This is a genomic window from Veillonella montpellierensis DSM 17217 (genome assembly GCF_000426745.1).
Taxonomy (GTDB): domain Bacteria; phylum Bacillota; class Negativicutes; order Veillonellales; family Veillonellaceae; genus Veillonella; species Veillonella montpellierensis.
The window spans coordinates 1-57,671 of sequence record NZ_AUFY01000008.1 but is presented as its reverse complement, the minus strand read 5'-3'; the positions used below and the strand labels follow the sequence as shown (position 1 = coordinate 57,671).

Here is a 57,671-nt window from a genome sequence, read left to right as displayed (position 1 = left end):
GGCAGTGTATTTGCATGGAGCATTAGAAGACGCTTTGGGTAAGCATCCTCATGTAGGAGAAATTCGCCATATCGGACTTATCAATGCCATTGAATTAGTAGAAGACAGACCGAGCAAACGACCATACCCAAGTCAACAGCGGTTAGGCTATGCCATTTATAAACAAGCTTTGGCCGATGGCCTTTTGTTACGCCCTCTAGGGGACGTACTCTACTTTAATCCAGCCTTAACCATCGATAAACAAACTATCGATACGGCGATTGATCGTTGCGTGAAAGCCATGGCAGCGGTTATATAGAGATACTATTTATAGAACACTGGATATAAGAAATTTAATAACGCCTATATGGTGAATGTCTTACATTAATCATAAAAGTATCGATGTATGGTAGGATTATTGTACTCATCGATAGATGATTGCCTAGCCGATAGGATATTGACTCTTTTATGAACGCCATGGCAGGGTTATATAGGCGATACTATTTACACAACACTAGGTATAAGAAATTTAATAACGCCTAGGTGATGAACGTCTTATGCTACTTATAAAAGGAAATCTATGGTAGGATGATTGCACTACCATAGATGATGATTGCCTATGGATCTATAGCGTAAAGAGTCGTTTTATAAAAGTGATAGCACTATATAGGCTATGATACATGGCTATGTGCGTAGATGGAGCTATAGGCAGTGTATAGAAGTAGTATCACTGGTGATACGCAATTTAGTAGGCGACATAGTGTATATGTGACACAAAAAATTGTATAGATCTTGCTACTAGGGAATGGCGCGAGCTATTCCCTATTGTTGGTGAAATGGGGTATAATAAATCATAGTAATCGTGATAATATAAGAAAGTATGAGGAATATCGTTGATACAGGTAAAAGGTCAGTATATAGTACCTATAATAAAAGGAATCGCTATAGGGTGCATGATAAGTACTCTAGGAAGTGCGGCGATAACCGTACAAGCGGATATGCCAGGTCGTGATATGTCTATGTCGGAACAGGCCTGGAGGGAACAAGTTCATCCCATTGCCGATGGCGTTGCTACCGTAGATAAACAAGTAGTAACAGATTTAATGAAATATGGCTCTACCGTTATCGTGCAAGATAATGGGAGAGCCAATTATCGTGTGAATATACCTAGGATAGCTAATTTCATAGCCTTACATGCAGTAGATCCTAGGGAAGAGGGCGTATTTGTTAAAACGGAAGTAGGCTCCTATTATGTAGGGGCTACGAACATGGACACCTATAAGGCACATAATGCCTATATGAATCAACCGTATGGACATATTACGGAAACTATGGCGCAGAACATTGCGAAAGAGGCAATTTCTCATTATGCAGGTGCTGTATATGGTGGTGGCGGTTTATTGACCAAGTCGAACGCAGCATACCCGACGTGGGATTATGGGTCGTATCCGAATATAAATGAAGCGATTCCCGACGCTCTGTCCACGTATACCGCTAATTTTTACTTTCCCCAAGATGCACATACTTTTTACAATGTATCTAATAGTGTGAATTATAACGTTCATGATCCTAACGCCATAGTAGCTAATTATGATTTTGCAAACTTTGTAATACCGTCTATGCGCCGTGCCACGATTGATAGTAAGTTGGTACATAATTATACCTCTCTTGTTGATGCGACTATTACGGCTAAGATTCCTGCCTATTTAGACTATGTAGACACACAAACTGATGTAGTCAACAATCAAGAGGTAACGGTTCATACCTATATGGATCGTGAACGTAACCAATTTCAAATTATTGATGTGGCTCCATCAACCGTGATAGAAGATCCACATACGGCGAGCACACCGTATCGTGAATTAATGCGCGGCGTTAATTCACTTGTGTATAATGGCGCTAGCATTGATTCTGCCTCATTAGTATTAGCCAATGAGGCGATGGGTGTATTCTTTGCTGGTACACAATATGGTAAGCACTATATGTACTACTGGATATATCCGGAACATACGAATCGTATGGTAGGGATTACCTTTGTGTACGATACACTACCTAAGCATATGTCGAAACAAATGATGACCGATATTATTCAAAGTATATTGTATACGAGTGGACAACACCGAAATAATCATGTCTATGCCTCGATAGAACCGTTACGGCAAGACTAATCGTGATGTATGAGTGCGTATAGAATGACTGGATACACACTCATACATACACAATTACCCAATTCAGAAGTAGTAGTATTCATGGTCAGTAGAAGAGGAACCTACGAACCAATAGAGTTACAAAGAATACAAATCGATAAGCCCTAATATACATAGTTAGCACGTTGACGATAGTGTGTAGGTGTGCAATGGTAGGTTTTAAAAAATAATTTATTAAAGTAACTAGGTTGATTAAATCCACATTGATAAGCAATATCGGTAATGGGATAATCTGTCGTGATTAATAAGTGGCATGCCATTTGTAGACGATATTGGTTGACATAGACCATAGGAGATTGGTGGATATATTTTTTGAAAATTTTACAACAGGAACTAGGGCTGATATTGCCGGCAGCTGCTATGTCATGTAAGGTCAGTTTTTGCCTATACTGTTGATAAATATACTGCAACATTAGATTTTGCAAGGGTAAATCTTTGTCCATGGTAGAGGTGGATGGAAGATGCTTTTCATATAGTAAGTATATATATTTCATGAGCATATATGCTTGCCCTAACAGATCCAAATCACTGCCAGGAGCAGCTGACTGTTTGCATGCCACCATAGTATCGATGGCATAGTGTAATTCCTGATGGTATAAGTCGCTAGCAGATACATGTTGATAGTGATACTGCGAGGTATTTAAGAAGGGTTCCATGTATTTTTTAGAAAGCCATGTATTGTCCGTGATGATACTAGGACTGATTAACACAAAATTAAACTGGCAATAGGGACTTGTTGTTAACATAGCATTGTGTAATTGAGAACTATTGATGAACAATATATCATCGCTTTTTACGTGAATTGCTTCTCCATTGATGTAGTAAGTCATAGAACCGGTTAGAATATGAATGATTTCTATGTCTGTATGAAAGTGATTTACTGTTTTACAAATGACATGTTCCTGTAACTCTTCTGTTAAGGCTACAATCGGTAATGTGCTGGTATTGATCGCATTGAGGTCATACATGGAAAACTCCTTTTGTGTGGTGAATAGGAAGCATAGCGTAATATGGGCATAAACAGTTGTACTCATAGATATATAACATACAGTATGTATGGGACTAGGATTTTCGATAAGGCTATTCTTTACACGTGAGAATATTATTAGTTATAAATTGTAGATATGTTTGTTTATTCATTAAGGGATTGCTATGATTATATTAGTAATCTCTATTATTTTGCTATTTTTTTTGAGTATGTTAGTAGTATTATATCATTAGCAACACAAAAAGAGAATGATATTGATTTTCTTTTTGTGTAGGCATTCTCTATAAGACCGCAGTAATGACTGTGATATGACATACTCCTTGTGATGTAAGCGTGATAAGGTATATTTCTTATAAACCTATTAGGATGCGAACATATGTCGCATGCGATAAGAACGGTAGATCATTGAGGAACACCTTACAAAATCTATTATGTTAGCGGATAAGGTTGGGAATACCTCGTTTTGCCACTAAAGATAGGAATAAGGTATATTTCTTACAACCTACAAAGATGCGGATATATTTCGTATAGAGCAACAGAGACTGGAGGGAGCGCCCTTCACGATTTTCTGTTTAGTAGGCGAGGATGGTTCATGTACAAGATTTTTGCCCGTAGTCCTAGAAGCATGTGAACGATGGTAGTAGGCACCGATATAGGCTGATGGAGTGTACTTTCAGAGGCGAGGGTATGACGTATGGGTCGCACGGTAGAACTCGTATGATGGAATAATGACAGTATTGCTTACGTAGTTCTTAGGGAATGCGTTCTGTATATTGTATATAAGGAGATTATTATGAACTATCAACAACAAGTCAATGAATATGTAGCGAATTTAGGTATTTGGAATTTTAAATTGCATAATTTACACTGGAATGTAAAAGGCATAGCCTTTAAAAGTGTACATGAATTTTTGGAAAGCGTATACGATGAAGCCTTTGAATACTATGATGCAGTAGCAGAATTATTGAAAATTCAAGGGGTTAATCCTGTTGTGAAAGCAGCGGACTATTTACAATTAGCATCGATTAAAGAAATTGATGGGAAAGATTTCTCTATTGAAGAAGCTATCACTATTTTGGAAAGCGATATGAAGCTTATGAGTAATTTGGCAAAACAAATTCGTGAAGCCGCTGATAAAGATGATAATTTTGCGCTAGCTAATATGATGGAAGATCATATTGCTTATTATGAAAAACAATTATGGTTTATACGAGCTACATTAAATAAATAGGATATTTAATTCGTTTAGGCCTATGCGTATGTACTGATATAGCAATATAAATCGTATAGGTAGCATGATGTAGTACGTAGTAGAGGAACGATTACTTTCATAAAGAGCTTTTGCTGGATTTTTGTGAAACCTATGATATAAGTAGAAACATTGATACGATAGGATATAATGTAGAAGGTAGATGTTTTTATGAAAGGAAAGTATCTACTAGTTAGCTTACTACAGGCATAGGAACATATAAAAGCACAAGCTCCACTTGATAATACAAGTGGAGCTTGTGCTTTTTAGGTATAAGTGGTAGATACTTATGAGTAGTATACCACGTATCTATAGTAAAGTATCCCAAAGAAGTAAAATGTTATTACCAATTTCTGCGTGAAATCGAATACTATTTGTATGTGGACATGGTTCCCAAGCTACATGATGTGCTGAGTTTACTTGTCCATATTTTGTCTTAAAGGCCTGCGCCATTTTATCATTGAATTGCACGTCGAGCATCATATTGTAGCGATCATACTGTGTATCAACTAGTATGTAATGGCTATCTATTACTTTGAGATTGTATCGTTTTTCAATGAGTTCAATATAGGCTTTAGGCGCTGGATAATCTGATGCCATAGTTCATCTCTCCTTAGTATGTACATTTTTATAAGTGTTGAGGAGACTTATAAAATATAAATATGTATGGTGAAAATAGATGTACGTAGGGTAGGGCTTGTGAAGGGAAGAAATTTTATGATGCATATAGTATTTGTAAGGTTGTTGTATAGAAAAATTAGCACTTGCATTCATAAAAATAGTAATGATGGTTATCAATTCATCATCAACAACATCCCTACCCTAGGACTATCTAATTTCAAAAGGAGATGATGCTTTATAACTATTTTCAGATATATCAGTTTGTGCAAATAGTTCGATAAAACGATTGACCGCCATGGTGGCTGTCATAGTACCAGAAATGATATCTTCTTCAATGGAATCCTTACTAGCAATAACATTCGGTGATCGATAGAATAAATTGTGGAGGTGTTCTTCGACCATAGAATATACCCAAGAAAGGGTTTGTTGTTTACGACGCGCGGCTAAGACACCATTTTCAGTGCCTTGCTTCATGAATACTTCGATTACGTTGTTCCAAAGTTCCATGATACCAGCACCCGTATAGGCAGAACATGTATAGGCATGGGTTGTCCATTGTTCTGTCGCTTTTCGAATGAAATAAAGAATTCGTTCATATTCAGCGCGAGTCACTTTCGCACGAGGTAGATTATCGCCATCCGCTTTATTGACAACGATGGCGTCGGCTAATTCCATAACGCCTTTTTTCATCCCTTGTAGTTCATCACCAGCACCAGTTAATACGACGAGTAAGAAAAAATCCACCATGGACCGTACGGTTGTTTCACTTTGTCCTACACCGACAGTTTCCACTAGAATGGTATCGTATCCTGCGGCCTCACATAATAGAAGGGTTTCGCGACTTTTACGAGTTAAGCCACCTAGTGTACCACCTGATGGAGATGGACGAATGAACGCATTCGGTTCACGAGATAATTGTTCCATGCGAGTCTTATCACCAAGGATACTCCCTCTAGTCACAGTACTCGATGGGTCAACGGCTAATACGGCTACTTTATGACCATCTTGACATAATTTGGTGCCTAGTGCTTCTATGAAAGTTGATTTACCAGCGCCAGGAACACCAGTAATACCGATACGACGGGAATTACCAGTGTACGGTAATAGTCGTTGAATGACTTCTTGGGCTATAGAAAAATGGGCAGCTGCATTGCTTTCAATTAATGTGATAGCACGAGATAGTATCATGCGATCGCCAGCAAGAACCCCTTGCACATAATCATCGACAGTTAACTTTTTACGTTTAATCACTTTAGGCATGTGCGCAGGCTTGGCTGCTTGTGTGTGTTCTGACATGCCATCATGCCCACCGTCAACACCACGCATAACACGGCAAGCAAATTGTTTATCATCCTCTGTAGGAACCCAATCGGGTTTATACGTTTCAGTCATAGATTAGCCCCCCTCGTGAGTTTATTCCTCCTCTAATCGTTCATTTAATAATTCAAGTACTTTTTTAGCACATACTGGAATGATGGTACCAGGTCCAAAGATGGCAGCGGCACCATGTTCATATAAATAATCATAGTCTTGTGCTGGAATAACACCGCCAATAACAACCATAATATCTTCACGGCCTAATTTGGCTAATTCTTCAATTAATTGAGGCATCAATGTTTTGTGACCAGCGGCTAAGGAGCTCATACCAACGATATGAACGTCGTTATCTACCGCATCTTTAGCGGCTTCAGCTGGTGTTTGGAATAAAGGTCCAATATCTACGTCATAACCCATGTCGGCAAAGGCAGTGGAGATAACTTTAGCGCCACGGTCATGACCATCTTGACCCATTTTAGCAATGAAGATACGAGGACGACGACCTTGTTTCTTTTCAAATTCATCGGTCATTTGACGAACTTCAGCAATGACATCATCGTCACTAAATTCACTAGAGTATACGCCAGAAATCGAGCGGATAATCGCTTTATGGCGACCACATACTTTTTCTACAGCATCGGAAATTTCACCTTTAGAAGCACGAGCACGCGCTGCTTCTACGGCTAATTCAAGTAAGTTTCCTTCTCCGGTTTCCATAGATTTAGTAATAGCTTCTAGGCAGCTACGAACTTTATCGTTGTCACGGTTAGCACGCAATTTTTTCAATCGTTCGATTTGTGATAAACGTACGGCAGTATTATCAACTTCCAAGATATCAAGAGGATCTTCTTTATCAAGACGTAAATAGTTAACGCCTACAATTTTTTCAGAGCCCGAATCAATGTGCGCTTGTCGACGAGCTGCAGCTTCTTCAATACGCATCTTAGGCAAGCCTGTATCGATGGCTTTTGACATACCACCTAAGGCTTCGACTTCTTGAATATGTGCCCATGCCTTGCGAATCAATTGGTTAGTTAAGAATTCTACATAGTAGGAACCGCCCCAAGGATCGATAACCTTACATACTTTCGTTTCATCTTGAATATATAATTGTGTATTACGAGCAATACGTGCGGAGAAGTCAGTTGGCAAGGCAATCGCTTCGTCTAGCGCATTGGTGTGCAATGACTGTGTATGACCAAGAGCGGCCGCCATAGCTTCGATACAAGTACGAGTAATATTATTGAATGGGTCTTGTTCTGTTAAGCTCCAACCAGAGGTTTGCGAATGTGTACGCAATGCCATTGATTTAGTTTTCTTAGGATGGAAGGAATTAACAATTTTAGCCCACAACATACGACCAGCACGCATTTTGGCAATTTCCATGAAGTAGTTTTTACCCATGGCCCAGAAGAAGGACAATCGAGGTGCGAATTGGTCAATGGTCAAGCCATGTTCTGTACCAGTACGCAAGTATTCAAGTCCATCTGCCAATGTATAACCTAATTCAATATCCGCTGTGGCACCGGCTTCTTGCATATGATAGCCAGAAATAGAAATACTGTTAAATTTAGGCATATACTTAGATGTATATTCAAAGATATCACCAATGATACGCATGGAAGCAGCTGGTGGATAAATGTATGTGTTACGTACCATGAATTCTTTTAGAATATCATTCTGGATTGTACCAGCCATAACGGCTTTATCAACGCCTTGTTCTTCACCGGCTAGAATGTAGAACGCCATGATAGGAAGTACGGCACCATTCATTGTCATGGATACAGACATTTGATCAAGTGGAATACCGGAGAATAAGATTTCCATATCAAGGATGGAGTCAACTGCAACGCCCGCTTTACCAACGTCACCAACAACGCGTGGATGGTCTGAATCATAGCCACGGTGTGTAGCCAAGTCAAAGGCGATGGATAAGCCTTTTTGACCAGCTGCTAGGTTACGACGATAGAAGGCGTTAGATTCTTCGGCGGTAGAGAAACCAGCATATTGACGAACTGTCCATGGACGAGTGACATACATGGTGGAATATGGTCCGCGTAAGAATGGAGGTATGCCAGCAACGTAGTGCAAGTGATTGCAATCCTTATAAGCGGATTGGTCATATAATGGCGCTACATCAATTTGTTCCATAGTTCGATAATAGCTATCATCAAAGGATTTGCCAGTTTCGGCTTTTAATTTTTCTTCCCATGCAGTGAATGCCTTTGGGTCTTGGCTGGCTTCTGCAAAAGGAATGGTTGTAAAATCAGGAATTTTTGACATAGTTAGCACATCCCCTTTTCTTGTTGCATATGACGCAATGTTTCATAACAATTTGATTTCACACTGATGTAATCATCCATGCCAGCAGCATCACAAAGTTCTTTTAATTCTGCGGATGGAGCACCGGCTAAGAATACTTTCATAGCAGGTTTTTTAGCTTTGATGGCTTTTGTAATAGCTGGTGCTAACTCTGGATAAGTCGCATCGGTAGAGCATACGATTGTCGCATCGGCTCCTGATTCTAAAGCGGCTGCCACAGCGTCATCGATTGTTTTGAATCCATTATTAGTCAATACATCAAAAGCAGCTACTTGCATAAAGGAAGTAACAAAATCGGCACGTGCTTTATGTTGTGGAATTGGTCCCATATTTGCTAAGAAAATAGTGACATTACTATTATGTTCAGCTTTATACGATTCTGTACGCATACGTAATTGTTCGAATTGTTCAGTCCAGCGATGAGGCGCAATAGGATCTACGCTTTCCCCTTTGGCACTTTCAGATAAGGCGGCATCAATTTCGCCTAATGTAGCACCGCTGCGGATGGCTTTTTCTGCTGTATCCATCAAGCTGCCTGGTTCACTGAAATCACGTTTACTAATTTCAGAAAGTAGTGATTCAGTAAATGCATTATCGCGTACTTTTTTGTTAACGGCTAAGTCGGCCTGTTTAGTTTTGTAAATACCATCAAAATCGACAGCAGGAATTTCCAATAATTCTTCTGTCATATTTGGATACATGTTGTTACCAACGGCACGATCTTTACGAGTCGCTAAGTTTTTGAAACGTTTTTGTAAAATTTCATCAATAGCTGTTTGCACTTTGCCAGATGTTAATGCGGCTAGAATGCTACCGTGACCTTCGATCTCTTGGAATTTAGCCCATGCTTTTTCCGTAAATTCTTTACAAAGTGGTTCAATATACCAACTACCACCAGATGGGTCGATCGGTTGAATAAAGTTGAATTCATGTTGTTCCATAATTTGAATATTGCGAGCAATACGACGAGAAAATTCATCGCTTGGACGAATGCAATGATCAAATGGTTTTACAAACATACCGTCGATACCGCCAATAACGGCAGAGAATGATTGAGTCGCTGCACGTAATAAGTTTACATATGGGTCATATTTGGTTTGACAGAATGTAGAAGTGCTGACAAATAGATTAATTTTTTGTGCTGTTTCGTCACCACCGCAATGGCGAATAATCTGTGCCCACATAGTTTTTACGCTACGTAATTTAGCGATTTCCATGAAGAAGTTAGCACCTACACTAAAGTGTACGCGTACATGTTTACAGAATGTGTTTACATCAATGCCACGTACTTCCATAGCACGAAGATAGGTAAGTGCCGTATTCATCGCATAGGCTACTTCTTGAATATCGTTGGCACCACCATTGTGATATACATCGGTATCAATCATTACAGTACGTAACTGTGGTGCATAGGTTTCTGCCCAGCTAATGGCATGCGCCATTTCATCGTAATACTCATCGAGAGGGCGCTTTAGTGAGCCCAAACGTGCTAGTTCTCCCATAGGATCACTAGTGATAGCACCTGTTAGTGACGATAAATCGATGGATCGACGTTCACAAACGGTAGCGATGGCAGCTAATAAGGCAATGTTAGAAGCACCACAATGAATATCAAGTTCATTAGCTGCTAAGTCCACATCTTGTAAAAGTGTATCTACATCGGCTAAGGTGCTAAGGGATACACCACAATCGGCTACATCTTCTTTGTTTGCTTGATCAAAGTCAAGACCTTTACGAGTTGCTGTGTCAAGGTAGACAGAAGCGGCAGTAGAACCTTTTTTTAATTCATAGAGTATTTGTTCATTCGCTTCTTTTGGTGTTTTCCCGTCTACACGTTGAGCAATTATCCAAGGTTGATGAATATAACCTGCTGGATTAGCACCACGTAAATTACTTTCACAACCAGGATAGGTTTTATTGTGGGTAAGACCTTCCTGATCTTCCAGACGATAAATTGGATTTAATGTAATTCCTTCATAGGTGTCGGTGAACATACTACGTTCAAAAGATTTACCTTTTAATAAACCGATAACATCTTCTTTCCAAGCTTCAAAAGTAGGCACATCAAATTCATCAAAGCTTACTGCTGGAAGTTCTTCTTGTAGATTGTCTTCACCATGTTGCATAGAGGCACAACAAGTCGAATTGTCGGCGGAATCATGATGATTGTCTTCGCCATGTTGCATAGTGAGGTTAGTATCTTGTTCCATATAACTGTATCCTTTCTGTTTGAGTTGGGGCAGTATATACCAAAATTGGATGAAGATGTATGTCGATTTATACAGCTTGATTGGTTCACGGACCGTCTACCTAATGCAAGGTATTAATGGACCTCATACTAATAAAAAAAGCCATCGCAGAAACGATGGCGTACACATTAGACAAAACCCCAATCTGTCATTGCTTTTCGTAGTAAGGGCGCATCTCTTCATATATCGTCACACAATTACAGTATCGATGAGTTAACGTTTGATATCCTATAATATTGCCATCTATATCATGGGAGATGAGGAGAAACAATGTTGATAAGGAAATCATTCTGTTTGCATTGATAGAATGTGTATAGATACATTCTATGATGGTATGTATTATAAGAAAAACCGTCTTTCAATAGATGAAAAACGGTAGATATTCTTAACTATAGTATAGGCACTATACAATACCACATAATTAGTATATACATGTTACATATCTACCTGTCTCTCGCAGTTCAAACGATAATGCTTCTTATAGGCAGTTCTTCTGACTTAAATTCAACGCTGACTTCGCCTTCCCAGTTACCCAGTGACATTGTGAAGTGTGCTCATTATTACAGCGGCGGGACCGTGTCGGAGTTACACCGACTTCTCTATTAAGCTACATATGATACATATAAATGTAGATACTCTACTTTGAAACTATGTGACATATGATGTGTATAGCACCTATAAGGTTTGATATTCAGTTGTTTGAGTTCATTATAGGCTTGAAAAAAATGATTGTCAATTTATGGATACTTCAATTGCTAAAAGCACATAATCACTAGCTTTCTTGCGTTTTATTCATATTGCACATATATCAAATTGTTATAAGTGCTATATGATAGATAGCTTTGAAAAATCTTTTTTTAGAATCGGCGGTAACAGTCCAAGATGATAGATATAGATAGGTTTGCGGACCTTATATATGGGTAATTTCTAATCATTCATCGCCATATTGATTATGAAAAATAGTTATATACAAGTATTTATAAATTTCGTTATAATATAATTTGATAAACATTATTAGTTAACCATGGGGTAAGAGAATCTCTTATTCTACTATATCTGACTTTTATAGGGATAGGTATGTGGATACTACTTGTCGTGGTTATTGAAAAAGTAAGCGTATTGCGTAGACCTAGGGCGCTAGTCACTCAAGAAATTTGAATAGAATCTAAGAAATAAGCATGGTATGCATTGAGGTCTACGTGTTTGGCGGTAATTAAGATACGAGGGTCGTATCTATGATATTCTGTCATGAGTGTATCGTGTTATGCACTGATACCATTTGGGAGCTACTCAGTGCGATAGCATGTAATGGTGATAGACAACGAATGATACCTATATGATAATCGACATGTGCTATGATTGATGGTAGTGGTATACATGTATCGCAATATATAGCGTGTATGTAGGATTTGTACGTAGAAAGTGTGTTAGAAAGGGCTTGATATGAAACAGATGACAACAATGGATAGAGAAACAAAACGCTCTAGATGGATGCGGTATGGTTGGTTAAGTGTAGGGTTTTTAAGTCTTGCATTAGGAACGATTGGTTTGGTATTACCTATTTTGCCGACGGTACCGTTTTATATGGCTACTTTATTTTGCTTTGGCAAAGGTTCAACGCGATTACATCAGTGGTTTATAGGGACGAGTATGTATACAAAACATGTGGCACCCTTTGAAAGAGAGAGGGCGCTCACAAGAAAATCAAAAATTTCTATTATTACGACGGTTACCATTACTATGGGCATTGGATTCTATTGTATGGGTGACAGTATAGTGGGGCGCAGTCTCTTAGGAATTGTATGGGTTCTTCATGTAATAGCGATGGTGTGGATTGTCAAGACCAAACCAGAATCCTTGTAGTCATATGATGTACATAGTTTGTTAACTAGTGCGCATGGTGCAAAACGAGAATTGATATACTCATATGACGTACATGGTTTCTCCGATAGAGTTAGTTCTGATGTGTTTGTTAGAGGGTATTCATAGTACGTACATGGTTTACCAGAATGCATTGTTCAAGTTCAATGCCATAATCATATAGTCGTATTCCGTACATGGCCTATCAGTGATCAGTGTATACTGTCACTTTTTGTATAGCTATACATTCTAGCACATCAATTAGGTAGAAGTCATACATATGTATTAATTAGTCAAATTTATAAATAGTGTTAATTTTATAAGTTGGCTCGTTGACCCTGTTAGGGGCATATGATATGATTATTACGTAGATAATCTAATGGGGAACGGCGATGCCCTCCCTGCTATCAATGAAGGAGCGATATGAATGATTGAACGATATACACGAGAAGAAATCGGTCGTATTTGGGACGAACGTCATGAATTTGAATCGATGTTGGAAGTTGAAATTTTAGCGTGTGAAGCACAAGCGGAATTGGGCAATATTCCTAAGGAAGCAGCGAAAGCGATTCGTGAAAAAGCGGATTTTAAAGTCGAACGCATTCATGAAATTGAAAAGGAAACCAATCATGACATTATTTCGTTCGTTACAGCAGTGGGTGAATTTGTAGGGGATGAAGCTAAATATATTCACATGGGGTTAACCTCTACAGATGTGAAAGATACAGCCTTAGGCATTATGATGAAAAAATCTTGTGACATTTTATTGAAAGACTTGCATACATTCCATGATGTGCTTCGTCGTAGAGCGAAAGAATTTAAGTATACGCCAATGGTGGGACGTACGCACGGTATTCATGGAGAACCAACTACGTTCGGTTTGAAATTGTGCCTATGGATGGCAGAAATTGAACGCGACATAGAACGGTTGGAACGTGCAAAACAAACCGTAGCGGTAGGTAAATTATCGGGGGCTGTCGGAACTTATTCTGTAGTGGATCCCTTTGTAGAACAATATGTGTGCGATAAACTAGGCCTTACACCTGTGAAAGTAGCGACCCAAGTGGTACAACGCGATCGCCATGCAGAATTACTATCAACGATTGCGATTATCGGTAGCACCTTAGATAAAATCGCGTTGGAAATTCGTCATTTACAACGCACGGAAGTGCGGGAAGCAGAAGAATATTTCTCACCAAAACAGAAAGGATCCTCTGCGATGCCTCACAAGCGCAATCCGATTACATGCGAACGCATTTGTGGATTGGCTCGTGTCCTTCGTGGCAATGCACAAGCGGCGTTAGAAGATGTAGCATTATGGCATGAACGAGATATTTCACATAGTTCTGTAGAGCGCATTATTTTACCAGACAGTACGATTACATTGGATTATATGTTGTCATTGGCGACGAAAGTAATCGATAAATTATTAGTATATCCAGATACTATGATGGCGAATATGCAACGTACGGGGGGACTTATTTTCTCTCAACGTGTACTCACTTCCTTGGTAGAAAAAGGTGCCGTTCGCGATCAAGCGTATCGCTGGGTACAAAAATATGCTATGGAGCGGTGGTTAGAAGGCAAAGACTTTGCTAAGGGGTTAAAGTCCGATACTAACATAGGTAAGTATTTAACATCAGAAGAAATCGACGCTTGTTTCGATTACAAACCACTATTAAAACATGTGGATACGATTATGGCACGATTTGGTCTATAAGAATGTAGCATAAACGAAACGGATGAACACTACAAAGTAGATAGTGATGATGGAATGAAGAAATTTTTATCATCATATGGACTACATCTATTCGTAACAATATAGTATATAAGCGACTATCACAAAATAGTCTTACATAAGACAGAGGAAAGTTGATCAAAACGTATGAACTGCACTCCAAAAATTGAACACAATTTTTGGAGTGCAGTTCAGCATCAACTTTCCTCTGTTTTTCTAGTTTATGGTGTACTCTATAGGCACTTCTTTATGGGATACACCTATAGATATTTGTTTATAGTATATCCTATAGGTACTTGCTTGATACATATCATAGATAGTTGTTTATGGTATACCCTATGAATACTCGCTTATGATATATATCTATAGATACGTACTTATGATATATCTATAGGTAGCTTAGAAATATAGGCGACTCCGTCAAGGATCGCGTTGCTCGTTAACTACCGCATAGGTAGCTTAGAAAAAGTAACAGTAGGGTTTACTCTAACAGTCAATGTTAACTACTGCATGGATTCTTGTTTATGGCATATACTTAGAGAACTGGATTGGTGCCTTGATGTACACGTTCTTGTATATAGACACATATGTACTGTATGTTCAATGTACATGACTCCTTTTATAAGGATAAGAAATACTCGTGCATGGCCGTATGATCTGTTACTTCTGGATGAAAGGAAACGGCTAGTTGCTTTTTGTATTGAGCGGCGACAATCATATCATCCACAGTGGCGAGCACTTCCACATCGCTACCGACGGATTCAATGTAAGGCGCCCGAATAAAATGCATAGGCACCATTCCCACATGAGTGACGGAAGCAGTCGTTATAAAGCTGCTAGATTGTCTGCCATAGGCGTTTCGTTTCACGGTAATCGGCATAGTTTGTAAATGGGAGCGCCGATCATTGGTTGTACTTTCACTGAGTAAAATCATGCCAGCACAGGTACCAAATGTAGGGAGCCCTTGGTTAATTTGTTCCCGCAAAGGTTCTAACATATGCATATCTCGTAATAATTTGCCCTGTACCGTACTTTCACCGCCGGGTAAAATTAAGCCGTCATACGATTGGAGTACATCTTGTGACTGACGAAGTTCCACCGTAGTTACCCCGAGCGTGGCTAACAGGCGTTCGTGTTCGATAAAAGCACCTTGCAAAGCGAGAACCGCAATTTTTTTACTCATCTTACTGACCTCGCTCTGCCATGAGTAATTCGATTTCTGCTTCGTTGATACCGACCATGGCTTCTCCTAAATTACTGGATACGCGTGCGATTAATGCTGCATCTTGATAATTGGTGACCGCTTGCACGATGGCAGCAGCTCGTTGGGCAGGATTGCCAGATTTAAATATGCCAGACCCTACAAACACACCGTCTGCACCTAGTTGCATCATAAGTGCCGCATCAGCTGGTGTGGCAATGCCACCTGCGGCAAAGTTGACTACCGGCAATGTGCCAGTGGCGTGAACGGTGGCGACAAGTTCATATGGAACTTGTAATGATTTGGCCACGTCATACAATTCATCGGTGCGCAAGCTTTTAATGTGAGCGATTTGTTTCTTCACAAGGCGCATATGGCTTACGGCCTGTACTACGTTGCCCGTACCTGGTTCGCCTTTGGTGCGAATCATAGCGGCCCCTTCGTTAATACGTCGTAACGCTTCTCCTAGATCTTTAGCGCCACATACAAAGGGTACGTGAAAGTCGCGTTTGTTGATGTGGTGTATGGTATCTGCAGGAGATAGTACTTCACTTTCATCGATATAATCAATATCAATGGCCTCTAATACTTGGGCTTCCACAAAATGACCAATGCGACATTTTGCCATGACGGGAATGGATACGGCGGCTTGAATCCCTTGAATCATAGCGGGATCACTCATGCGTGATACGCCACCAGCAGCACGAATGTCCGCTGGAATTCTCTCTAACGCCATAACGGCACAGGCCCCGGCTTCTTCGGCAATCTTAGCTTGCTCTGGTGTGGTAACGTCCATAATTACGCCGCCTTTTAACATTTGTGCTAGTTCTTTGTTTAATGCATGTTGTTCTCTGTTCATAATTCCTCCTACGTGTTCATCAATAGTGATGTGTCTAGTATACACTTATGTGATATTATTAAAATAACCATTTTGATATTTTTTGATAGAACCAGATGTGAGGTTATATGATTACCTATGAATTGCGAGAAGACGTGACATCTCCCTTATACGCCCAGTTATATGAGTATATACGAATGGACATAGTCAATGGTCATTTGAAAGCACATGACAAGTTGCCGTCGAAACGCCATTTGGCAAACCATTTACAAATTAGCGTGATTACGGTTACTACGGCGTATGAACAATTAATGGCGGAAGGCTATATTTACACCAAGCCTAGGCGCGGTTACTATGTGATGGAACAAATCGTTAAAGGCGATACGCCAACCATCAAAGAGGTGGTGTATGAAAGGGATACATCGGCGGTTATCGCTCCACCGTCGTATCGATTGGATTTGACGGCCAACGACACACCACAACAGGCGTTTCCCTTTAGCGTGTGGTCAAAATTGATGCGTCATCGCATGAGTTATGGGCAACAAGAGTTGATGGCTACATCACCGCCAGCAGGGGTCTATGCGCTGCGACGGGCAGTGGCAGGGTATTTACGAGTTTTTAGAAATATGCCCGTTGAGGCTGATCAAATCATTATAGGAGCGGGCACAGAATATTTATATACGATTCTCATTCATTTGTTGCAGCAAGACTATGTATACTGCTTGGAAAATCCTGGTTATTCGAAACTTTCCCATATTTACAAACAACATCAACGGACGTGTACCTATGCACGGTTAGATGAGGAGGGCGTTGTTATGGATGACATTATCCACGCGGCCCCACAAGTCTTGCATTTGAGCCCATCGCATCATTTTCCTACAGGAAAGGTGACATCCATAGGGCGCCGCCAAGAATTACTACAGTGGGCCGCAGCTTCCTCGGATCGCTATATAATTGAAGATGATTACGATAGTGAATTTAGACTGACAGGAAGGCTGATTCCTACTTTGGCGAGCATTGATACGAGTCAATCGGTTATTTATATGAATACGTTCTCTAAAAGTTTGGCCTCTACCATTCGTATTAGTTATATGGTATTACCACCATCGCTCATGAACATCTATCATGAAACTATGACCTATTGTAGTTCGACGGTGTCGAACTTTGAGCAATATACGTTGGCAGACTTGATTGAACAAGGATATTTTGAGCGCCATATTAATCGCATGCGCACCTATTACCGTAAACAGCGACAACAAGTCATTCACACGATGAAAGCAAGCTCTCTATATCCGTACTTGAGTATTCAAGAAAATAGCTCAGGCTTACACTATGTGATAACCCTTGATACGACGATGAGTGATACGGAGTTTATTACATGTTGTCATGAGAAAGGCATCCATATTAAAGCACTTTCAGAGTACTATCAAAAGAATACACACCGCGATATATGTACGCATCAATTTATTATTAATTATTCGAATATAGATATAGGCGCCTTACAATGGGGACTAGAAGAAATGTATGCGATTATTGCGGGTAAGTGATGGAACGGATACTTTACTCATGGACAATACACGGGTAAATGTATTAAAATAGAGTGTAATCGATTGTTATCTAATGGAGGATATAATTATGGCAACAAGTATGGTAATTGGCACTCAATGGGGTGACGAAGGTAAAGGTAAAATTGTTGACTATTTAGCAGAGCAAGCTGATGTTGTTGTGCGTAGCCAAGGTGGTAATAATGCAGGTCACACGGTTGTAGTCGATGACAAAGCATTCGCATTGCGTTTATTACCAAGCGGTATTTTGTATGATAATAAAACAAATGTTATCGGTACAGGTGTTGTCATTGATCCGAAAGTTTTTTTAGAAGAGCTTAGCAATTTGGAAAAACAGGGGAAATCCGCAAAAGGATTGCAAATTTCAAATCGAGCTCATGTGATTATGCCCTATCATATTCGCTTAGACGAAGCAGAAGAAGCATCTAAGGGAACTATGAAAATTGGGACCACTAAAAATGGGATTGGCCCATGCTATGCAGATAAAGTCAATCGTGTAGGTATTCGTGTTTGCGATTTATATGATGAAGATTTATTTGTGACAAAATTAAAATATAATGTGACGATTAAAAATAAAATGTTCACGAATGTGTATGGCGTAGAACCAGTTGATTTTGATACGATTTTAAGAGATTATAAAAATTATGCAGCACAAATTAAAAAATTTGTGGCTGATACGAATAGTACCGTTATTAATGCCATTAAAGATGGGAAAAAAGTATTATTTGAAGGCGCTCAAGCGACGATGCTTGACCTAGATCATGGCACCTATCCATTTGTTACTAGCTCTCATCCTGTTGCAGGTGGTGCCTCTGTAGGATCTGGCGTAGGTCCTCACTATTTAAATAATATTGTGGGCGTTGTAAAAGCTTATGCAACTCGTGTGGGTGAAGGTCCATTCCCATCGGAACAACTCAACGAAGTGGGAGAAGCCCTTCGTGAAATTGGCCACGAATTTGGTACCGTTACAGGTCGTTCTCGTCGTACTGGCTGGCTAGACTTAGCCGTTGTATCCTATGCGGCAGGATTAAGTAGTTTAGACTACTTAGCCATCACACGTCTTGATATTTTAGACACCTTTAAAGAAATTAAAATTTGTGTAGGCTATACATTAGATGGCAAACCAGTAACTGGATTCCCAGCAGATTTAAAAGAATTAGAACGATGCGAACCTATTTATGAAACAATGGAAGGATGGCAAACTGATATTAGCGGTATTCGTGAATATGATGCATTGCCAGAAGCCGCTCGTCGTTATGTAGAACGCATTGCAGAAGTAACAGGCGTAGCTATTGGTATCGTATCTGTAGGTCCTAATCGTAATCAAACGATTGTAGTGCAAGATGTATTTAAATAAGCTAGTTATTACCTAGCATTTATAGCATAGCGTCATTCTAAGTTAACCATGCGTATAGTATGTGCCACACATACATGCGTGTGGTTAATTTAGTATATGCGTGATAAAGCATGATGATGTATATACACTGTATATGAAATAGTTATGTATACTATGCATAGAATGTGATATAGAATTATTTAAAAAAATAGATTTAATTAACTATTTTGTATATAATATAAAATAGATAAAGATACATTGTTGATAAGTATCAAATTTCTGTTTGCAACATAAGGAGAATTTTTATGGAAGTTTCGTATGAGCGTTTAGCTGCTGTTTTTAAAGCACTCAGTGATGAAACACGATTACACATTGTGGATATGCTGTCTTGCAATGAACTATGTGCTTGTGATATTTTAGCTAGCTTTAATTTATCTCAATCAACATTAAGTTACCACATGAAGATTTTAATTGATGCAGGCGTGGTCAATTCTAAACGCAGTGGATTGTGGACACGATATTCCATCAATGAATCTACCTTTGAAAGTATACTACACATTCTTCCTCAATTGTATAAAACTAAGGATGAATGCATTTGTGCACAGATTAAATATTGTCGTTTGGAAGACAAGCCGGAGTAATCTATGAGATGCTGGATTATGCATGTGGATATGGATGCATTTTATGCGTCTGTGGAGCAACTGGATCATCCAGAATATAGAGGCCGCCCTGTTATTGTGGGCGGTCTTTCTGCACGTGGCGTCGTGGCTACTGCTTCCTATGAGGCCCGTGTCTTTGGTGTTACGTCGGCGATGGGGGCGATGAAGGCTCATCAACTTTGTCCAGAAGGCATCTTTGTCCCACCACGGATGGAACGGTATCATCAAGTATCACAACAGATTCATGAAATTATGGCACAGTATACTCCGTACATTGAACCCTTATCGTTAGATGAAGCTTTTTTGGAAGTGTCTGGCATGGGCCATATGTTTAAGGGACCCTATGAATTAGGCAAGGATATTAAAGCGCGCGTGTTACGGGAAACGGGCCTAGTTATTTCCGCTGGCATTGCGCCGAATAAATTGTTAGCCAAAATAGCTTCTGATATTGATAAGCCAAACGGCCTTGTTATCGTTCCCTATGGTAAGGAAATCGATTTTTTAAAAGACTTACCCATATCACGTTTGTGGGGCGTAGGTAAACATACGGAAAAGCGCTTGCACGAAGGGGGCTTTTACAAATTAGGCGATATACAACGCTTGTCAGATGAACGACCACTGATCCCTTATTGTGGCACGATGGCAAAACGATTTTATGATATGAGTCGCGGCATAGATGATCGTCCCGTCGAGTATGAACGGCGTGTGCAATCGGTGGGCAATGAAGAAACCTATGAAATGGATTTGTCGGATCCAGAATTGATCGATTGCGAATGGCGTTATTTTTCTCATCGTGTAGCACGTAGGTTGCGCAAACAACATATGATGGGACAGACGGTGTCGATAAAAGTTCGGTATCACGATTTTGTAACACTTACACGACAAAAAACATTGCATACCGCTACGGATAGTGAGTATGTTTTATACGAAGTGGCACGGCGTTTATATGATAAAATAGATAGTCACAAGCCGATTCGTTTATTAGGCTTATCGGTATCGCAATTATGTGAGCCTGTCGTGCAAACCTCCTTGTTTGCCACAGAAGTCGCGCAAGAGGCGTTAACAGAAACGCTCGATGACTTGGCAGATCGCTTTGGAGAACAGGCCGTTATGCGCGGTGATTTATGGCAACGTAAGGCGCATACGGTGCGTCAAGTAGAAGCCGATCAAGTAGAAATTGAAAAAACGGTAGAGGTAGAACGTAACAAATAGGATATTATTATATATAACAGATGGTATATAGCGTAGAAGTTGGGCGTGCCTATACAACAGAGAGAGGACAATACATGGCAGAGTATGAATTAAAATATGGAAAAGGATCGGTAACGGTATCGTTACCAGAAGAGAGAGTGCTGCATGTAGTAACGGGAGCGCCGTATCCAGCGATTATGAATACAGAAAAGGCCTTAGTAGATGCCTTAGAGCATCCAGTAGGGACGCCACCGTTACATATGATTGTTCATCCTGGTGAAACGGTTTGCATCGTCGTATCGGATATTACGCGAGCTTGGATTCACTATGAACGATTTTTACCAACCTTGCTGGACTATTTAAATGATGCAGGCATTCCAGATACGGATATATTTTTATTAGTCGCCTATGGAGCCCATCGAAAACAATCAGAGGCAGAACATCGCATGTGTTACGGTGAAGATGTGTGTAGACGCGTACGCATTAAACACAGTTGTGCCGTTAGCGAGGACTGTCACTACCGCCATCAAGGGGTGACATCGCGCGGAGTACCGATTGAAATTAATGAATTAGCCTTAGATGCGGACCGTGTTATTTTAACGGGCGGTTTGGTATACCACATGATGGCTGGTTATGGGGCTGGTCGCAAAGCCGTATTACCAGGCATTTCGTCCTATGAAGCGATTCAAAAAAATCATGTACTATGCTTATCGGATACAGTAGGCGGTGGGTGTAATCCAGATAATTACAGTAGCAATATTAGCACCAATCGCATGCATGCCGATCAATTGGAACATGCACAGGCACTGAATGCAGACTTTTTGATCAACGTCATTAATAATGCAGACAACCAATTAGCTCGTTTTGTGACGGGGCATTGGCAACAGGCTTGGGAAGATGGAATTCATACGGTGGATGAAATCTTTAAAGTGCCGATTACGGCTAAAGCCGATTGCGTTATCGCCTCTGCTGGAGGGTATCCTAAAGATATTAATTTATATCAAGGTATTAAAACACAGGATAATGCGACAAAAGCAGTTCGCCCTGGCGGCGTTATTATTTTACTAATGGAATTAGAAGATAGTCAGGAACCACCAGAATTTATCAATTGGTTTCGCTATGATAATCCGAAGGAACATGAAATGGCATTGCGTAAAGGATTTACGGTGCCAGGATTTATTTCTTTGCACGTAGTAGAAGACTTACAAACCTATACACATATTTTTGTAACCTTAGAGAAAAATAGGTCCATTATTGAGCAAACAGGGGCAAAGATGGCCACCACCGTAGAAGAAGCATTGGCTATGGCACAAGACATATTGGGTGATGCATTTACGATTAACATATTGCCTACAGGCAGTACGACTATGCCTGTTGTCATGTCGGATGTTCCTAGCAAGAAGAGTGGGGGCAGTTCTTGCCTGTGCGAGGAGTAGACAGAGAAACTTTTACATAGAAGATATAAAATAGTATGTATAGCGTATATACTATGATATAATGAAGTGATATCATTTTATGAGCGCATATAAGTATATGCATATGTTGGCGTAGTAAGCGTATACATGACGAAGCGGTCAACGTTAGAGGCTCGATAGAATGTGCATGATTTTAATAGGTATAGGATATAGAAAATGAGGGTTGGAAAATGGCAGATACTGTATTCCATGTGGCGATTCATTATGGTATAACTAGCAATGGGTATATTGCATATAATATAGACACAAAAGAACTTACCGTGGTTCTTCCGGAACAAGAATGGGCCGATAAAGTTAAGGCGTATTTAACAACGGAGCAGACGATAAAAAATGCAGTAGGTCTTAATACGTATGAAACGGTTACAGTATTACCAGTTAGCTCCTTAGATAATTTGAAACTAGCCTTAACCCGTATGTGGACGGCGATTGAAGTACAAGTGGATTGGTCTCGGCCTTGGAATTTGTAATTTTCTATTGCGTAGGAATCAGTATTTTGTATAATAGTGATATATCATATGCGTCTATAGCTCAGTAGGATAGAGCGGTGGTTTCCTAAACCATGTGTCGCTGGTTCGATTCCGGCTAGGCGCACCATAATTAATGAGTAACCACAACGTATTTTGCGTTGTGGTTTTTTATATACTTATTAGACGATACAATGATTGATTAGAGGGCTGTAAAAGCTAGAGTAGAACGACTGTAAACTAGATATAACAATATATAGTCATATATGCATATAATAAATTGTACAAAATTTATTTACATTTTACAGAAATGTGCTACAATATGACCTATATTGTTGATAAAGGAGGTTGTTCTATGTGTAAATCAACTAAAAAATCTATGATGACCATCATAGTGGCTATGATTAGCCTACTTATCTGCTCTTTTCTATATGTGGGATGTGGCTCTACAAAGCAAGCGGCACCAGCAGATAAAAAAATTAAAGTCGTTGCGACTACGACTATGTTAGCGGATTTAGCTCGTCAAGTAGGGGGCGACAAAGTAGAAGTACAAGGTTTAATGAAACCAGGTGTGGATCCTCATGTATATTCGGCTACTACTGCTGATGTACAGGCCTTAGAACAGGCGGATGTAATCGTGTACAATGGGGTAGAATTAGAAGGTAAGTTAGAAGAAACGTTAGAAAATTTAGCGAAGAAGAACAAAGTTGTCATCAATGCGAGCTCCTTAATTCCAGAAAACACATTGCTAGATTTTGAAGAAGACGGAGAAGTGGGTAAAGACCCTCATATTTGGTTCTCTGTAAATAATTGGAAAATGGCGACCCAAGCAGTTGTTAAGGGGTTAAGTGAAAAAGATAGTGCTAATAAGGCGTACTATGAAGCACAAGGTAAAGCGTATACCGATAAATTAACTGCCTTAGATGCAAAAGTGAAAGAACAAATTGCATCGATTCCAGAAACATCGCGTGTATTAGTTACTGCTCATGATGCACTAGGCTATTTCTCTAGAGATTATGGCATTGCAGTCAAAGGTATTCAAGGCGTGACTACAGAAGATGCAGCGAATGCAGCAGATGTAGATGCATTGGCTAACTTTATTGCAGACCATAAAATAAAAGCTATTTTTGTAGAGTCGTCCGTACCTACAAAATCGATTGAAGCTTTACAAGAAGCAGTGGCGGCTAAAGGCTGGCAAGTCACTGTGGGCGGTGAATTATTTACCGATTCTCTTGGCGATGAAGGTACAGAACAAGGTACTTACATTGGCATGATGCAATATGATGTGGATACCATCGTACAAGCGTTAAAATAATAGTATAGTAACATAAGTTATATCATAGCTGCTAGTCAATCAGAATCCCTGGTTGATTGAGCAGCTATGTGTGTATAAGAGGAACATAAGGGGTTTTTATGAAAACAGAATGTGCTATTGCATTGGAACAAGTCTGTGTATCGTATAATCGGCAACAGGTATTATATATTGATTCGTTACAAATTCCTAGAGGTGTGGTAACGGCTATTATCGGACCTAATGGAGCAGGAAAGAGTACGTTATTAAAATCTATTATGGGGATGAAACGGATTGATCGAGGTACGATTACGGTGTATGACAAAGACCATCATCCAGTAGAACCTAATTGCTACAGTATGGCCTATGTACCGCAACATAGTAGCGTTAATTGGGATTTTCCTGCCACTATATTTGATATCGTTTTGATGGGGTGCTATCAGCATATTGGTATTGGTAAACGACCAACACAAGAAGATTATGAAGCGGTGTATGGTGCATTAGAAACGGTGGGACTTCAAGATTTGGCTAAGCATCAGATTAATGAATTGTCGGGTGGACAACAACAGCGCGCTTTTATAGCGAGGGCATTGGTACAAAATGCAGATATGTATTTGCTCGATGAACCACTAAAAGGCATTGATTTGCAAGCGGAGCATGTCATTATGGATGTGTTGCAAGCGATGCGTGAGGAGGGAAAAACGATAGTAGTAGTGCATCATGCATTACATACGGTGCCCATGTATTTTGAATATGTAGTTTGTATCAATCATCAGTTGATGGCCGCTGGTCCTGTGGATAGGACTTTCAAAAAAGAAATTGTGGAGCGCACATTTAGTGTTGAAGGAGATAGGCATGGAGAATTTTTTGATACCTTGTGTCGGTAGTAGTATTGTCGCTCATGTTATGCGCTATTATACAATCTATGTGATCATGATCGGCACATCCTTATTGGGCCTTTTATGTGGCATCATCGGTTGTGTTGTAGTGGCGAAGCGAGAAAGTTTGTTAGGCGACGGTATTGCCCATATGGCGTATCCTGGGATGGTTGCCAGCTTTTACCTAGCGTCCATTAAATCTGTGTTGGTGCAATTGATCGGTGCGCTTGTGACAGCTACCTTGGGCATTTTGTTAATACAGTATATTAAGGAGAGAACACATGTATCCTATGATAGTATACTGGCGACCGTATTATCTGGGTCCTTTAGTATCGGATTAGTATTAATGTCGTTGGTGCAACAGCAAGCGGGGGCCAAACAATCAGGCTTAACGCGCATATTGTTTGGTCAACCAGCGGCCTTGATGAAAGCGGACCTAGTAGTGATTAGTGTGTTCATTGTGGTCATACTTATAGCGCTTAAGGTGTATTGGCATCACATCGTTTCTGTTATTTTTGATGCGGTCTACGCTCAATCAATTGGACTATCAGTGAGGACAATTCAAAATGCAATAGCCCTTATTAGTACGATTGGCGTATTGTTAGCGATACAAAGTGTCGGCGTTATTTTAATGTGTGCTTGTTTAGTAGGTCCCGCTATCAGTGCTAGACAATGGGCGCATACGTTCAAACAAATGATGGTCATCAGTGCTATGATAGGTATTTTTTCTTCTATGATAGGAACGGGGATTAGTAGCATCTATTCATCAATTCCTACAGGACCTGCTATCGTGGTGACGATTAGTTGTGTTGTATTGGTGAGCGTACTCATCGCCCCTAAACGGGGAATTTTGTGGAGGGCTATTAGATGATGGAATATGTAGATATTATTTGTATTGCCCTCTTTACGGGATGGGCCTGTGCTATTATTGGGAACTTTCTAGTGGTAAGAGGATTAGCCTTAGTGTCTGATGCCATTAGTCATAGTGCCTTATTAGGCATTGTTATAGGCGTATTGATTTGGCACGATCTCAATTCACCCTATGTAGTCGTGGCGGCTACACTTATGGGTGTAGCTACCGTATATATGATTGAATGGCTTATACAGACCAGGCTAATGGCTAGTGATGCAGCGACGGCAGTCATCTTTCCTTGTCTATTTAGTATCGCCATCATTCTAATTACCAACTATGCGTCGCATATGGGGATTGATACGAATAAAGTGCTATTTGGAGATTTGGCTTTTGCTCCTTTCAATCGATTTTATTGGGGCGATATCGATTTAGGGGCGAAGGCACTCTACATGAGTGCCATTAGTTGCTTGGTGGTGAGCGTGGTGGTTTACGTATTTTATAAAGAACTGTGCCTAGCTAGCTTTGATGCTGAATTTTCGCAATCCATTCATATTTCTCCTGCCATTGTCCACTATGGTATTATGACCATTACATCATTTACGGCAGTTACCTCCTTTCAAGTCATTGGAGCTATGTTGCTCATTGCCTTCTTAATCATACCAGCTGTGACGGCTAGCTTTGTGACGCGTACTATGAAAGCTCGCATCGCCGTTAGCTTGCTTTGTATCGTCATAGCCATTGCCATTGCCATGCCTGTGGCGATTATCTATCACCTATCTCTAGCGGGCACAATGGGGGCTAGCTTGTTTTTCTGCTTTTTGGTAGTGGCCTTTTATCGATTGGTGGTACGTAAAGACTAGAGGGGCGGATACGACTGATGTAAATCGGGGTTACACATAGGAAATGTGAAAAATAGTCATCTATATTGTAGGGACATCATTAAATAGATGTTATATAGGTACTTTACAGATAGGTACGGGAATTTTTCTATACTATTGGATAGATGAAATGTAGTAGATGTGAATAGAATGAAATAGTAACTTTTTTTAGAAACGTAGTGTTCTTATGAATAATTGGCTTGTGAGAGCATCGGAATAAGTTTTATTATTGGCGTGAAAGAATGGAGAAAACAAAATATAGTACCCATGGATGAATCCTATTTGTAGGGTAGTACGTATCTATTCAATCGGTATAGAGTAGGATAAGAGAAACATTTTATAGAATAGGAAAGTATCTATGAGGGGATATGATTTTACCTTGTTGTAGGAAGGAATTTAATGGTGCAGTATAGAATATATAAAAGAAACTATATGAAATTATAAAATTAGAGATACTGTGATGAGGCAATAAGGGTTAGACGATATGAATCCATCAGATTTAAAAACAATATTACATTCGAAGAGAGCAAATATTTATTATTTAGAAAAATGTAGAGTTATGCAAAAAGATGGGCGCGTGGTGTATTTAACGGAAAGTCATAAGGAAAATTTATACTGGAATATACCAATTGCTAATACGACTACCATATTATTAGGAACGGGAACATCGATTACACAGGCGGCTATGAGATTATTGTGCCAAGCGGGTGTTATCGTAGGATTCTGTGGCGGTGGAGGCACTCCATTATTAGCAGGCACTGATATAGAATGGTTGCTACCACAAAATGAATATCGGCCTACAGAGTATGTACAAGGGTGGCTATCGTTTTGGTTTAATGATGAGAAGCGATTGACTGTGGCAAAGTTATTTCAGGAACAGCGATGTAATTTTTTTGAAAAAATTTGGAGTGCAGATAGGACTATCACAGATTATTTTGATGTAGACAGTTTAGATATTAGTAAAGCACTACGGATATTTAGAAGAGATATTGCCTCTGTTACGTCTATACCTGACTTACTAACGGCAGAAGCTAGATTTACGAAAAATGTATATAAATATGCGGCTAACACTATGGGATTAGATGGATTTTCTAGGGATCAAGACGGCAATGATGTAACTAATAGCTATTTAAATCATGGCAATTATTTAGCGTATGGCTTAGCGGCTTGTACGCTCTGGACATTGGGGATACCGCATGGTTTTGCTGTTATGCATGGAAAAACAAGACGTGGAGCCTTGGTGTTTGATGTGGCCGATTTAATTAAAGATGCCGTAGTATTGCCATATGCATTTATATTTGCCGGAGAAGGTCGCAGAGAACAGGACTTTCGAGATAATTGCTTACAGAAATTTACAGAACATCATGTGTTAGATTTTATGTTTTCTACCGTGAAGGAATGTAGCTTATCGTATGGAAAATCAGGTGATACATTATGATGGTCATATTTTCCAGCGTAAGCGAAAAGAAGGCGCTATATACAGTTAGAAACATATTGGATCATTTTGCTGACCGCATTGGTGATAATACGTGGAAGACCGTTATTACTGAAGCGGGATTAGAATGTGTACAACGTTTATTACGTAGGAGCGCTACGAAAAATACGGCGGTAGCCTGTCATTGGATACGCTCGAGAAATCATAGCGAGTTATTGTGGATTGTAGGTAATCGCCAACGCTTTAATACATCAGGTATTGTATCTATAGCGAGTACTGGTAAGAATATTGCCCATGCCGAATGGGAAAATGACTGGCAATTTTTACCGATTGTTAAATGCTTATCGGCATTAGCTGGCCTACTCCATGATTGGGGAAAGGCGTCTGATTTATTTCAAACCAAGTTGCGAGAATTAAGTGTACAAGGTGACCCCTATCGTCATGAATGGGTATCTTGCAAATTAATTGAAGCACTTGTCGCAAGTACTGGTGATACAAAACATGATATGCCGTGGCTAGAACAACTGGTATCAGGTACGATTACAGAAGATGCGATATTAGATTATTTACAAAAGAACAGGACTCATAGAGGAACACTGTCTAAATTACCGCCTGTAGCGACCATGCTAAGTTGGTTGATTCTTTCACACCATCGATTGCCAGCAATACAAAATATACAAGAAGTTGAATATGACATACGTGAATCCTTTGAAACGATGATTTCCATCATTAATGCGAATTGGGGATATACGCATGATGAACATATGATAGATAAAGGCGAGGCATGTTTTACTTTTTCTCAAGGCATATTATTAGAGGATGGACCGTGGTTACGACAAGTTAGAAAGTGGGCGGCTCGCACTATTAATGAAATTAGTCAACATACGTGGATGTCACAATTAGGGACCCCTTCGATACGATTGCTACTATATTATACAAGGCTATGTTTAATGCTAGGCGATCACTACGTATCATCTTTAGACAAGGATGGACATTCAAAACATAGATGGCAATACAGTACATTGTGGGCTAATACGTGTGGAAAGCGAGGCACATGTAAGCAATATTTAGAAGAACATTTATTGAGAGTTTCTAAACAAGCTTTACAAATTGCACATCAATTGCCACGATTTACTGAGGGGATGAGCCGTGTTTATGACAATAAAGCACTGAAAGAACAACGAGATACGCCTAATAAATTTAGATGGCAAGATAAAGTGATTGATAAGATTAAAGAGTATAAAAATCAGGCTTCTGATAGGACATGCTTTTTCGGCGTTAATATGGCGAGTACTGGTCGAGGAAAAACATTTGCAAATGCTAAAATTATGCAGGCCATTTCAAATGATGATTCATTGCGATTTATTTTAGCCTTAGGGCTGCGTACGTTGACCTTACAGACGGGGGATGAATACCGAGAGCGCATTCATTTAAATGTGAATGACTTAGCAGTTCTTATTGGCTCGAGTGCGGTACAAGAGTTACATGAATTACAACATACTGTGAAAGCGGGGACTAGATTGGATAGCCATCAGGCGTTATTAGCTAATGATGATGTAGCTAGTTTACAAGGGCAACCACAAGAATTGATGGATGAAGACATATTGTATGAATATGATATGTCAGATGAGCAGAGCCAATTTTTAGACTTATTTTTTAAAAGTAAGGCAATCAATAGTAACCGTAAAAACCAAGCATTCCTATTAAAACCAGTATTGGTAACCACCATAGATCATATTATGGGCGCTACGGAAACGAAAAAAGGGGGACGGTATATATTACCGTTTTTGCGCTTACTGTCATCAGATTTAGTGCTAGATGAAATCGATGATTTTAATCAAGATGATTTAGTGGCCATTTCACGATTAGTACATACGGCCGGTATGCTGGGAAGAAATGTATTATTATCATCGGCGACCATACCACCCGACTTGGCAGAAGGTATGTTTAGGACCTACTATGCAGGGCTGGCAGTGCATAATCGCTTTTTTAGCAATAAGAAGGACTGTGCTAAGCTTTTATGCGATGAGTTTTCTACGTCTATTGACACGGTGAAAGACGATGAAAGGACAAGTTATCATCGACAACATACTAAATTTATCGATCACCGTGTTAATAAATTACAGCAAGAAATACCCCTTCGAAAAGGTTCTATTCTAGAGATACCCGCTTTAGAAACAACAGATGATACAAAAACGATTAGAGAGAGATACTACCAAACAATTGCTAAACAAATACCGATACTGCATGAGGCACACCACTGTATCGACAAGAAAACGGGAAAACGTATTTCGTTTGGTGTGATTAGAGTGGCTAATATTAGTACTTGTGTTGACTTGAGTCTAGCTTTATATGATTATGAATACACGCAGGTAGCGGTTAAAATTATGACCTACCATAGTCGCCAATTATTATTGTTGCGACATATGCAAGAAAAACATTTAGATGCCGTATTAAAACGAAAAGGTGCGTTAAACGACCCTGTTGATATAACGGATTCGACGCTTCGAAACCATTTAGATCATAGTGGTTGCAATGATGTGATATTTGTGTTAGTGGCGACCCCTGTAGAAGAGGTGGGGCGAGATCATGATTTTGACTGGACCATCATAGAACCGTCTACGTTCAGGTCGATTATTCAGTTAGCGGGACGTGTGTTACGACATCGCCATGTAGAAATGGAGATTACAAAACCTAATATATATACTGGACTATAACGTAAAAGGATATGTTGAATATTGTAGACATCATGGTGAACGTCTTACTAGAAATAAGACAATTGTATTTAATTATCCTGGCTATGAAAGTAGAGAACATTCTCTTAATGCACATGATATGAAAACATTGCTAGAGGGGACTACTGTTGCTACGCGGATAGATGCGATACCAAGAATTGTAAAGCCTAGCGTATTACACCCACAGGAGCGTTTCATCGACTTAGAACATTGTGTGATGGAAGAGTTTAATGGTAAGAGTATAGAAACAACGGCGCGCCATAAAAATTCCGTAGATAAGTGGATGGAAGAGTATTGGTGGCTTACGGCGATACCTCAACGCATCCATACGTTTAGAAAGAATACGAAGGTTGAAGAACTTGAGCTGTTTGCCGTGTATAGCCATGACGGCGTGTCATTTTCCATCTTTGATGGTGAAGGTTATAAAAAATGTGAAGAAAGTCAGCATATTCATCGATGGACGATGCCTGAGGCCTATACTGATAAAATTTGGTTACCTAGGGACTATGAAAGTAGTTTACTATGGCTACTAAGAAGTAAGAAATTAGAGTATACTGAAGATAATTTACAAGAACTTTCAAAAGTGTATGGCAGAATCACGATCCAACATGGAGAGGATCAATCTTGGCAGTATTCTGATGAATTAGGGTTATTTAAATCTACTACGTGAGGAGGTATAACTGTGAGTATCTTATTAGATCATATTCGTGAAGGTACAGGTAAGAAGGGGGAAAGTGATAAGGAATGGTTGGAGGAGAGGGTGGCTAATATTGATGAATGCATATTAGCCACTCATGTAGGAAAATTTACTCATCCAGGTATTCCTAAAATTAATTTTCTAGTTCCGTCTGATGTGGTGGGGGTTGACGGGTATGTTACGACACGGCGTAGCAAGAGGACAATAGATCTAGCACCTAATAGTGCTACTTATAGTGGTAGTTCTAAGCTTTTGTACATCGTATTAGAAAATGGTAAAACAGTATTAGAAAATATTTTAGATAAAGAAGAAAGCGTAGTGCGAGATATCAATTCTGTAGGTGTATCATTTGATGATGTGTTAACCAAGGTGCAAGCGCTGAAGCTGCGTAGTGAAAATGCTAAGAAGTTGGATAGCACGGATGAACGATTTCGACAAGTTTATTTTCCTGTTTCGACGGGAGAATACCATTTGTTAACAGTCCTACCTCCATCGGGACAAATGTTTGCGATCAAACAGGTATTAAAAGAATGGGAAGCTATAAAAAAAGAAGCAACTGATAATAAGGCAGATAGGTATGGCGAGACTTATCGAGACATACTTAATACAACAATTGTTAAATTTGGGGGAGCTAACCCTCAGAATATAAGTGCAGTTAATAGTCGTGAATATGGTGAAGCCTATTTATTACCGGCCGTTCCGCCCCCAAATTTATCAGAACGGTCTGATATTCAATTGCTCAAAGGTGACTTTTTTAAAGACGTACTGCCCTATTATCATGAAGAGAAGTCCTTTGAAAAGTTGGGTAAGTTAGTAGGTACAAGGTATAATAATGCCTCCATACGTAGAGGTATTACTTATCATATAGAAGTCATTATTGATAGCCTCTTTACGTATGTCTATGCCATACGAAATGAAGAAGGTGGCTGGAGCGATCAGGAAATATATAACAAGTTGCCAATACATCAAAAAAGATGGCTTGATGCGAACCATATGGATGAATTGACGAATGAAGATATTGAGTTACTTGTAGACGATATCGCCTCATGGTTTAAACGAAGGTACCAAACAATGAAACTTGAGGGTAGTGACGCATGGGCTGACGTGGAATCTAATTATATTAAAAAGATTGCGAGAAACATATTTCGATAGGAGGTGACATAACACATGAGTTGGTATCTTATTATTCCCCATATACACATTGAAAATGCCAATGCTATGAATAGTTTATATACGATTGGATTTCCTAGTATGACAAGTTGGCTAGGTGGCGTGCATGCCTTGCAGCGACGTATTAATGAACGACAAGGACTTTCACAAATAGAGTTTGTGCAAACGGCAGTTATTTGTCATCATCATCGATTACATACGTATAAGAATCATTCGTTATATTCTACAATTATAAGCACATCGAATCCTTTGAGAAAAGATGGAGGTAGACCGTCATTTATTGAAGAAGGACGCATTCATTTAGATGTATCATTAGTTGTTGAAGTGTCAGGGGTTACGAACGATAGTAAAGAAGAACTTGAAGAGGCCGTTGCGTATATGATGCCGACGATTACATTAGCCGGTGGTAATATTATTCGATTTGGTCTCGAATTACACAGGCACGGCGGTGGAGAAAGAAGGCGGATACAGTCTTTATTATTATATGGGAAAGAGGATGTGTGGCAGCAGATTAAACGATTACTTATGCCGGGGTATGTAATATTGGATCGTCATGATGTATTAATGGATGCATGTAAGGATAACATGGCTACCGATATGCCTGATGACGCATCTTCATTGGATACGTTATTGGCGTGTTTAGCGGTTACAGTTGAAGCGGAGAAAGATGACAAGGGGCATGTACAACGGTGGAATAAAAAAAAGGCCTTACCGGGCTGGCTTATTCCTATCATGGTAGGTTTTAAAGGAGTAACGTCATTAGAACATGTAAAAAATCAACGAGATCCTACCACATTACATCGATTTGTTGAACCCGCTATCACCTTAGCTGAATTCAAGATGTTACATCATATTTATGATATGGACGCTATTTTTTGGCACTATGCGTATGATGATAGTAATAGTTTTTATGTATGTCGAAATACTAGTAGAGTAGAAGGAGAATAATTATGGCAAACAAGGCGGAGAAATTAGCAGTATTAGCATTTGCAAAGAAGATTGTAGCATCAGATGGGTATATGTATGGTACCACGTGGGATGAACGGCATACACAGCGTGAGCCGATTCCTGTCGTAGAAAAATCTGTGAGAGGTACTAAATCTCATTATGTATCACTAAGTGAAAGTAAGAATTCATCAAAATCGCAAGAAGATTTAGGAACAGCTAACTTACAAGCAGTTGATTTTGCATCACTACTGTTACAGCAAGATACATTAACTGTAGAATTTTCCCTTAAATTCTTATCGGGTGTTCATAAACCAACAGCATGTAGTTTGTTAGATCGCTATGAAAAAATATTAGCCATGGGCGATGCGTATGCAGAAAAATATGGCTATACTGAATTAGCTAAACGATATGCTCTTAATATTGCGAATGGACGATTTTTATGGCGTAATCGAGTGGGAGCAGAAAAGATTGAAGTGATAGTTACTGCAAAATTGCCAGAAGGAGATAAAACTTGGACATTCAATGCGTATGAGTATAACATCAAAGATTTTGATAGAACGGATAAACAGGTAGAAGAATTGGCACACTATATAGCGGAAGTCTTCTTAGGAGAAACCAGTGTATGCAAGGATCAAAAGTATTTATTGTTACAAGTGACGGCTCATGCCCTAGTAGGGATGGGACAAGAAGTATACCCTAGTGAAGAAATGATATTAAATAAGGAACGATCTTCTGGTAAAAATAATCCTAAAAGTAAAGTTTTATATCAAGTCAATCAGATTGCGGCGATGCACTCGCAAAAGCTTAATAATGCGATTCGAACCATTGACACGTGGTATCCTGCATATGTAGAAGGCACTAGCGAATATCCAATTGCTATTGAACCATTTGGGGCGGTTACACCATTAAGTTATACATATAGAGAAGAAAAAAATATAAACTTTTATGATTTATTTAAAAAATATTCCCAAAATGAACCTTTATCTTGCGAAGAAGACGAACACTATGTTATGGCCGTATTAATTCGTGGTGGCGTTTTTGGTGAAGGTGGGAAGTAATATGATGAAATTCTACCAAGAAATTACATTGTTCCATACACCAGATATAAGCATGTCTTTTTTGTGGGGAAAACTGTTTATGCAGCTTCACATTGCCTTTGTTGAAGCAAAGCGGATAGATAATGGCATCGAGTTTGCCATTTCTTTCCCTTATTATGATTTGTTATTTGCAGAGGATAAGGACGAAAATGAAGAAGATGGCAGTCCATTTACGAATGTGATTAGAATTTTTGCCGATAAGGAAGAAGATTTGCAAACATTACAACAGGTGTGGAGATTGCAAGCCTTTGAGGAATATTTGCACATAAAAGGGATTCGTCCAGTGCCAGAAAAAAGAGTGAAAGGCTATGCGACATATTCACGTTATCAACTGGATGGCTCGGTCCATCAAAAAGCGAAGCGTTTTTCTAAACGCCATGAAGGGGTAACCTATGAAGAAGCACTTAGCTTTATGAAACAGAAACGAGGCATTAGCAATATGCCCTATATAAAAATGAGGAGCTTGACTAGTAAACAATCTTTCAGTCTATTTATTAAGAAAACGCTAACAGACATGCCTAAACAGGGGCGTTTTAATGCATATGGTCTAAGTGTTGATGGTACAGTGCCAGAATTTTAACCCAAATTTTATAGGAGTATGAAAACATCAGAATATATGGGAGTCTTTTGTAAGAGATGAAAAAAGGGTAAAATATTAGATAGTCAAATGATGCTAGTAATACTCCATATTTTAAGGTATACTGTTCTTGTTAACTACCGTATAGGTAGCTTAGAAAGTTTTATTCTTCAATTTCTGCATGTATATTTCGTTAACTACCGTATAGGTAGCTTAGAAAACTTTGTTTTTCGCTTACGATGATGCCTTGAAGTTAACTACCGTATAGGTAGCTTAGAAAAATTATTGTGTTTGATATGACGCATATCTTAAGTTAACTACCGCATAGGTAGCTTAGAAATCTTTCGCTTATCATCGTACGCTTTTTATTATGTTAACTACCGCATAGGCAGATTAGAAATCACAAATCAAAGGTTTTATTTCAAGAAAGACGTTAACTGCCGCATAGGTAGCTTAGAAAGCAAAATTAGAGAACAAAATAAGCATATCACCGTTAACTACCGCATAGGTAGCTTAGAAAATTCGAAAATTGTTTCTCGCTACTTCTTCTTTGTTAACTACCGCATAGGTAGCTTAGAAAAGTTGTGGGCAGAAGCTCTTCAATACTACTACGTTAACTACCGCATAGGTAGCTTAGAAATTTTGTAATGCCTGTTTGACAGCTGCGATCCTGTTAACTACCGCATAGGTAGCTTAGAAAATAGAACGTTTAGCAGTTTGATCGCTGTTAGAGTTGGTCCTAACAAGCAATTTGATAGCCCCGTATTGTTGGCTTTTACTATCTATGGTATAATAAATATAAATTAACATGATCGGATTATAATTGCACAGTCAAGATAAGACGTACATTGATGATAAGGGTACGTTTTTTTGTGCTTATATATCATTTGTCACATGGAACGGCAAATGTACAAATACATACTACATAGCAACAAATCTGCATCAGTGAGGACGGCTTTAGAATCTTGCTACACCATGCACAGTGTTGTGAGTGCTATCATTTGCTAAGAAGGACAAATGTCATAAGATCGGTAATAGTAACAGTATAGGTATATCTAATAAGTATAGGAGGAAACATTGGATAATATACATGAACAAGCGACAGCTATAAAAGCTGCCAAGACAACAACATCGAAAGTTCGTAATACACGTACTCGTCATAATACGACTAAGGGAGATACTACATCTCATTTGACTACCGAAGGAACAGAAACAGCTACACGTACTCGTCGCCGTACTAGCCATAGCAATACCGATACAGGTCATAAGAAAACTAGTACGACTGGTACCAAAACGCGAAGTGCTCGTAGTAAAACAACGGCGGATACAGGCAATACGCATACATCACGCCGTGTGGGGCGCCCTAAAACTCGTGCCACAAGTGAAGAAACGACAACTCGTACAACACGAACTACAACGCGTAGTCGTGTAGGAACTATTGCACGTCATACAGAACAGGCGGGGCAAAGTAAAGAACATACAGCATCATCTCGTCGTGCCCCACGGATGAATGTAAAAGAGGTAACTGAAACGCAGGATTTGCAAACTACGTTACATCCAGATAGTAAGGATAAATTACTCATCATGCCATTAGGCGGGTTAGGAGAAATTGGTAAAAACATGACTATCTTTCAATATGGCGATGACATCGTCGTATTGGATGCAGGCCTTGCCTTCCCTACAGAAGATATGCCTGGCGTAGATATTGTCATTCCTGACATGAGCTATCTAATCGAGAACCGTAAAAAAGTACGTGCTGTCGTTATTACGCACGGTCACGAAGATCATATTGGATCTCTATCGTATTTAATTAAAGAAATCGGCACAGATACCCCAATTTATGCAACTGATTTAGTGTGCGGTTTAATTGAAGGTAAATTTAAAGAAAGCCGCCTTGGCACGAAATATTTGAACGTGGTTAAGGCCGGTGAAGAAATTAAGGCGGGCGTATTTAAAGTAGGATTTATTCAAACTACCCACTCCATTCCTGATTCTTGCGCGATCTATTTTGATACGCCATTGGGAATTGTGGTTCATACAGGGGACTTTAAAGTAGACCAAACGCCAGTAGATGGTCGCATGATGGACGTTCATAAATTTGCTGAACTAGGTAATCGTGGTGTATTAGCATTGATGGCGGATTCTACAAATGTGGAAAAACCTGGTTATACGGGCTCTGAAAGTTCCGTAGGACCAGCACTTAAGCGCGCCGTAGGAGAAGCAAAAGGTCGCGTCGTATTAGCTACATTTGCTTCTAATGTATCTCGTATTCAACAAGCTATTGACGCAGCTGTTGCGTATAAACGAAAAGTAGTCATTTTAGGCCGCAGTATGGTGAATGTTACAGAAATCGCCCAAGAACGAGGCTATTTGAATGTACCAGAAGGTACGATTATCGGTGACGATGAAATGAATCGCTATCGGGCAGATGAAATCATGGTGCTTACCACTGGTTCACAAGGCGAGCCAATGGCGGGCTTATCAAGAATGTCGACGAGCAACCATAGAACGGTAGAAATTGTACCGAATGACACGGTCATTATTTCAGCAACACCAATACCAGGCAATGAAGCGGCCGTAGGACGGACGATTGATAATCTATTGCGGTTGGGAGCCAATGTGGTATATGGCAAAGAATATGGTATTCATGTATCGGGTCATGCGAGTCAAGAAGATTTAAAATTAATGCAAAATCTAGTGCGACCTAAATATTTTATTCCTGTTCATGGGGAATATCGTATGTTGCGTAAACATGGTGAACTAGCTGTATCGATGGGGGTTGACCCTAAGAACATTTTAGTTGGCGATAATGGACAAATTTTTGAGTTTTCTAAACAAGGTGGCAAATTAGGCGGACGGATTCCATCAGGTAACGTATTTGTTGATGGTTTGGGTGTCGGCGATGTAGGTCATATTGTTATTCGCGATCGTCAACTGTTAGCCAAAGAAGGTATGGTTATCGTTGTTATGGCTATGGAACGAGCTACTGGCACCATTGTATCTGGTCCTGATATCGTATCGCGTGGATTCGTGTATGTACGAAATGCAGAAGAATTGATGGCACAAGCACAGGAACGTGCAGAAAACGCTGTGGATCGTTGTGCGGCAGAACATATTAAGGATTGGTTGACCATTAAAAATACGGTGAAAGACGCGTTAGGAAAATTCTTCTATGAAAAAACACGTCGTCGTCCTATGATCCTTCCGATTATTCAAGACGTATAGCCTATTATCAGGGAGAACCTATGAAACAGACCAGTACAAGAGCGTTAGTAGAAACGGCTTTTTTAACAGCCATCATTATTATGTTTGCTTTGATTGGAACGAACGTGCCTATGTTGGGCATGTTCGCTACCATTCTTGTGCCAGCTACGATTACGATTATAGGAATTCGTTGGGGTTTATTCTATAGCCTGGCCGCTATCGTGGTAGAGTTATTTATTTTATCCATGGTGGTAGGGCCTATGGTAGGCACTATGGAAGCACTTACCTTTTCTGGCGTAGGTGTCGTATTGGGCTATGGATATGAAAAGTCATGGGGCACTGCAAAATTATTATTACTTCCCTCGCTCTATTTTGTAGGGAGTATAGTGGTATTACTTGTCATCGGCAGTTATCTGTTTAATATAAATATGGCACAAGGATTTATCAATGGCTATGAGTCCGCACAATCTATGATACAGGCGATGGCAGACAAAGGCATATACACGGCAGAACAAGTGGCGACCACAGAGCAACTCGTCAGCAATATGATGAATATATTGTGGCGCACCATGGTATTAATGCTATGTATGGTAGGTGTGTGTATCACCTTTTGTGCCTCTAAAATTGCTACATTGATTTTAGGGAGAATTGGATATGTGGTACCGGCATTTCGACCTTGTCGAGAATGGCGTATGCCTAAAAGCTCTATCTATGTGTTGCTATTAGGCATTATCATACAAGCTTGGTCTACGGTACGACCTATGGAGATTTTATTTTGGTTAGGCCCTAATTTATATTTATTAGGGGCCACCTTATGTGCATTGCAAGGGTTTTCCTGTATATGGAGCATCTTACAATCATATGGTATGGGGGTAAAAGCACGAGCTTCGATTAGTATTCTTGCTTTTCTCTTTCTTTCTACATATTTAATTTTCTTAGGAATATTTGATTTGTTCTTTGACTTGCGTACACGTATTGACAATCGAAGGCGTCGATAGGGGTAACAAGTTAGATAATAGGGTAGGCAAACTATGAAAACAATAACATCCAGATGGACGGCATTGGAAGTGACGATTTTTGTTGTTATCGCCGTATTAGTAGGGATTATAGCGTATATAAATTGGCCATTAGCATTATTAGCCTGTATTGTAGTTATAGCAGGATATTTATATAACTATAAAATGATTCATCGCCGTCGGCGATTACTCATTCAATATCTTGATAGTGTCGTTAAAGGCGTTACACAGGGGAGTAACTTTGCGTTGCAAAATTTGCCAACAGCCATGGTGGTCATTGATAGTAAAGCTAGAATTTGTTGGAGTAATAGTGTCTTTCGTGATTGGCTATCGTGTGACATGGATAAGACACAACGGCTCAATGGGTTAATTCCATCTCTTCGGTTGGATAAATTATGGGGCAAGTCCGGTTTCTTTCAGGACCTCATTGGCGATCGCTATTTCCGTGTCATTTATAAATACATCGATAGCAATCAGATGGAAACTGTATCGGCTGATATGAAAGACAATTCATTTATGGCCTTGTATTTTGATGATATTACCGATGTGGAACGAGCACGGCAACAAGCGGTAGATGCCATGCCTGTTATGGGTATTATTCAAATGGACAATATCGAAGAAGTAACCAAGGGACTTGGCGATATGGAATACACCAATCTATGGGCTGAAATTAACAATAGTATTGTAGATGAAATTAATAAGCGAAATGGATTTGTTCGTAACTATCAAGAAGATTCCTATATTTTTACCGTATCGAAAACAGCTTTTTTAGCAATGAAGGAAGAAAATTTTCCTTTAGTGGGGAAAATTAGAAACATTCCGACCGCACGTCGCATTCCAGCTACTATTAGCGTGGGGATGGCCTATGATGAACCATCATTTAAGGAGCAAGCAGAACGGGCACGATTTGCGTTAGAATTGGCCCTCGGTCGTGGCGGTGATCAAGTATGCGTGTATGAAAATGAAAATGTTAAATTTTTCGGTGGTCGTACGCAAGGGTCAGAAAAGAATACGCGTGTAAAAGCGCGCGTTGTTTCACAGGCCATTAAAGAATTGATGAACGATGCGGATCGTATCATTGTCATGGGCCATCAACGAGAAGATTATGATGCCTTAGGTGGTGCAGTAGGTGTGTACGTGTTGGCACAGTCCTTAGGTAAACCCGTATCCATCGCGTTGAGTGCCTATCCAAAGTCCATTCAGAGAATGGTGGATTTATTTAAGGAAGAAGATGGCTATCGAGACACCATGTTTATTACGGCAGAACAAGCGGAAAAACTTGTGACAGATAGTACGCTTGTTGTGGTTACCGATGTGCATCGACCTGATATGGTAGCGGCACCGAAACTATTGGATAAAACTAAGAAATGTGTAGTTATCGATCATCACCGACGGGCCTCTGATTTTATTGCACAACCACTTTTGACATACTTAGAACCATCCGTATCATCTACTAGTGAATTAGTGACAGAATTAATTCAATATTTTGGTGAACATATTGAATTGTCGATTAATGAGGCCAGCGCTATCTATGCAGGCATCATTTTAGATACGAAGAACTTTTCCATTCAAACGGGAGCGAGAACCTTTGATGCAGCATCGTTCTTACGTAGATCGGGTGCTAACGTAGATATTGTTAGAGGATTGTTTACAGATACCTTTGATGCGATGCAAGTTCGTGCTAAAATGTTAAGTAACGCGGAAAGTATTAATGGACTAGCGTTTACAGTATGTCCAGAATATGTAAATAACCCGACAGTTGTGTCCGCGCAGACTGCCGATATGTTGATTACGGTAGAAGGCATCGAAGCCGGATTTGTGTTCTATCAATTGCCGGATCACGTGATTGGCGTCAGTGCTAGATCGCAAGGAAAATTAAATGTACAATTGATTATGGAAGCTGTAGGTGGTGGAGGCCATCGTACAGTGGCGGGGGCACAATTGGCAAATATGAACGTCAGTGATGCAAAAGAATTAGTGCGTAAAGTAGCATTAGAAGCATTACAGTCATTGAAGGAGGAATAGCAATGAAAGTTGTATTACTAGAAGATGTGAAAAAAGTTGGTAAAAAAGGCGAAATTGTTGAATTAAGTGAAGCCTATGCACGCAATGTGATTATAAAAAAAGGATTAGGTCTTGAAGGCACAGCGACCAATCTAAATAATGCAAAACAAAAACAAGAGTCGGTGGCTCATAAAAAACAAGTAGCCAATGATGAAGCACATATTTTAGCAGCACAACTTAAAAAAGTGGCTGTTACGATTCCTGTGAAAATGGGTGATGCAGGACGTGTATTTGGATCTGTTACAGCAAAAGATATTTCACAAGCCGTGAAAGCAGCCTATGATGTAGATTTAGATAAAAAGAAAATCGAATTAAAAGAACCGTTAAAAACATTGGGTGTTCACGATGTTGTCATTCGCGTACATCCTGAAATTACAACAACCATTACGGTTACAGTAGTGGCAGAACAATAAGAAAGTACTTTTTATAAGTGACATGCTATGTGGTGTTAGATTTCTCTATGGAAGTCGGCACCACATTTTTTATAGAAATTTCTCTTATTTATTTAGACTTACCATCCTCAGTAGGCGTATGATAACCATTGCCTAGATGGGATACAATTGGTATGATAGAATTATGAGCAGTGTGTAGTTTCACACTATGGAAAATAGTTTAGCTACGTGATAGAGTAGACACATCGTGGGTCATTGATTATATAAAGAGGGTTATAAAATGAGTAGTATAGATGCTAGAATTCCACCGCACAATCTCGAGGCAGAGAAAGCTGTACTATGTGCCATGTTGACGAGTGAAGATGCTAGTGATAGTGTTATGAACATCGTGAAAACGGAAGATTTTTATCGCGATACACATCGCGTTATTTATGAAGCGTTGATGGCAGTGATTCATAGTTATAAACGGGCTGATCTTGTTCTGTTGACGGAGGAATTAAATCGTCGTCATAAGCTAGAACAAGTGGGCGGTATTGCTTACATTACATCGCTGGCTAACGATACGGCATTAACTTATAACGTGGAACAACATGCACGGATTGTCAGTGAAAAAGCACAAATGCGACGTTTGATTGATGCAGGCAATAAAATTGTAGGCATGACGTATGCAGGCAAGGAAGAACCAATAGAAATTTTAAATGAAGCGGAACAGTTAGTGTTGAGTGTGAGTGGTCAATCTCGTAGTGAAACGTCGTTTGCCCCTATGGGAGAAGTCGTATTGAGTGCCATGGAACGATTGAATGAAATTCAGCAGATGGAAGGTATTCTTACCGGTGTTTCTACTGGCTTTCGCGATTTAGATGAATGCACTAACGGTCTGCAAAAATCAGACTTGATTTTGGTAGCCGCTCGTCCATCTATGGGGAAAACGGCATTTACCTTGAATATTGCACAAAATATCGCTATTAAAAGTAACCGCACAGTGGCATTTTTTTCCTTGGAAATGTCAAAGGAACAATTGGTAGGCCGCGTCTTGTCATCCGTATCGGAAGTGAGTGCGGAAAAATTACGCAATGCCAACCTAGAACCAGCTGAATGGGAACGGGTGATTAAGGCGGCAGACATTATGAGTAAAGCTCCTCTTTACATCGATGATACACCGGGGTTGACACCACAAGATATGCGTTCTAAACTGCGCCGTTTAAAAGTAGACCATGGACTTGATCTTGTCATCGTAGATTACATTCAATTGATGCAAGGTCGCTCACATGGGGGCAATGACAATCGGCAGCAAGAAATATCTGAAATTTCCCGTAATTTAAAATTGATTGCCCGTGAACTCAACGTGCCAGTTATCGCTTTATCTCAGCTCAGTCGTTCTGTAGAATCTCGTACCGATAAGCGACCGATTCTAAGCGACTTGCGTGAATCTGGATCACTCGAACAAGATGCGGACATTGTAGCATTTTTGTATCGTGATAAATACTATGATGAAAATTCAGAAAAAGGAGATATTACAGAAATTATCATTCGTAAGCATCGTAATGGCGCATTGAAAACGGTGGAACTGTTATTCCAAGGCGAACTTACACGATTCCGCGATATCGCGTATCGTCAAGAATAATTTAGCATCGTCAGCCAATCGTGCATTACAAGACATAGATGTCACATGTTGTTCAAGCATACAGATACCAATCAACTTAGTGTATCTAGTTTATTGATGGCCTTAAAAGTTGTACATATACAAGGGTGCTTTTCTAGCTAATAGAGAAAGCGCCCTTTTTATAGTTGCTTTGACAAGATATGTCGTCGCGATAGGGATTTTGGATTGATAAGAAGTAGTCAAAGAACAGTGGGACAAGCAACTTGTAAAGGCGTGTGTTTGCATATATAGTCACGAGTCTGTGTTACACATGTTTGACTACTACCGAACATGTATTGCTATCTATGAGAAATATTCCTTTACAACGAATGATTTTATTGCTATAATTATTAATTGCAAAAGTGTATTTTTAGCCTATAACTCTGTTTGTGAAGAGGTTAATCTTTCAAGGTTGTGCTAGCAACGTCAAGCAAGGCCCCAAAATTTATGAGAGGAGTCTTGCTTATTTGTCGTCTTATTTAGCAGGAAAACTGAGACCTGATGGATGTCTTTATTCATTAACGTTATAGAATATGGTAGACCCAAATTAGATGAGAGGTGAAAGCTAGTATGTTCAAACCTGAGCAGGTAGGCAAACGAACTCGTTATACGTACGCAAAAATTAACGAAGTTATTAAAATGCCGCATTTGTTAGATGTACAACGAAAATCGTACGAATGGTTTTTGGAGAGTGGTTTACAAAATATTTTTGACGATATTTCTCCTATTAAAGACAATTCAGGTAATTTAGTACTTTCTTTTAAAGGATTCAGCTTAGGAGAACCTAAGTATGATATTAATGAGTGTAAGAATCGTGATGCTACGTATGCGGCGCCATTGCGTGTTAACATTCAACTAGTTAATAATGACCCAGAAAATATGGATATTAAAGAACAAGAAGTATTTATGGGTGATTTTCCATTAATGACCGATACAGGGACATTTATCATTAATGGGGCAGAACGTGTTATCGTATCTCAATTGGTTCGTTCTCCTGGTGTATATTATGATAAAGAAATCGATACTATGGGGAATCGTTTATATGCCTCTACAGTTATCCCAAATCGTGGCGCGTGGATTGAGTTAGAAACTGATGCGAATGAAGTTGTGTCGGTTCGTATCGATCGTAATCGTAAAATACCAGCAACTATTTTGGTGCGCGCTCTTGGATGGGATACGAATGAATCTATCCTTGAATTATTCTGGAATGGTCAAGTTGATGAAGATGGCAATCCAATCTACGATGAACGCTTACTTCGTACATTAGAAAAAGATACGACAGAATCGTCTGAAGAAGCGTTAGTAGAGATTTATAAAAAATTACGCCCTGGTGAACCACCAACAGTAGAAAGTGCAAGAAATTTATTTGACAACTTATTCTTTGATCCTCGCCGCTATGATTTTGCCCGCGTAGGTCGTTATAAAGTGAATAAGAAATTAGGCTGGAAACAACGTATGTTTGGTCAACTATTGGCACAACCTATTTTCAACCCAGAAACTGGGGAAGTCATCTTAGATGCAGGCACTCATATTGGAGAAGAAGAAATTGAAATCGTAGAAAAATCAGGCGTATTTGCAGGCGAAGGCTTTGCCGAATTCTACATCGATATCGATGGTGTTCATGCCAAAGTTATCTGTAATAACTGTAACTTGCCATATGAATTCCGCACCGTTACTCGTGAAGATATGATTGCTAATATTAGCTATCTACTTAATTTGATGGATGGCGTAGGACATACGGATGATATTGACCATTTAGGGAATCGTCGCCTTCGCTGCGTAGGAGAATTGTTGCAAAACCAATTCCGTATTGGCTTAACTCGTATGGAACGTGTTGTGCGGGAACGTATGACCGTACAAGAAAGCGATATGATTACACCGCAGGCATTGATTAATATCCGTCCTGTAGTAGCAGCGGTAAAAGAATTCTTTGGGTCTTCACAATTATCACAATTTATGGATCAAACCAATCCATTAGGTGAATTAACACATAAACGTCGTCTGTCTGCATTGGGACCAGGCGGTTTATCTCGTGAGCGCGCAGGCTTTGAAGTTCGTGACGTTCACCATTCCCATTATGGTCGCATGTGTCCAATTGAAACACCAGAAGGTCCAAATATCGGCTTGATTAACTCTTTATCCAACTATGCGAAAGTGAATGAATTTGGCTTTATTGAAGCTCCATATCGTAAAGTTGAAAAAATTTATGGTACTGGTGATGAAGCAGATAAAATTGTTAAAGTGCGTGTTACCGATACAGTCGCATATATGACAGCCGACGAAGAAGAAGGCATGGTTATTGCACAGGCTAACTCTGTGTTAGATGAAGAAGGATGCTTTGTCAGTGATCATATTGCTTGCCGCTCTGGCCATGACGTATTGGAAGTAACTCCTGATAAAGTAGACTATATGGACGTAAGTCCAAAAGAAGTGGTATCCATCGGTACAGCGATGATTCCATTCTTGGAAAATGATGATGCGAACCGTGCATTAATGGGCGCCAACATGCAACGGCAAGCGGTGCCATTGCTACGAGCACAAGCACCATTAGTTGGTACTGGTATGGAATATACAGCCGCTACCGACTCGGGCGTATGTATTTTGGCAAAAGCAGCAGGTACCGTTGTTCGCTGTTGGGGCGACCAAATTCACGTAATGCGTGACGACAATGGTCGTGTCGATGTGTACAAGATGAATAAATTCTTGCGCTCTAACCAATCTACTTGCTTTAACCAAAAACCAATAGTACATCGTGGTGATCACGTGGTGGCGGGACAAGTATTAGCGGATGGACCAGCTACCGATGGCGGCGAATTAGCACTAGGATTTAACATTCTTGTTGCGTTCATGCCATGGGAAGGTTATAACTACGAAGATGCGATTTTATTATCCGAAGATCTTTGTAAAGAAGATATTTACACATCCATTCATATTGAAGAGTATGAATGTGATGCGCGTGATACCAAACTAGGTGCCGAAGAAATCACCCGTGAATTGCCTAATACAGGCGATGACTCTTTGAAAAACTTAGATGCAGATGGCATTATCTGCATTGGCGCAGAAGTTAAACCAGGCGATATTCTCGTAGGTAAAGCAACACCAAAAGGAGAAACTGAATTAACACCAGAAGAACGCCTATTGCGTGCTATCTTTGGTGATAAAGAACGCGAAGTGCGCGATACATCCTTGCGCGTGCCACATGGTGAATCTGGTAAAATCGTTGACGTTAAAGTGTTTACTCGTGAAAATGGCGATGAATTGCAACCAGGGGTTAATAAATTAGTTCGCGTATATATTGCACAAAAACGTAAAATTCATGAAGGCGATAAAATGGCGGGTCGTCATGGTAACAAGGGTGTTGTATCCCGCGTTATGCGCCGTGAAGACATGCCGTTCTTGCCAGATGGCACACCAGTACAAATCGTGTTGAACCCATTGGGCGTACCATCTCGTATGAACATTGGTCAGGTATTGGAAACACATTTGGGCTTTGCTGTCCAAGGCCTTGGCATGAAAATTAAAGATACGGATATGCAAATTAAACAAGTCCTTGAACGAGCTAAAACAGATGCGTCCTATTGGGATAACATTGAAGAATTAAAGGGCTTATATGCACGTCTAGACGAATTGAAAGCTCAAATTGCTCAAGATGTGACAGTTGCTCATTTAGATGTGGACGAAGAAATTACACAATTAACTAATGACATTATGGATTTAGTGAAAGTGGAAACAGAACGTCAACTATCGGCTCTAGGTGGATATACTCGTTACCGTGAACTGAAAGACATCGAACGCTCCCATATGGCTAAGCAAATCGAATGCTTCGATACGGATGAATCGGTACCAGATATGGATCCTGAACTAGAAAAAGAACTAGGTAGATTACAATCGACAGTGCGCATATTGGAAACTATCGATGAAGCGCGTGAAAAACGCTCTGAAATTCGTAAGTCCTTAGAAGCAATTGGCTATGACTATGAACAATATGGCATGCCAAAACCTGATGTAGCAGGCATTCATATTGCGACTCCTGTATTTGATGGTGCCAGTGAAGTGGATGTGTTTGAAGCATTACAATTGGCCGGCAAGAGTGAAGACGGTAAAACCGTTTTATATGATGGTCGTACAGGGGAACCAATGGATAACCGCGTTACCGTAGGATACGTATACATGTTAAAACTTCATCACTTGGTTGATGATAAAATTCATGCTCGTTCCACAGGACCATACTCCTTAGTTACACAACAACCATTAGGTGGTAAGGCGCAATTTGGTGGCCAACGTTTCGGTGAAATGGAAGTGTGGGCGTTAGAAGCCTATGGCGCTGCCTATACATTACAAGAATTATTAACTGTTAAATCAGACGACGTAGTAGGCCGTGCGAAAGCATTTGAAAAAATCGTTAAAGGTGAAAATATTCCTGAACCAGGCGTTCCTGAATCCTTTAAAGTGCTATTAAAAGAACTACAAAGTATTGGCCTTGATGTAAAAATATTAAATGAAGACCAAGAAGAAGTAGTGATTAAAGAACTTGATGACGATGATAATGTAAGTGAAAATGAAGATACAATCAAAGAAGTAATGGGCGAAGAAGTAAGTCAACCATCTGAAACAGTAGATGAAACGACTGCTATTATCGAACAAGAAGAACCTGTCACCGCTGGCGAAGATGATGATGTTATCAGCCAATTAGGAATTAGTTCTTTCACTTCTGTTGAATCCTCTCAAGATGATGAAGACTAATAAGGAAGGGAGCGATATTCGTGCTAGACGTTAATGAATTTGACTCCATGCGTATTGGGTTGGCATCTCCAGAACAAATTAGAGAATGGTCTCATGGGGAAGTTAAAAAACCGGAAACGATTAACTATCGTACGCTCAAGCCAGAACGTGATGGATTATTCTGTGAACGTATTTTTGGACCTACAAAGGACTGGGAATGTCATTGTGGTAAATATAAACGCATTCGCCATAAAGGCGTAGTGTGTGATAAATGTGGTGTAGAAGTAACAAAAGCAAAAGTGCGTCGTGAACGTATGGGACATATTGAATTGGCTACACCAGTATCCCATATTTGGTATTTTAAGGGGATTCCATCTCGTATGGGCCTTATTCTCGACATTTCCCCACGCTCTTTGGAGCGAATTCTATACTTTGCTTCCTATGTAGTGGTGGATCCAGCGGGAACCCCGTTGATGAAACGTCAGTTATTATCGGAACAAGAATATAGAGAATATGAAGCCCAATTTTCAGATTCTAACTATACCATCGGCGGCAAAGAAGTCGTTATCGAAACGGTTTCCCAGCGAAGTGATCGATTGGCACTAGTGAAAGAAGCAAAACGCAAAATCGAATCGAATGCAGCTATGCAAGAAGATACTTTCATTGATGAAGACGATAAAGTCTATGAAGAAGTAACTCAAGAAGAACAATTTGCATTGGATGCGACCGATCATGTGGTGTTTGTATGTATCGATATGGGTGCAGAAGCGATTAAGGCATTATTGAGCGAATTGGATTTAGAAACATTGAATGCAGAGCTTCGTGAAGAATTAGAATCTTCTTCGGGACAGCGTAAAATCCGTGCAGTTCGTCGCTTAGAAGTGGTGGAAGCATTCCGTCAATCTGGTAATCGTCCTGAATGGATGGTTATGGATGTAATTCCTGTCATTCCACCAGATTTACGCCCAATGGTACAACTTGATGGTGGTCGTTTTGCCACTTCTGATTTGAATGATTTATATCGTCGCGTGATTAATCGTAACAATCGGTTAAAACGTTTGTTAGAACTTGGTGCGCCAGATATTATCGTGCGTAATGAAAAACGGATGCTCCAAGAAGCAGTGGACGCATTGATTGACAATGGCCGTCGTGGCCGTCCTGTGACTGGCCCAGGCAATCGTCCATTAAAATCCTTGTCCGACATGTTAAAAGGTAAACAAGGTCGTTTCCGTCAAAACTTGTTGGGTAAACGTGTTGACTATTCTGGTCGTTCCGTTATCGTAGTTGGTCCAGAATTGAAAATGCATCAATGTGGCTTACCAAAAGAAATGGCCTTAGAATTGTTCAAACCATTTGTTATGAAACGATTGGTAGAACGTGGACAAGCTAGCAATATTAAAGCGGCTAAACGTCAAATTGAACGAGTAAATTCTGGCGTATGGGAAGTATTGGAAGAAGTTATTAAAGAACATCCTGTATTATTGAACCGTGCCCCTACATTGCACCGTTTGGGGATTCAAGCATTTGAACCAATTCTTTGGGAAGGACGCGCTATTAAATTACATCCATTAGTATGTACAGCATTCAATGCGGACTTTGATGGCGACCAAATGGCATGTCACTTACCATTATCGGTGGAAGCACAAGCGGAAGCGCGGACATTGATGTTATCATCCCATAACATATTGGCAGCGAAAGATGGTAAACCAGTAGCAGTACCATCACAAGATATGATTCTAGGGACATACTACTTAACAGTTATTCGTCCAGAAACGAAAGAAAAAGCAAGATATTTCAGTAACTATGATGAAGTTATGCTAGCCTATGACCAAGGTGTGATCGGCTTACAAGATATTCTATACATTCGCCTTGAAGGATATGGCCGTGTAGAAACAACAGCAGGTCGCTTAATCTTTAACAACGCTTTGTATCCTGAAATTCGTCAGTTTATAAAACAAGACGATGGCCACTATACATTGGGTAAAGTTATGGATAAAAAAGCAGTAGGTAAATTAGTGGATGAATGTTTCCAAAAATTTGGTAACGAAGAAACCGCTGAATTACTAGACCGCGTAAAATCGCTTGGCTACTCCTTTGCTCGTCGTGCAGGCATGACGATTGCCATTGCAGATATTAAAGTACCAGAAAATAAATTTAATATTCTCAATGAAGCGGACGCAGAAGTTAACAAAGTATCCCGCTTGTATCGTCGTGGTTTGATTACAGAAGAAGAACGCTATCGTAAAACCATTGAATTGTGGAATGATGCGACTGAAGAAGTAACTGATGCGATGATGGATAATATGGCAGCGGACCAACGTGGCTTTAATCCTGTATATATGATGGCTATTTCTGGTGCCCGTGGTAATAAGCAACAGATTCGTCAGTTAGCGGGGATGCGTGGGTTGATGGCCGATCCATCTGGTCGAATCATTGACTTGCCAATCAAGGCAAACTTTAAAGAAGGTTTGACTGTGTTGGATTACTTTACATCGTCTCATGGTGCCCGTAAAGGTTTGGCGGATACTGCACTTCGTACAGCCGATTCTGGTTACTTAACACGTCGCTTAGTAGACGTATCGCAAGATGTTATCGTCCGTGAAGAAGACTGTGACGTAGTCGGCATTGACTTAGTTCGTGAACGAGCACGATTGGCTACATCCTCTCGTCAAGCCGTACAGTTATTGAAAGATAAACTAATTGGACGAGTACTTGATAAAGAAGTCGTTGATGTAGATACTAATGAAGTTATTATTCCAGCAGAATCTATATTAACAGCTGAGATGTTAGAAGAAATCGCTAACCATAAAGTGCCAGCCATCGCATTACGCGGTGTACATTTAGGTAGTGATACAGAAATTAATCACACTAATATGGTACAAAAAGTGATATTAGGTGAAACAGATGATAGTATTCGTGAAACACTTCGCACGACTATGATTCAAAATATGCTTGGAAAAGATACGGTAGCAGCCGTTATTGATAGCGAAGGTAATGAAATATTCCCAGCAGCTACTAAATTAACCGAAGAAGGCATCGAAGCTATTTTGGCATCCGATGTAAAAGAAGTACAAGTTCGCAACAATGAAATTCATGGTATCGAAGTAGAAGCTATCGTAGAAGGTAGCGGTATTATTGAACCACTTAAAGATCGCATTGTAGGTCGTACTGCAGCAGAAGAATTAGTTAATAAAGAAACTGGCGAAGTCATCGTTCCGTTGAACGCTGAAATTACAGAAGAACTAGCAGACGAAGTGGTAAAATACTACGATACTGTTAAAATTCGTTCTGTATTAACTTGTAAATCTCCATATGGTGTGTGCATGAAGTGTTATGGTCGTGATTTAGGTACAGGCGGTCAAGTACAAGTGGGTGAAGCTGTTGGTATCATTGCTGCGCAATCTATCGGCGAACCAGGTACACAGTTAACGATGCGTACATTCCATACAGGCGGTGTTGCTGGTGATGATATTACACAAGGTTTGCCTCGTGTTGAAGAGTTGTTTGAAGCCCGTAAACCTAAACGCAATGCGATTATTAGTGAAATAGCAGGCGTTGTCCGTGTAGTGCCAAATGATAATAAAAAAGGCACGAATACAATCTTTATTACTAGTAACGATGGCGTAGAAGAAGATTATTTAATTCCATATGGTTCTCGGATTATCGTAAAAGATGGGGATATGGTAGAAGTTGGTGGTCGTTTGACTGAAGGTTCTGTAAATCCTCATGATATTATGCGCGTATTAGGAACAGAAGCAACACAACGTTACTTGGTATATGAAGTACAAAAAGTATATAAATCACAAGGTGTTGAAATTAATGATAAACATATCGAAGTTATCGTGCGCCAAATGTTACATAAAATTAAAATTGAAACAGCAGGCGATGCAGATATGTTGCCAGGCGATATGATTGATGTAAATACATTTAATGATGAAAATCGTCGCTTAACACTAAATGGTAAAACAACAGCGACTGGTAAACGCACCTTATTAGGTATTACGAAAGCGGCATTGGCAACTGATAGCTTCTTATCAGCAGCTTCTTTCCAAGAAACAACGCGTGTTCTTACTGATGCAGCCATAAAAGGTAAAATTGATCCATTATTGGGCTTAAAAGAAAATGTCATTATTGGTAAGTTGATTCCTGCTGGTACAGGTATGAGCCGTTATCGTAAAATTGAAGTGGTCAAAAAAGAACCTCACATCATTGATGTAGAATCTACTGATGAAGAAGAAAAATAAAACTTCTATAGATTTTATGGTATATCTACACGAGAATGCTTGTGGATAGACTATGACTATTTATATAGTGTAGCTATAGTGTTCCTATCAATACTATGGCTACACATGTATAGACTTGCGGTACCTATCGCTCAATCTGTATGATCCATAGATAGTAATATGTTATGGATGTAGGAGGTAGTGTATTGTAGTTCATACGTTTATAATAGTTTATATATCCATTGACTACAGACATAGCTAGTTATGGTGGATAAGTCTATATTGTCCTATATATAGATTAACTATACCTACAGATAGAATTCCTATAGAACGGTACTATAAAGCCACGTGAACAGGTAATACTGTTCACGTGGCTTTTAATATGCTTGTTATAGTGTTGCAACCTTTTAAGTGCGAACATAATAGATTACTAACTATAGAATGTGAAAAAAGTAGAGTTATAGGACAAAACATGTTGTTTTGAATGCCGATAGAACTAGGAAATACCTCGTTCTATCGGTATTTTATCTTTTTTGTGAACGTTAAAAGGTGGAGAAAATGTGTCGCAAAAAAGCTGAAAACCCTTACGGTTACTGGTCTAACTATAGAGAATAGAGACGTAAACGCCAGAGCGTTCATTATCGGTACGTGTAGAAATATCGTATATGTGAAGCGTTGCTAGCGTATATGATAAGGGAGAAGGGGTATAGCAATGGTTATGAGTCTACACAGGTTAGCCATGTTATATATAGAAAAAAATACAAAAGCTATATCAAATTGGCATAATGAAGATGTATGATTGCAAATTAAATACATATAAATGTTATAAATATAATAAAAAGATTAGAAATTAGTAATTTTATGCAAAATATTCATTATTTTTTTAAGAAATGAACCACGCCGATACGTGTGTATAAAGAACATTGATATTTATTGAATTTGTAGGTGATTTTTTGTTGACATGATGAACATGTATTGATATACTTGTATAGTGCTTAAGTAGGGTGAGGATTAACTGAGTGAAACCGTAAGGAGTGAACCTATGGAAATCGATACGTTGCAATCGCTACATAAAACCATTGGAGCTAAACAAACTTCTAAAGCCATCAAACGTGGCGAGGTTAAGTTGGTCCTAGTGGCAGTAGATGGCGACGAACCTATTACGGCGCCTATTCTTGAACTTTGCAAAGAATATAATGTGCCGGTGGAAGAAAAGCATACGATGGAAGAACTTGGTAAGGCGTGCCACATTAAGGTGAAAGCCTCAGCCGTAGGGATTCTGGATTAATTTGGTAATATCTGTTGTGGTATTTCACCATGATAGATCAATTATAAATCTCACATTTAGAAAGGAGGTGCCCAAATGCCAACAATCAATCAGTTAGTACGTAAAGGTCGCGAAAGCTTGAGTAAAAAATCTACAGCTCCAGCACTTCAAAACTCTCCACAAAAACGTGGTGTATGTACTCGTGTATACACAGCTACTCCAAAAAAACCGAACTCCGCGCTTCGTAAAGTTGCCCGTGTTCGTTTGACAAATGCTATTGAAGTAACTGCTTACATTCCAGGCATTGGACACAATTTACAAGAACACAGTGTAGTACTTATTAGAGGTGGTCGTGTTAAAGACCTTCCAGGTGTGCGTTATCACATTGTTCGTGGTGCATTGGATACTGCTGGCGTACAAAATCGTATGCAAAGTCGCTCCAAATATGGCGCTAAAAAAGCTAAAAAATAATCTTAGCTAACAACAAAGTAAACACACATCGTTAAAGGAGGAATTGACATGCCAAGAAAAGGCCCTGTTGTAAGACGAGATGTACTTCCAGATCCGGTGTACAATTCTAAACTAGTAACTCGTTTTATTAACAAAGTTATGTACGATGGCAAAAAAGGTATTGCTGAAACTATCGTATATGATGCATTTGAAATTATTCGTTCCAAAATGGGACAAGATCCTATGGAAGTTTTTGATCAGGCGTTAAAGAATGTAATGCCTGTATTAGAAGTACGTGCTCGCCGTATCGGTGGTGCTAACTATCAAGTGCCAGTAGAAGTACGTGCTGATCGCCGTTTAACACTAGGCATTCGCTGGGTGGTAAACTATGCTCGTCTTCGTGGTGAACGCACTATGAAAGAACGCTTAGCAGGCGAATTAATGGACGCTTTCAATAACACAGGGGCTTCCATTAAGAAGAAAGATGATACTCATAAAATGGCAGAAGCTAATAAAGCATTTGCTCATTATCGTTGGTAATTAATAAGGAGTGACTATAGTGGCAAGAGAATTTTCCTTAGCGAAAACTCGTAATATCGGTATCATGGCTCACATCGATGCAGGTAAAACAACTACTACAGAACGTATCCTTTACTATACAGGTCGAGTTCACAAAATCGGTGAAGTGCATGAGGGTGCTGCTACGATGGACTGGATGGCACAAGAACAAGAACGTGGTATTACTATTACATCCGCGGCTACTACTTGCCATTGGAAAGAACATCGCATTAACATCATCGACACTCCTGGTCACGTTGACTTTACTGTAGAAGTAGAACGTTCTCTTCGTGTTTTGGATGGATCTGTAGCAGTATTCTCTGCTAAAGGTGGCGTTGAACCTCAATCCGAAACTGTATGGCGCCAAGCATCGACATATGGTGTTCCACGTATTGCGTATGTCAATAAGATGGATACTGTAGGAGCGGATTTCTTCAATGTTGTAGACATGATGAAAACTCGTTTAGGTGCGAATAGCGTTGCTATCCAAGTGCCAATTGGCGCGGAAGATACTTTCTCTGGTATCATTGATTTGATGACTATGAAAGCAGAAATTTATACATCTGAAGATGGTAAAGAATATGAAATCACTGATATTCCAGAAGAATACGTTGACGTAGCTAATGAACGTCGTGAAATGATGGTTGATGCTATCGCTGAAACAGATGATACCATCATGGAAAAATACCTTGAAGGTGAAGAATTAACAGTCGATGAATTGAAAGCAGCTCTTCGTAAAGCTGTTTGTCAAAACTTGATTTTCCCAGTTCTTTGCGGATCTTCCTACAAAAATAAAGGCGTTCAAATGATGATGGATGCAGTTGTTGACTACATGCCATCTCCATTAGATGTACCAGCTATTAAAGGTGTTAACCCTGATACAGAAGAAGAAGAAGTACGTGAATCTTCCGATGAAGGTCCATTTGCAGCCTTAGCATTTAAAATTATGGCTGACCCATTCGTGGGTAAACTTGCTTTCTTCCGTGTATATTCCGGTACATTACAATCTGGCTCTTATGTATTCAACTCTACTAAGGGCAAGAAAGAACGTATTGGTCGTATTCTTCAAATGCATGCGAATACACGTAATGAAATCGACATAGTATATGCTGGTGATATTGCGGCAGCTGTAGGCTTGAAAGATACTACAACTGGTGACACACTATGTGATGAAAAAGCACCAATTATTCTTGAATCGATGGAATTCCCTGAACCAGTTATTTCTGTAGCGGTAGAACCAAAAACTAAAGCTGACCAAGAAAAAATGGGTATGGCCTTAGCTCGTTTGGCGGAAGAAGATCCAACTTTCAAAGTTCGTACCGATGAAGAAACTGGTCAAACAATCATTTCCGGTATGGGCGAATTACATTTGGACATCATCGTGGATCGTATGAATCGCGAATTTAAAGTTGAATGTAATGTGGGTAAACCACAAGTTGCATATCGTGAAACAATTCGCAAACAACTTAAATCAGAAGGTAAGTTTGTTCGCCAATCTGGTGGTAAAGGTCAATATGGCCATTGCTGGTTGGAATTGATTCCACAAGAACCAGGCGCAGGCTTTGAATTTGAAAATAAAGTTGTAGGCGGTGCTATTCCTCGTGAATATATCGGACCAGTTGAAGCTGGTGTAAAAGAAGCTATGGAATCTGGTGTTATTGCTGGATATCCAATGGTTGATATTAAAGTTATCGTTTATGATGGTTCTTATCATGATGTTGACTCCTCTGAAATGGCGTTTAAAATTGCTGGTTCTATGGGCTTCAAGGAAGGTGCTCGCAAAGCAGATCCTTGCTTATTGGAACCATACATGGCTGTGGAAGTGGATGTGCCAGAAGAATACATGGGCGATGTTATCGGTGACTTGAACTCTCGCCGTGGTCGTATGGAAGGTATGGAAGCACGTAATGGTAGCCAACATATTAAAGCCTATGTTCCATTGAGTGAAATGTTTGGGTATGCCACCGACCTTCGTTCTAAAACACAAGGCCGTGGTAACTACTCCATGACATTCGATCATTATGAAGAAGTTCCTAAGAAAATTGCTGAAGAAATTCAAGCAAAGAAAAATGGGTAATCGATTAGGGTTACAAAGTTTACTTTAATTATCCGGGAGGACAATTTAAAATGGCAAAAGAAAAATTTGAACGTACAAAACCGCATGTTAACATTGGTACTATCGGTCACGTTGACCATGGTAAAACAACATTAACAGCAGCTATTACTAAAGTATTGGCTGAAAAAGGTCAAGCTGATTTCCAAGACTACAGCATGATCGATAAAGCTCCAGAAGAACGTGAACGCGGTATTACAAT

The 57,671-nt window shown here is 39.7% G+C and carries 41 protein-coding genes, 1 tRNA gene, 1 CRISPR repeat array and 1 riboswitch (1 of these 44 running past the window's edge); of the genes, 35 read left to right on the top strand and 7 right to left on the bottom strand.

The genetic code is table 11. From position 1 onward, the window contains the following. Together bioA and K357_RS0103975 are read left to right on the top strand one after the other, a co-directional pair. On the top strand, positions 1 to 298 hold the end of the coding sequence (gene bioA, locus K357_RS0103980) for an adenosylmethionine--8-amino-7-oxononanoate transaminase (protein WP_028257556.1). Its footprint begins 1,040 nt before the window's first position; the window shows 298 of its 1,338 coding nt (coding positions 1,041–1,338); the start codon falls outside the window, past its left edge; the stop codon is at positions 296 to 298. Between the two features lie 574 nt (positions 299 to 872). Then, positions 873 to 2,147 (top strand): hypothetical protein, encoded by a 1,275-nt coding sequence (locus tag K357_RS0103975; protein WP_028257555.1) that lies wholly within the window; start codon positions 873 to 875, stop codon positions 2,145 to 2,147. A gap of 143 nt (positions 2,148 to 2,290) precedes the next feature. Here the strand turns inward: K357_RS0103975 and K357_RS0103970 are convergent, their stop codons facing one another. Further along, positions 2,291 to 3,154 (bottom strand): AraC family transcriptional regulator, encoded by an 864-nt coding sequence (locus tag K357_RS0103970; protein ID WP_028257554.1) that lies wholly within the window; start codon positions 3,152 to 3,154, stop codon positions 2,291 to 2,293. Positions 3,155 to 3,967: 813 nt separating this feature from the next. Here K357_RS0103970 and K357_RS0103965 point away from each other — a divergent pair. After that, a complete protein-coding gene (locus tag K357_RS0103965; protein WP_028257553.1) occupies positions 3,968 to 4,405 on the top strand; it encodes a Dps family protein in 438 nt (145 codons plus the stop codon). A 327-nt stretch (positions 4,406 to 4,732) separates the two neighbouring features. Here K357_RS0103965 and K357_RS0103960 read toward each other — a convergent pair whose 3' ends face one another. From K357_RS0103960 to K357_RS0103945, 4 genes are all read right to left on the bottom strand, one after another. Continuing rightward, a complete protein-coding gene (locus K357_RS0103960) occupies positions 4,733 to 5,023 on the bottom strand; it encodes a hypothetical protein (RefSeq protein WP_028257552.1) in 291 nt (96 codons plus the stop codon). Between the two features lie 228 nt (positions 5,024 to 5,251). Beyond that, positions 5,252 to 6,436: a methylmalonyl Co-A mutase-associated GTPase MeaB gene (meaB, locus tag K357_RS0103955; RefSeq protein ID WP_028257551.1), complete on the bottom strand. Its 1,185-nt coding sequence runs from the start codon at positions 6,434 to 6,436 to the stop codon at positions 5,252 to 5,254. A gap of 21 nt (positions 6,437 to 6,457) precedes the next feature. Next, the gene (scpA, locus tag K357_RS0103950) at positions 6,458 to 8,644 is read right to left on the bottom strand and encodes a methylmalonyl-CoA mutase (RefSeq protein WP_028257550.1); all 2,187 of its coding nucleotides are present in this window, start codon (positions 8,642 to 8,644) and stop codon (positions 6,458 to 6,460) included. 2 nt (positions 8,645 to 8,646) lie between these two features. Continuing rightward, positions 8,647 to 10,893, bottom strand: coding sequence for a methylmalonyl-CoA mutase family protein (locus tag K357_RS0103945; RefSeq protein WP_081658397.1), 2,247 nt, complete (start codon positions 10,891 to 10,893; stop codon positions 8,647 to 8,649). Between the two features lie 506 nt (positions 10,894 to 11,399). Continuing rightward, a riboswitch (cobalamin riboswitch) is annotated at positions 11,400 to 11,588 on the bottom strand. A gap of 787 nt (positions 11,589 to 12,375) precedes the next feature. On the opposite strand from K357_RS0103945, the gene K357_RS0103940 reads away from it, so the two are divergent. Beyond that, positions 12,376 to 12,795: a YbaN family protein gene (locus K357_RS0103940; protein WP_211218943.1), complete on the top strand. Its 420-nt coding sequence runs from the start codon at positions 12,376 to 12,378 to the stop codon at positions 12,793 to 12,795. Between the two features lie 424 nt (positions 12,796 to 13,219). Continuing rightward, positions 13,220 to 14,512, top strand: coding sequence for an adenylosuccinate lyase (gene purB / locus K357_RS0103935; RefSeq protein WP_028257547.1), 1,293 nt, complete (start codon positions 13,220 to 13,222; stop codon positions 14,510 to 14,512). A gap of 637 nt (positions 14,513 to 15,149) precedes the next feature. Here purB and pdxT read toward each other — a convergent pair. Both pdxT and pdxS read right to left on the bottom strand, forming a co-directional pair. Then, on the bottom strand, positions 15,150 to 15,713 hold the full coding sequence (gene pdxT / locus K357_RS0103930) for a pyridoxal 5'-phosphate synthase glutaminase subunit PdxT (protein WP_028257546.1): 564 nt from the start codon (positions 15,711 to 15,713) through the stop codon (positions 15,150 to 15,152). Position 15,714: 1 nt separating this feature from the next. Then, positions 15,715 to 16,590 (bottom strand): pyridoxal 5'-phosphate synthase lyase subunit PdxS, encoded by an 876-nt coding sequence (gene pdxS / locus K357_RS0103925; RefSeq protein WP_028257545.1) that lies wholly within the window; start codon positions 16,588 to 16,590, stop codon positions 15,715 to 15,717. 107 nt (positions 16,591 to 16,697) lie between these two features. Here pdxS and pdxR point away from each other — a divergent pair, with 107 nt between their 5' ends. The 30 genes from pdxR to K357_RS08760 form a co-directional block, all read left to right on the top strand. Next, entirely contained in the window at positions 16,698 to 18,116 is a 1,419-nt protein-coding gene (gene pdxR, locus K357_RS0103920) for a MocR-like pyridoxine biosynthesis transcription factor PdxR (protein WP_028257544.1), read from the top strand. 88 nt (positions 18,117 to 18,204) lie between these two features. After that, complete coding sequence (locus tag K357_RS0103915; RefSeq protein ID WP_028257543.1) at positions 18,205 to 19,491, top strand: adenylosuccinate synthase; 1,287 nt, start codon at positions 18,205 to 18,207, stop codon at positions 19,489 to 19,491. Positions 19,492 to 19,775: 284 nt separating this feature from the next. Beyond that, positions 19,776 to 20,111, top strand: a complete 336-nt coding sequence (locus tag K357_RS0103910) for an ArsR/SmtB family transcription factor (RefSeq protein ID WP_028257542.1) — start codon at positions 19,776 to 19,778, stop codon at positions 20,109 to 20,111. A gap of 3 nt (positions 20,112 to 20,114) precedes the next feature. Beyond that, positions 20,115 to 21,341, top strand: coding sequence for a DNA polymerase IV (locus tag K357_RS0103905; protein ID WP_028257541.1), 1,227 nt, complete (start codon positions 20,115 to 20,117; stop codon positions 21,339 to 21,341). Positions 21,342 to 21,415: 74 nt separating this feature from the next. Beyond that, on the top strand, positions 21,416 to 22,756 hold the full coding sequence (gene larAH10, locus K357_RS08785; RefSeq protein ID WP_051212094.1) for an NPN-dependent 2-hydroxyacid racemase, LarAH10 family: 1,341 nt from the start codon (positions 21,416 to 21,418) through the stop codon (positions 22,754 to 22,756). 209 nt (positions 22,757 to 22,965) lie between these two features. Continuing rightward, positions 22,966 to 23,262 carry a hypothetical protein gene (locus K357_RS0103895; RefSeq protein WP_038113543.1) on the top strand — a complete coding sequence of 99 codons (297 nt, stop codon included), beginning with the start codon at positions 22,966 to 22,968 and terminating at the stop codon, positions 23,260 to 23,262. A gap of 50 nt (positions 23,263 to 23,312) precedes the next feature. After that, positions 23,313 to 23,389 (top strand) — tRNA-Arg (locus K357_RS0103890). 225 nt (positions 23,390 to 23,614) lie between these two features. Then, positions 23,615 to 24,574 (top strand): metal ABC transporter solute-binding protein, Zn/Mn family, encoded by a 960-nt coding sequence (locus K357_RS0103885; protein ID WP_244869372.1) that lies wholly within the window; start codon positions 23,615 to 23,617, stop codon positions 24,572 to 24,574. 98 nt (positions 24,575 to 24,672) lie between these two features. Then, positions 24,673 to 25,437: a metal ABC transporter ATP-binding protein gene (locus tag K357_RS08780; RefSeq protein ID WP_051212086.1), complete on the top strand. Its 765-nt coding sequence runs from the start codon at positions 24,673 to 24,675 to the stop codon at positions 25,435 to 25,437. Continuing rightward, the gene (locus tag K357_RS08775; RefSeq protein ID WP_051212080.1) at positions 25,406 to 26,299 is read left to right on the top strand and encodes a metal ABC transporter permease; all 894 of its coding nucleotides are present in this window, start codon (positions 25,406 to 25,408) and stop codon (positions 26,297 to 26,299) included. The genes K357_RS08780 and K357_RS08775 overlap by 32 nt, the downstream gene beginning before the upstream one ends. Further along, a complete protein-coding gene (locus K357_RS08770; RefSeq protein WP_051212078.1) occupies positions 26,296 to 27,141 on the top strand; it encodes a metal ABC transporter permease in 846 nt (281 codons plus the stop codon). Before K357_RS08775 ends, K357_RS08770 begins: the two co-directional genes overlap by 4 nt. A 502-nt stretch (positions 27,142 to 27,643) precedes the next feature. After that, positions 27,644 to 28,597, top strand: a complete 954-nt coding sequence (gene cas1f / locus K357_RS0103865; RefSeq protein ID WP_028257538.1) for a type I-F CRISPR-associated endonuclease Cas1f — start codon at positions 27,644 to 27,646, stop codon at positions 28,595 to 28,597. Then, on the top strand, positions 28,594 to 31,311 hold the full coding sequence (gene cas3f, locus K357_RS08765) for a type I-F CRISPR-associated helicase Cas3f (protein ID WP_051212075.1): 2,718 nt from the start codon (positions 28,594 to 28,596) through the stop codon (positions 31,309 to 31,311). The genes cas1f and cas3f overlap by 4 nt, the downstream gene beginning before the upstream one ends. A 118-nt stretch (positions 31,312 to 31,429) precedes the next feature. Further along, the gene (locus K357_RS09615; RefSeq protein WP_051212070.1) at positions 31,430 to 31,999 is read left to right on the top strand and encodes a hypothetical protein; all 570 of its coding nucleotides are present in this window, start codon (positions 31,430 to 31,432) and stop codon (positions 31,997 to 31,999) included. Positions 32,000 to 32,011: 12 nt separating this feature from the next. After that, positions 32,012 to 33,178: a type I-F CRISPR-associated protein Csy1 gene (locus tag K357_RS0103855; protein ID WP_028257537.1), complete on the top strand. Its 1,167-nt coding sequence runs from the start codon at positions 32,012 to 32,014 to the stop codon at positions 33,176 to 33,178. Positions 33,179 to 33,193: 15 nt separating this feature from the next. Continuing rightward, on the top strand, positions 33,194 to 34,144 hold the full coding sequence (csy2, locus tag K357_RS0103850; protein WP_028257536.1) for a type I-F CRISPR-associated protein Csy2: 951 nt from the start codon (positions 33,194 to 33,196) through the stop codon (positions 34,142 to 34,144). Positions 34,145 to 34,146: 2 nt separating this feature from the next. Beyond that, positions 34,147 to 35,202, top strand: coding sequence for a type I-F CRISPR-associated protein Csy3 (gene csy3, locus K357_RS0103845; RefSeq protein ID WP_028257535.1), 1,056 nt, complete (start codon positions 34,147 to 34,149; stop codon positions 35,200 to 35,202). Position 35,203: 1 nt separating this feature from the next. Continuing rightward, a complete protein-coding gene (gene cas6f, locus K357_RS0103840; RefSeq protein ID WP_028257534.1) occupies positions 35,204 to 35,821 on the top strand; it encodes a type I-F CRISPR-associated endoribonuclease Cas6/Csy4 in 618 nt (205 codons plus the stop codon). A 129-nt stretch (positions 35,822 to 35,950) separates the two neighbouring features. Beyond that, positions 35,951 to 36,518: a CRISPR direct-repeat array (repeat unit 28 nt; unit sequence GTTAACTACCGCATAGGTAGCTTAGAAA). An 806-nt stretch (positions 36,519 to 37,324) separates the two neighbouring features. Then, positions 37,325 to 39,043, top strand: a complete 1,719-nt coding sequence (locus tag K357_RS0103835) for a ribonuclease J (protein WP_051212092.1) — start codon at positions 37,325 to 37,327, stop codon at positions 39,041 to 39,043. Between the two features lie 20 nt (positions 39,044 to 39,063). Further along, positions 39,064 to 40,020 carry a DUF2232 domain-containing protein gene (locus tag K357_RS0103830; RefSeq protein WP_028257532.1) on the top strand — a complete coding sequence of 319 codons (957 nt, stop codon included), beginning with the start codon at positions 39,064 to 39,066 and terminating at the stop codon, positions 40,018 to 40,020. Positions 40,021 to 40,053: 33 nt separating this feature from the next. Further along, on the top strand, positions 40,054 to 42,063 hold the full coding sequence (locus K357_RS0103825; RefSeq protein WP_028257531.1) for a DHH family phosphoesterase: 2,010 nt from the start codon (positions 40,054 to 40,056) through the stop codon (positions 42,061 to 42,063). Between the two features lie 2 nt (positions 42,064 to 42,065). Continuing rightward, a complete protein-coding gene (rplI, locus tag K357_RS0103820; protein ID WP_028257530.1) occupies positions 42,066 to 42,515 on the top strand; it encodes a 50S ribosomal protein L9 in 450 nt (149 codons plus the stop codon). Positions 42,516 to 42,783: 268 nt separating this feature from the next. After that, complete coding sequence (gene dnaB / locus K357_RS0103815; protein ID WP_028257529.1) at positions 42,784 to 44,118, top strand: replicative DNA helicase; 1,335 nt, start codon at positions 42,784 to 42,786, stop codon at positions 44,116 to 44,118. A 588-nt stretch (positions 44,119 to 44,706) separates the two neighbouring features. Continuing rightward, complete coding sequence (gene rpoB / locus K357_RS0103810) at positions 44,707 to 48,879, top strand: DNA-directed RNA polymerase subunit beta (protein WP_028257528.1); 4,173 nt, start codon at positions 44,707 to 44,709, stop codon at positions 48,877 to 48,879. 20 nt (positions 48,880 to 48,899) lie between these two features. Further along, positions 48,900 to 53,102, top strand: a complete 4,203-nt coding sequence (gene rpoC, locus K357_RS0103805) for a DNA-directed RNA polymerase subunit beta' (protein ID WP_028257527.1) — start codon at positions 48,900 to 48,902, stop codon at positions 53,100 to 53,102. Between the two features lie 1,021 nt (positions 53,103 to 54,123). After that, a complete protein-coding gene (locus tag K357_RS0103800; protein ID WP_028257526.1) occupies positions 54,124 to 54,369 on the top strand; it encodes a L7Ae/L30e/S12e/Gadd45 family ribosomal protein in 246 nt (81 codons plus the stop codon). Between the two features lie 75 nt (positions 54,370 to 54,444). Beyond that, positions 54,445 to 54,819, top strand: coding sequence for a 30S ribosomal protein S12 (gene rpsL / locus K357_RS09610; protein WP_028257525.1), 375 nt, complete (start codon positions 54,445 to 54,447; stop codon positions 54,817 to 54,819). A gap of 48 nt (positions 54,820 to 54,867) precedes the next feature. Then, positions 54,868 to 55,338, top strand: coding sequence for a 30S ribosomal protein S7 (gene rpsG, locus K357_RS09605; protein ID WP_028257524.1), 471 nt, complete (start codon positions 54,868 to 54,870; stop codon positions 55,336 to 55,338). Positions 55,339 to 55,357: 19 nt separating this feature from the next. Next, positions 55,358 to 57,433 (top strand): elongation factor G, encoded by a 2,076-nt coding sequence (fusA, locus tag K357_RS0103785; protein ID WP_028257523.1) that lies wholly within the window; start codon positions 55,358 to 55,360, stop codon positions 57,431 to 57,433. Positions 57,434 to 57,483: 50 nt separating this feature from the next. Further along, a partial coding sequence (locus K357_RS08760; RefSeq protein WP_038113538.1) for a GTP-binding protein occupies positions 57,484 to 57,671 on the top strand: 188 nt, incomplete at its 3' end.

What these genes read in the sequence shown, in the direction of transcription:
- K357_RS0103830 (WP_028257532.1), top strand. Translation starts at nt 39,064, where the DNA reads ATGAAACAGACCAGTACAAGAGCGTTAGTAGAAACGGCTTTTTTAACA.
- pdxT (WP_028257546.1), bottom strand. Translation starts at nt 15,713, where the DNA reads ATGAGTAAAAAAATTGCGGTTCTCGCTTTGCAAGGTGCTTTTATCGAA.
- K357_RS0103905 (WP_028257541.1), top strand. Translation starts at nt 20,115, where the DNA reads ATGAGATGCTGGATTATGCATGTGGATATGGATGCATTTTATGCGTCT.
- rpoB (WP_028257528.1), top strand. Translation starts at nt 44,707, where the DNA reads ATGTTCAAACCTGAGCAGGTAGGCAAACGAACTCGTTATACGTACGCA.
- scpA (WP_028257550.1), bottom strand. Translation starts at nt 8,644, where the DNA reads ATGTCAAAAATTCCTGATTTTACAACCATTCCTTTTGCAGAAGCCAGC.
- K357_RS0103940 (WP_211218943.1), top strand. Translation starts at nt 12,376, where the DNA reads ATGAAACAGATGACAACAATGGATAGAGAAACAAAACGCTCTAGATGG.
- cas1f (WP_028257538.1), top strand. Translation starts at nt 27,644, where the DNA reads ATGAATCCATCAGATTTAAAAACAATATTACATTCGAAGAGAGCAAAT.
- cas3f (WP_051212075.1), top strand. Translation starts at nt 28,594, where the DNA reads ATGATGGTCATATTTTCCAGCGTAAGCGAAAAGAAGGCGCTATATACA.
- K357_RS0103895 (WP_038113543.1), top strand. Translation starts at nt 22,966, where the DNA reads ATGGCAGATACTGTATTCCATGTGGCGATTCATTATGGTATAACTAGC.
- K357_RS0103885 (WP_244869372.1), top strand. Translation starts at nt 23,615, where the DNA reads ATGTGTAAATCAACTAAAAAATCTATGATGACCATCATAGTGGCTATG.
- larAH10 (WP_051212094.1), top strand. Translation starts at nt 21,416, where the DNA reads ATGGCAGAGTATGAATTAAAATATGGAAAAGGATCGGTAACGGTATCG.
- csy2 (WP_028257536.1), top strand. Translation starts at nt 33,194, where the DNA reads ATGAGTTGGTATCTTATTATTCCCCATATACACATTGAAAATGCCAAT.
- pdxS (WP_028257545.1), bottom strand. Translation starts at nt 16,590, where the DNA reads ATGAACAGAGAACAACATGCATTAAACAAAGAACTAGCACAAATGTTA.
- K357_RS0103960 (WP_028257552.1), bottom strand. Translation starts at nt 5,023, where the DNA reads ATGGCATCAGATTATCCAGCGCCTAAAGCCTATATTGAACTCATTGAA.
- csy3 (WP_028257535.1), top strand. Translation starts at nt 34,147, where the DNA reads ATGGCAAACAAGGCGGAGAAATTAGCAGTATTAGCATTTGCAAAGAAG.
- rpsG (WP_028257524.1), top strand. Translation starts at nt 54,868, where the DNA reads ATGCCAAGAAAAGGCCCTGTTGTAAGACGAGATGTACTTCCAGATCCG.
- K357_RS09615 (WP_051212070.1), top strand. Translation starts at nt 31,430, where the DNA reads ATGAAAACATTGCTAGAGGGGACTACTGTTGCTACGCGGATAGATGCG.
- K357_RS08775 (WP_051212080.1), top strand. Translation starts at nt 25,406, where the DNA reads ATGGAGAATTTTTTGATACCTTGTGTCGGTAGTAGTATTGTCGCTCAT.
- K357_RS0103835 (WP_051212092.1), top strand. Translation starts at nt 37,325, where the DNA reads ATGAATGTAAAAGAGGTAACTGAAACGCAGGATTTGCAAACTACGTTA.
- K357_RS0103910 (WP_028257542.1), top strand. Translation starts at nt 19,776, where the DNA reads ATGGAAGTTTCGTATGAGCGTTTAGCTGCTGTTTTTAAAGCACTCAGT.
- rpsL (WP_028257525.1), top strand. Translation starts at nt 54,445, where the DNA reads ATGCCAACAATCAATCAGTTAGTACGTAAAGGTCGCGAAAGCTTGAGT.
- purB (WP_028257547.1), top strand. Translation starts at nt 13,220, where the DNA reads ATGATTGAACGATATACACGAGAAGAAATCGGTCGTATTTGGGACGAA.
- pdxR (WP_028257544.1), top strand. Translation starts at nt 16,698, where the DNA reads ATGATTACCTATGAATTGCGAGAAGACGTGACATCTCCCTTATACGCC.
- K357_RS0103800 (WP_028257526.1), top strand. Translation starts at nt 54,124, where the DNA reads ATGGAAATCGATACGTTGCAATCGCTACATAAAACCATTGGAGCTAAA.
- K357_RS0103945 (WP_081658397.1), bottom strand. Translation starts at nt 10,893, where the DNA reads ATGGAACAAGATACTAACCTCACTATGCAACATGGCGAAGACAATCAT.
- K357_RS0103970 (WP_028257554.1), bottom strand. Translation starts at nt 3,154, where the DNA reads ATGTATGACCTCAATGCGATCAATACCAGCACATTACCGATTGTAGCC.
- K357_RS08780 (WP_051212086.1), top strand. Translation starts at nt 24,673, where the DNA reads ATGAAAACAGAATGTGCTATTGCATTGGAACAAGTCTGTGTATCGTAT.
- cas6f (WP_028257534.1), top strand. Translation starts at nt 35,204, where the DNA reads ATGATGAAATTCTACCAAGAAATTACATTGTTCCATACACCAGATATA.
- meaB (WP_028257551.1), bottom strand. Translation starts at nt 6,436, where the DNA reads ATGACTGAAACGTATAAACCCGATTGGGTTCCTACAGAGGATGATAAA.
- K357_RS0103965 (WP_028257553.1), top strand. Translation starts at nt 3,968, where the DNA reads ATGAACTATCAACAACAAGTCAATGAATATGTAGCGAATTTAGGTATT.
- rplI (WP_028257530.1), top strand. Translation starts at nt 42,066, where the DNA reads ATGAAAGTTGTATTACTAGAAGATGTGAAAAAAGTTGGTAAAAAAGGC.
- K357_RS0103825 (WP_028257531.1), top strand. Translation starts at nt 40,054, where the DNA reads ATGAAAACAATAACATCCAGATGGACGGCATTGGAAGTGACGATTTTT.
- K357_RS0103915 (WP_028257543.1), top strand. Translation starts at nt 18,205, where the DNA reads ATGGCAACAAGTATGGTAATTGGCACTCAATGGGGTGACGAAGGTAAA.
- K357_RS08770 (WP_051212078.1), top strand. Translation starts at nt 26,296, where the DNA reads ATGATGGAATATGTAGATATTATTTGTATTGCCCTCTTTACGGGATGG.